This is a genomic window from Parasphingomonas halimpatiens (genome assembly GCF_036663795.1).
GTDB lineage: Bacteria > Pseudomonadota > Alphaproteobacteria > Sphingomonadales > Sphingomonadaceae > Sphingomonas.
The window spans coordinates 218205-268207 of record NZ_JAXOJP010000005.1 but is presented as its reverse complement, the minus strand read 5'-3'; the positions used below and the strand labels follow the sequence as shown (position 1 = coordinate 268207).

The 50003-nt window shown below is 65.9% G+C and carries 44 protein-coding genes, 1 tRNA gene and 1 pseudogene (1 of these 46 only partly in view); 22 read left to right on the top strand and 24 right to left on the bottom strand.

The features are described from left to right. A pseudogene (locus tag U1839_RS08095) lies at positions 1–197 on the top strand (hypothetical protein); the annotation flags it as partial. Between the two features lie 207 nt (positions 198–404). Here the strand turns inward: U1839_RS08095 and pepN are convergent. Next, entirely contained in the window at positions 405–3005 is a 2601-nt protein-coding gene (pepN, locus tag U1839_RS08090) for an aminopeptidase N (RefSeq protein WP_332803137.1), read from the bottom strand. A 107-nt stretch (positions 3006–3112) separates the two neighbouring features. On the opposite strand from pepN, the gene U1839_RS08085 reads away from it, so the two are divergent. The 3 genes from U1839_RS08085 to U1839_RS08075 are packed head-to-tail and all read left to right on the top strand — an operon-like array spanning position 3113 to position 6897. Next, on the top strand, positions 3113–4744 hold the full coding sequence (locus tag U1839_RS08085; protein ID WP_443030587.1) for a M28 family metallopeptidase: 1632 nt from the start codon (positions 3113–3115) through the stop codon (positions 4742–4744). A 21-nt stretch (positions 4745–4765) separates the two neighbouring features. Beyond that, positions 4766–6058, top strand: coding sequence for a M48 family metallopeptidase (locus U1839_RS08080; RefSeq protein WP_332803136.1), 1293 nt, complete (start codon positions 4766–4768; stop codon positions 6056–6058). Continuing rightward, the gene (locus U1839_RS08075) at positions 6055–6897 is read left to right on the top strand and encodes a Rossmann-fold NAD(P)-binding domain-containing protein (RefSeq protein ID WP_443030586.1); all 843 of its coding nucleotides are present in this window, start codon (positions 6055–6057) and stop codon (positions 6895–6897) included. Before U1839_RS08080 ends, U1839_RS08075 begins: the two co-directional genes overlap by 4 nt. Here U1839_RS08075 and U1839_RS08070 read toward each other — a convergent pair. The 5 genes from U1839_RS08070 to U1839_RS08050 form a co-directional block, all read right to left on the bottom strand. Next, entirely contained in the window at positions 6807–7724 is a 918-nt protein-coding gene (locus tag U1839_RS08070) for a DMT family transporter (protein ID WP_332803135.1), read from the bottom strand. The two genes, U1839_RS08075 and U1839_RS08070, sit on opposite strands and share 91 nt — an antisense overlap. Before the next feature lie 80 nt (positions 7725–7804). After that, the gene (locus U1839_RS08065) at positions 7805–8812 is read right to left on the bottom strand and encodes a threonine aldolase family protein (RefSeq protein ID WP_332803134.1); all 1008 of its coding nucleotides are present in this window, start codon (positions 8810–8812) and stop codon (positions 7805–7807) included. Between the two features lie 46 nt (positions 8813–8858). Then, positions 8859–10157, bottom strand: a complete 1299-nt coding sequence (locus U1839_RS08060; RefSeq protein WP_332803133.1) for an NRAMP family divalent metal transporter — start codon at positions 10155–10157, stop codon at positions 8859–8861. 108 nt (positions 10158–10265) lie between these two features. After that, on the bottom strand, positions 10266–10841 hold the full coding sequence (locus tag U1839_RS08055) for a WG repeat-containing protein (RefSeq protein WP_332803132.1): 576 nt from the start codon (positions 10839–10841) through the stop codon (positions 10266–10268). Then, positions 10838–12982, bottom strand: a complete 2145-nt coding sequence (locus U1839_RS08050; protein ID WP_332803131.1) for a transglycosylase domain-containing protein — start codon at positions 12980–12982, stop codon at positions 10838–10840. The genes U1839_RS08055 and U1839_RS08050 overlap by 4 nt, the downstream gene beginning before the upstream one ends. Before the next feature lie 121 nt (positions 12983–13103). Here U1839_RS08050 and U1839_RS08045 point away from each other — a divergent pair, with 121 nt between their 5' ends. Continuing rightward, entirely contained in the window at positions 13104–14117 is a 1014-nt protein-coding gene (locus U1839_RS08045; RefSeq protein WP_332803130.1) for a LacI family DNA-binding transcriptional regulator, read from the top strand. A 229-nt stretch (positions 14118–14346) separates the two neighbouring features. On the opposite strand, the gene U1839_RS08040 is transcribed toward U1839_RS08045, so the two are convergent. Then, the gene (locus tag U1839_RS08040; protein WP_443030585.1) at positions 14347–15393 is read right to left on the bottom strand and encodes a YeiH family protein; all 1047 of its coding nucleotides are present in this window, start codon (positions 15391–15393) and stop codon (positions 14347–14349) included. A gap of 172 nt (positions 15394–15565) precedes the next feature. Between U1839_RS08040 and U1839_RS08035 the strand changes: the two genes are divergently transcribed. Together U1839_RS08035 and U1839_RS08030 are read left to right on the top strand one after the other, a co-directional pair. Continuing rightward, positions 15566–16834, top strand: coding sequence for an MFS transporter (locus tag U1839_RS08035; RefSeq protein WP_332803129.1), 1269 nt, complete (start codon positions 15566–15568; stop codon positions 16832–16834). A gap of 89 nt (positions 16835–16923) precedes the next feature. Continuing rightward, a complete protein-coding gene (locus U1839_RS08030; protein ID WP_332803128.1) occupies positions 16924–18135 on the top strand; it encodes an alpha/beta hydrolase in 1212 nt (403 codons plus the stop codon). 134 nt (positions 18136–18269) lie between these two features. On the opposite strand, the gene U1839_RS08025 is transcribed toward U1839_RS08030, so the two are convergent. Together U1839_RS08025 and U1839_RS08020 are read right to left on the bottom strand one after the other, a co-directional pair. Next, positions 18270–20699: a TonB-dependent receptor gene (locus tag U1839_RS08025; protein ID WP_332803127.1), complete on the bottom strand. Its 2430-nt coding sequence runs from the start codon at positions 20697–20699 to the stop codon at positions 18270–18272. 110 nt (positions 20700–20809) lie between these two features. After that, on the bottom strand, positions 20810–21898 hold the full coding sequence (locus U1839_RS08020; RefSeq protein ID WP_332803126.1) for a Gfo/Idh/MocA family protein: 1089 nt from the start codon (positions 21896–21898) through the stop codon (positions 20810–20812). A 38-nt stretch (positions 21899–21936) separates the two neighbouring features. On the opposite strand from U1839_RS08020, the gene U1839_RS08015 reads away from it, so the two are divergent. From U1839_RS08015 to U1839_RS07980, 8 genes are all read left to right on the top strand, one after another. Beyond that, complete coding sequence (locus tag U1839_RS08015; protein ID WP_332803153.1) at positions 21937–22845, top strand: aldo/keto reductase; 909 nt, start codon at positions 21937–21939, stop codon at positions 22843–22845. Then, the gene (locus tag U1839_RS08010; protein ID WP_332803125.1) at positions 22842–23921 is read left to right on the top strand and encodes an LLM class flavin-dependent oxidoreductase; all 1080 of its coding nucleotides are present in this window, start codon (positions 22842–22844) and stop codon (positions 23919–23921) included. The genes U1839_RS08015 and U1839_RS08010 overlap by 4 nt, the downstream gene beginning before the upstream one ends. Before the next feature lie 181 nt (positions 23922–24102). Next, on the top strand, positions 24103–24981 hold the full coding sequence (locus tag U1839_RS08005) for an IS1595 family transposase (RefSeq protein WP_332803124.1): 879 nt from the start codon (positions 24103–24105) through the stop codon (positions 24979–24981). Between the two features lie 180 nt (positions 24982–25161). Next, entirely contained in the window at positions 25162–26097 is a 936-nt protein-coding gene (locus U1839_RS08000) for a hypothetical protein (protein WP_332803123.1), read from the top strand. Positions 26098–26317: 220 nt separating this feature from the next. After that, positions 26318–26932: an NADPH-dependent FMN reductase gene (locus U1839_RS07995; RefSeq protein ID WP_332803122.1), complete on the top strand. Its 615-nt coding sequence runs from the start codon at positions 26318–26320 to the stop codon at positions 26930–26932. Beyond that, entirely contained in the window at positions 26925–28139 is a 1215-nt protein-coding gene (locus U1839_RS07990; protein WP_332803121.1) for a molybdopterin-dependent oxidoreductase, read from the top strand. Before U1839_RS07995 ends, U1839_RS07990 begins: the two co-directional genes overlap by 8 nt. Then, on the top strand, positions 28136–28522 hold the full coding sequence (locus tag U1839_RS07985) for a cytochrome C nitrite reductase (RefSeq protein ID WP_332803120.1): 387 nt from the start codon (positions 28136–28138) through the stop codon (positions 28520–28522). The genes U1839_RS07990 and U1839_RS07985 overlap by 4 nt, the downstream gene beginning before the upstream one ends. After that, positions 28519–28974, top strand: coding sequence for an SRPBCC family protein (locus U1839_RS07980; RefSeq protein ID WP_332803119.1), 456 nt, complete (start codon positions 28519–28521; stop codon positions 28972–28974). Before U1839_RS07985 ends, U1839_RS07980 begins: the two co-directional genes overlap by 4 nt. A 242-nt stretch (positions 28975–29216) precedes the next feature. Here U1839_RS07980 and U1839_RS07975 read toward each other — a convergent pair whose 3' ends face one another. Then, positions 29217–30086: a 3-hydroxyacyl-CoA dehydrogenase NAD-binding domain-containing protein gene (locus U1839_RS07975; RefSeq protein WP_332803118.1), complete on the bottom strand. Its 870-nt coding sequence runs from the start codon at positions 30084–30086 to the stop codon at positions 29217–29219. 25 nt (positions 30087–30111) lie between these two features. Here U1839_RS07975 and U1839_RS07970 point away from each other — a divergent pair, with 25 nt between their 5' ends. Further along, positions 30112–31200 carry a DUF1176 domain-containing protein gene (locus U1839_RS07970; RefSeq protein WP_332803117.1) on the top strand — a complete coding sequence of 363 codons (1089 nt, stop codon included), beginning with the start codon at positions 30112–30114 and terminating at the stop codon, positions 31198–31200. Positions 31201–31212: 12 nt separating this feature from the next. On the opposite strand, the gene U1839_RS07965 is transcribed toward U1839_RS07970, so the two are convergent. From U1839_RS07965 to gluQRS, 6 genes are read right to left on the bottom strand one after another with little or no spacing between them, the layout of a single operon-like run. Continuing rightward, positions 31213–32172, bottom strand: a complete 960-nt coding sequence (locus U1839_RS07965) for a M15 family metallopeptidase (protein ID WP_332803116.1) — start codon at positions 32170–32172, stop codon at positions 31213–31215. A gap of 48 nt (positions 32173–32220) precedes the next feature. After that, positions 32221–33198, bottom strand: coding sequence for an L-histidine N(alpha)-methyltransferase (gene egtD / locus U1839_RS07960; protein WP_332803115.1), 978 nt, complete (start codon positions 33196–33198; stop codon positions 32221–32223). A gap of 1 nt (position 33199) precedes the next feature. Next, positions 33200–34459, bottom strand: a complete 1260-nt coding sequence (gene egtB, locus U1839_RS07955; RefSeq protein ID WP_332803114.1) for an ergothioneine biosynthesis protein EgtB — start codon at positions 34457–34459, stop codon at positions 33200–33202. Positions 34460–34508: 49 nt separating this feature from the next. Then, positions 34509–35096, bottom strand: coding sequence for a cob(I)yrinic acid a,c-diamide adenosyltransferase (locus tag U1839_RS07950; RefSeq protein ID WP_332803152.1), 588 nt, complete (start codon positions 35094–35096; stop codon positions 34509–34511). A gap of 7 nt (positions 35097–35103) precedes the next feature. Then, positions 35104–35340, bottom strand: coding sequence for a twin transmembrane helix small protein (locus tag U1839_RS07945; RefSeq protein ID WP_332803113.1), 237 nt, complete (start codon positions 35338–35340; stop codon positions 35104–35106). A 9-nt stretch (positions 35341–35349) separates the two neighbouring features. Further along, the gene (gluQRS, locus tag U1839_RS07940) at positions 35350–36210 is read right to left on the bottom strand and encodes a tRNA glutamyl-Q(34) synthetase GluQRS (RefSeq protein ID WP_332803112.1); all 861 of its coding nucleotides are present in this window, start codon (positions 36208–36210) and stop codon (positions 35350–35352) included. Positions 36211–36302: 92 nt separating this feature from the next. Here gluQRS and U1839_RS07935 point away from each other — a divergent pair, with 92 nt between their 5' ends. Further along, entirely contained in the window at positions 36303–36869 is a 567-nt protein-coding gene (locus U1839_RS07935) for an HNH endonuclease (RefSeq protein ID WP_281126180.1), read from the top strand. 26 nt (positions 36870–36895) lie between these two features. On the opposite strand, the gene U1839_RS07930 is transcribed toward U1839_RS07935, so the two are convergent. Beyond that, on the bottom strand, positions 36896–37414 hold the full coding sequence (locus U1839_RS07930) for a helix-turn-helix domain-containing protein (protein WP_332803111.1): 519 nt from the start codon (positions 37412–37414) through the stop codon (positions 36896–36898). A gap of 668 nt (positions 37415–38082) precedes the next feature. Between U1839_RS07930 and ppc the strand changes: the two genes are divergently transcribed. Next, the gene (ppc, locus tag U1839_RS07925; RefSeq protein WP_332803110.1) at positions 38083–40749 is read left to right on the top strand and encodes a phosphoenolpyruvate carboxylase; all 2667 of its coding nucleotides are present in this window, start codon (positions 38083–38085) and stop codon (positions 40747–40749) included. Positions 40750–40951: 202 nt separating this feature from the next. Here the strand turns inward: ppc and U1839_RS07920 are convergent, their stop codons facing one another. Beyond that, positions 40952–41344, bottom strand: a complete 393-nt coding sequence (locus tag U1839_RS07920; RefSeq protein WP_332803109.1) for an acyl-CoA thioesterase — start codon at positions 41342–41344, stop codon at positions 40952–40954. Continuing rightward, complete coding sequence (locus tag U1839_RS07915; protein ID WP_332803108.1) at positions 41341–43404, bottom strand: S9 family peptidase; 2064 nt, start codon at positions 43402–43404, stop codon at positions 41341–41343. The genes U1839_RS07920 and U1839_RS07915 overlap by 4 nt, the downstream gene beginning before the upstream one ends. Positions 43405–43551: 147 nt before the next feature. On the opposite strand from U1839_RS07915, the gene U1839_RS07910 reads away from it, so the two are divergent. After that, complete coding sequence (locus tag U1839_RS07910) at positions 43552–44571, top strand: substrate-binding domain-containing protein (RefSeq protein WP_332803107.1); 1020 nt, start codon at positions 43552–43554, stop codon at positions 44569–44571. Between the two features lie 27 nt (positions 44572–44598). Here U1839_RS07910 and U1839_RS07905 read toward each other — a convergent pair whose 3' ends face one another. The 3 genes from U1839_RS07905 to U1839_RS07895 form a co-directional block, all read right to left on the bottom strand. Beyond that, a complete protein-coding gene (locus U1839_RS07905) occupies positions 44599–45231 on the bottom strand; it encodes a lysozyme inhibitor LprI family protein (protein ID WP_332803106.1) in 633 nt (210 codons plus the stop codon). Positions 45232–45318: 87 nt separating this feature from the next. Beyond that, entirely contained in the window at positions 45319–45489 is a 171-nt protein-coding gene (locus tag U1839_RS07900) for a hypothetical protein (RefSeq protein WP_332803105.1), read from the bottom strand. A gap of 32 nt (positions 45490–45521) precedes the next feature. Further along, positions 45522–45812, bottom strand: coding sequence for a hypothetical protein (locus U1839_RS07895; protein WP_332803104.1), 291 nt, complete (start codon positions 45810–45812; stop codon positions 45522–45524). Positions 45813–45932: 120 nt separating this feature from the next. Between U1839_RS07895 and U1839_RS07890 the strand changes: the two genes are divergently transcribed. Next, entirely contained in the window at positions 45933–46604 is a 672-nt protein-coding gene (locus U1839_RS07890; protein ID WP_332803103.1) for a hypothetical protein, read from the top strand. A 166-nt stretch (positions 46605–46770) separates the two neighbouring features. On the opposite strand, the gene U1839_RS07885 is transcribed toward U1839_RS07890, so the two are convergent. Next, positions 46771–47700, bottom strand: coding sequence for an IS1595 family transposase (locus U1839_RS07885; RefSeq protein ID WP_332803102.1), 930 nt, complete (start codon positions 47698–47700; stop codon positions 46771–46773). Between the two features lie 235 nt (positions 47701–47935). On the opposite strand from U1839_RS07885, the gene U1839_RS07880 reads away from it, so the two are divergent. Further along, entirely contained in the window at positions 47936–49735 is a 1800-nt protein-coding gene (locus tag U1839_RS07880; protein ID WP_332803101.1) for an aminopeptidase P family protein, read from the top strand. Here the strand turns inward: U1839_RS07880 and U1839_RS07875 are convergent. Next, positions 49732–49860, bottom strand: coding sequence for a hypothetical protein (locus tag U1839_RS07875; protein WP_332803100.1), 129 nt, complete (start codon positions 49858–49860; stop codon positions 49732–49734). The two genes, U1839_RS07880 and U1839_RS07875, sit on opposite strands and share 4 nt — an antisense overlap. A gap of 101 nt (positions 49861–49961) precedes the next feature. Here U1839_RS07875 and U1839_RS07870 point away from each other — a divergent pair. Beyond that, positions 49962–50003: transfer RNA gene (locus tag U1839_RS07870), tRNA-Thr, on the top strand (it continues 33 nt past the right edge of the window).

Sequence of the window (50003 nt, the reverse complement as noted above, 5' to 3'; positions counted from 1 at the left end):
TCGAAGGCAAGACCGAGCGTCAGAAAAACCCTCATCCCAAGGGCTCGCTCGCTTATGCCGCATGGGTCTGCGCTCGCCTCGGCGGATGGACCGGCTACTACGGAAAACCCGGCCCGGTCGTCATGCTCAACGGATGGCTCGAAATCCAGGCCGCTAAACGTGCCATCCAAACCCTCGGATACCAGACCAATGTGTGAATCTGGTAGGGCACGGGGAGGGGGACCGCGACGCGAAGCGGCGTGGTGGTGGGGCTGGTCGGGCGATAGCCAGCCACAAAATCCACCGGTGCGTCCGCCGCCAGGTCAGGCAAACGCGCGCTGATCGAGCGACGCCAGATCACCCCCGACCGGCCCCTCCACCGCCTTCGGCGGTCCCCCTCCCCGTTCCGGGGAGGTATTTTCAGGTCACCCCTCGAGGCTCTTGGAAGCCTGTTCGAACATGTCCTTCGACAGGCCAGGTACCGCGACGATGCGTTCCAGTTCCGCGCGCATCAGCGCGGCGCGTCCGCTGTCGAAGCGGCGCCAGCGGCCGAGCGGCGGGAGAAGCTTGGCGGCGGTCTGCGGATTGAGCTTGTCGAGCGCGATCAGTTGGTCGGCGAGGAAGCGATAGCCCGCGCCGCCGGCAACGTGGAAGGCGCGCTGGTTGACGCTGAACGCGCCGACCAGCGAGCGCGCGCGATTGGGATTGGCGAGCGTGAAGTCGCGGTGCCGCGCCAGTTCCGCCACCACCGCCGGCGTATCGGCGCGTGACGCCAGCGCCTGGGTCGAGAACCATTTGTCGAGCACCAGCGCATTGTCGGAATAGCGGTTGTAGAAGATGTCGAGCGCGGCGATCCGTTCGGGCGCGTCGCTGTTGACGAGCGTGGTCAGCGCGCCCTGGCGATCGGTCATATTGTCGGCCGCCTCGAACTGCGCGAAGGCGAGGCCGGCGACGTCGGCCGCGCCGCTGGCGGCGATATAGCCGAGCGCGACGCTCTTCAGCCGGCGCAGGCCCTTGTCCTCGGGATTGTAGCGATAGGCGCCGACGCCCTTCGCCGCGAGATAGGCGGCGCGCCAGCGCTCCTCGAGCGCGCGGCCGAGATCGCCGCGCAGCGCCTCGCGTGCGCGGTAGATCGCCTCGGGATCGACCAGGGCCATCTGGTCGCCGATGAAGCTCTCCGACGGCAGCAGCACCGCCTCGGCGACGAAGGCGCGATCGAGCGCGGTGTCGTCGAGCGTGTTGCCGACCGCGGCGATGACCGCGGCGTGATCGGCCATGCGGCCCTGCGCACCCGCGACGAGCGTGTCGAGCATCAGCTGTTGCATCGCCTCGTAGCGCGCGAACGGATCGTCATCATGCGCCGAGAGGAAGGCGAGATCAGCGGCGCTGCGATCGGTCTCGACCACCACCGGCGCGGAAAAACCGCGATTGATCGACAGCACGGGCCGCTCGGCGATGTTGTCGAAGGCGATTTCGGCGGTGGGCTGATCGAAGATGAGCAACTGCTCGGGAAGGAGCGGCTGGCTGCTGGCGGTGCCGAACAGACGCAGTTTGAGCGGCAACACCATTGCCGGCTTGTCGCTCTGCCCCGGCGTCGGCGGGACGCGCTGGGCGAGGCGCAGCGTGGCACGCGCGGCCTCTGCATCATAGGCCAGCGCGGCGGTGACGCGCGGCGTGCCGGCCTCGCTGTACCAGCGGCGAAACTGGGTCAGGTCGATGCCGCCGGCATCCTCCATGCAGGCGACGAAATCCTCGCACGTCGCCGCGGTGCCGTCGAAGCGATCGAAATAGAGATCGGTGCCGGTGCGGAAGCGCTCGGCCCCCAGCATCGTCGCCAGCATGCGGATGACCTCGGCGCCCTTGTTGTAGATTGTGGCCGTATAGAAATTGGCGATTTCGAGATAGGATTCCGGGCGCACCGGATGCGCCAGCGGGCCGGCATCCTCGGGGAATTGCGACGCGCGCAGGCCGCGCACATCCTCGATCCGTTTGACCGCCGCCGAGCCCTGATCGGCCGAGAAGCTCTGGTCGCGATAGACGGTGAAGCCTTCCTTGAGGCTCAGCTGGAACCAGTCGCGGCAGGTGACGCGGTTGCCCGACCAGTTGTGGAAATATTCATGCGCGACCACCGCGGCGATGGCGTCATAATCATAATCGGTCGCGGTGTCGGGATCGGCCAGCACGTAGCGCGAATTGAAGATGTTGAGGCCTTTGTTCTCCATCGCCCCGAAGTTGAAATCGTCGACCGCGACGATGTTGAACACGTCGAGATCATATTCGCGGCCATAGACGCGCTCGTCCCACGCCATCGCCATCTGCAACGCGGCAAGCGCATGGCCGGTGCGCGACAGATCGGCCGGGCGGACCCAGATGCCGAGCGCCACCTCGCGCCCCGAGGCGGTGACGAAGCTGCCGCGATTGGCGACGAGATCGCCGGCGACCAGCGCGAACAGATAGCTCGGCTTGGGGAAGGGATCATGCCAGGTCGCCCAGTGGCGGCCATCGTCGAGATCGCCCGACGCGGTCGGATCGCCATTGGCGAGCAGCACCGGAAAGCGCGCCTTGTCGGCGGTCATCTTCACCGTGTAGCGGCTGAGCACGTCGGGCCGATCGGGGAAGAAGGTGATGCGGCGGAACCCTTCCGCCTCACACTGGGTGCAGAGATTGCCGCCCGAGGCATAGAGCCCCATCAGCTGGGTGTTGCGATCGGGCGCGATCTCGACCTCGGTCTCGACGACATGCGCATCGCCGCTGATCGGGATGACCAGCGCCTCGTCCTCGACATGCCAGTCATTGACAGCGACGCCATCGACCATGACTGAAAGCGGCGTCTGGCCGCCGCCGTCGAGCCGCAGCGGCGCATCATGCGCGCCGTTGCGCAGGATGTGGAGCGTCGCGCGGACCCGCGTCGCGGCCGGATCGAGATCGAAATCGAGCGCGATCTCGGGCACCAGCCATGCCGGGGGACGATAATCCTCGCGCCTTGTGACGAGCGGGACGGCGGCGGCGTTCTGAACATCGAGCATAGGCTCGCGATGTAGGCGGTGGCGTGCCGCGGTGCCACCCCAAACGCGCCGATGCTTGCACGCGCCCGCCGCTGTGATAGCGCGGTGACACACGAAGCGGAGCGGAAATGATGCGGCGGATGATGGCGGGGCTGGCGTTGCTGGCGGCGAGCGCGGCGCCGGCGCAGGATGCGCCGACGCGCGACCTGGCGACGATCAACGCGCCGCTGCCCGACGACCAGGCGGCGCTGAAGGCGCATGTGCTGTTTCTTGCCGACGACGTAATGAAGGGCCGCGAGGCATCGAGCCCGGAGTTCATGATCGCGGCGCATTATGTCGCAGCGCAATTCTATGCCGCCGGGCTGCGGCCGGCGGGCGACAAGGGCGGTTATCTGCAGGACGTGCCGCTGGTCGCGGTGCGCCCGGCTGATCATGGCGATGTGGTGGTGACGCGCAAGGGCGCCGCGCCGCAGCCGCTGGTGTTCGGCGAGGATTATGTCCCCGGCGCGGTGGCCGGGCGCGCGGCGACGACGATCGACGCGCCGGTGGTGTTCGTCGGCCAGGGCATCGTCGCGCCGACCTATCGCCGCAACGACTATGCCGGGGTCGATGTGCGCGGCAAGATCGTCGCCATGCTCGGCGGCGCGCCGAGCCGTTTCCAGAGCGAGGAGCGCGCGCATTTCTCCAGCCCCGCGACCAAGGCTGCAACCGCGGCGGAGCACGGCGCGATCGGTGTGATCCAGATCCTGCCGCGCGCGCTGGGGCGCGCGGCGACGGGCTGGGACCGCGCCCGCACCGTCTGGGCGAAACCCGACGGCACCGGCTTCGAACCCGGCGCGCCGACGCTTGCCACGCTGAGCGCGAGCGGCGCGGCCAAATTGTTCGATGGTGGGAAGACACCATGGGCGGCGATCGCGACGGCGGCGAACAAGGACGGCGCGACCTTCCTCGCGATGCCGCTGCCGCGCCGGCTAACGATATCGCTGCACAGCGCGTTCGAGCCATCGCGCAGCGCCAATGTCGCCGGGTTGCTGCCGGGGGGCGACCCGAAGCTGCGCGATGAGGTGGTGGTGCTGTCGGCGCATCTCGACCATCTCGGTGTCGGGCGCGCCGACAAGAATGGCGACACGATCTACAACGGCGCCGAGGACAATGCCGTCGGCATCGCCGCGCTGATCGAGGAGGCGAAGCGCTTCAAGTCGAGCGGCACGCCGCCGCGGCGCAGCATCCTGTTCCTCGCGGTGACGGCGGAGGAGAAGGGGCTGGTCGGATCCGACTATTTCGCGCGCCACCCGACACTGCCGCTCGATCATATCGTCGCCGACGTGAATCTCGACATGCCGATCCTGAGCTATGCCTTTCAGGACATGACGGTGTTCGGCGCCGACCGCTCGACGCTCGGCCCGATCGTCGGCAAGGCGGTGGCGGCGCTGGGCGTGACGATGTCACCCGACCCCGACCCCGGCCAGGGCATCTTCGTGCGCTCCGACCATTATCGCTTCGTCCAGCAGGGCATCCCCTCGGTGTTCCTGTGGCCGGGCCAAGCCGGCGACGGCAAGGCGGCGTGGGCGGACTTCTTCGCCAAGCGCTATCACCAGCCGTCGGACGAGATCGGCCAGACGCTCGACTGGGCACAGGGCGTGCGTTTCGTGGCGGTCAACTACGCCATCGCGCGCGAGATCGCCGATGGCGACGCCCGGCCGCGCTGGAACAAGGGCGATTTCTTCGGGCTGCTCTATCACGGCTATGGCGCACAATAACGCCGACAAGGGGGACATGAGATGAGCAACAAACCGATCGCGGCCGCCATCGCGCTTGCCGCGCTGCTGGCGCCGGCGACGGCGCTCGCCGCCAACCATCCGCCGTTCGATGTCGAGACGGCGACTCATGCCTATCTCGCTTTGTTGCAGGGCCCGGCGCGGGCCAAGTCCGATGCCTATTTCGAGGGCGGTTACTGGCTGCCTTTATGGGGCACGCTGGTCGCAGTGGTCATCTACCTGCTGATGTTGCGCAGCGGTCTGTCGGCGCGTTTCCGTGACGTGGCCGAGCGGCTGTCCAAGTGGCGCTGGCTGGTGCCGGCGCTCTATGCCGTGCCGTTTGTCATCGTGTCGACGCTACTGACCTTGCCGTGGACGATCTGGTCGGACTTCGTGCGCGAGCGGCATTATGGTCTGATGAGCCAGAGCTTTTCCGCCTGGCTGGGCGAGCAGGCGATCGGGCTCGGCGTCGCGATCATCGTCAATGCGCTGCTGCTGGTCGCGCTGTTCGCGGTGATCCGCCGCTTTCGCCGGACTTGGTGGCTATGGGGTGCGGCGACGACCAGCGCGTTCCTCATCTTCGGCCTGTTGCTCGGCCCGGTGTTCGTCGCGCCGCTGTTCAACACCTATACCGAACTGCCGGCCGGGCCGATCCGCGACCGCATCGTCGCGATGGCGACCGCCAGCCATATCCCGGCCGAGCATATCTATCTATTCGACGCCTCGAAGCAGACGAAGCGCATCTCGGCCAATGTTTCCGGGATCGGGCCGACGATCCGCATCTCGCTCAACGACAATCTGCTCAACCGCACCGGGCCGGACGAGATCGCCGCGGTGATGGGGCATGAGATGGGCCATTATGTCATCGGCCATATCGAGCGCGCGTTGCTGATCATCACGCTGGCGCTGTTTGCCGGTTTCTGGATCCTGCAACGCATCATCCCCGGCATCCTGGCGCGCTATGGCGCGCGCTGGGGCGTGCGCGACGTCGCCGACCCGGCGGTGTTGCCGCTGCTGGCGTTGCTTGGGGCGGTGACCGGGCTGATCCTGACGCCGGCGCTCAACACGCTGACCCGCGTGCAGGAAAGCCAGGCCGACGCGTTTGGCCTGAGTGTCGCGCAGGAGCCTGATGGTTTCGCCAAGGTGGCGATGCGTTTGTCGGAATATCGCAAGATCGAACCCGGCCCGATCGAGGAGATGTTGTTCTTCGACCATCCATCGGGCGCGACGCGCGTGCGCATGGCGATGCAGTGGAAAAAAGACCATGTGCCCGGCGCGACGATGGTGACGCCGGACATCAAGCTCGACGGGCAATGACGCGGCGGCTGCTGATCCTCGGGCGCGGTTATACCGCCGGGCGGTTCGGCGCGGCGATGGTCGCGCGTGGCTGGGCCGTGACCGGCGTGACGCGCGACGGGCGCGATGGCACTTTGGCCTTTGGCGAGCGCGACGCTGTGGCGACGGCGATCGGCGCGGCCGACGCGATACTGTCGTCGATCCCGCCCGAAGGCGACCAGGACCCGGCACTCGCCGTCTATGGCGATGCGCTGGCGGCGGCGCGCGGCTGGCTGGGCTATCTTTCCTCGACCGGGGTCTATGGCGATGCCGGCGGTGCATGGGTCGACGAGACCGCGCCGACCGGAACCGGGCGCCGCAATGCCCGCACCGCGGCGGACGCGGCGTGGCTGGCGCTGGGCGCGCGGGTGTTTCGCCTGCCGGGGATTTACGGCCCCGGCCGCTCGCCGCTGGAACGCGTGGCAAGCGGCGCGGCACACCGCGTCGACGTGCCGGGCCAGGTGTTCAGCCGGGTGCATGTCGACGACATCGTCAGCGGGGTGATCGCGGCGCTCGACGCGCCGGCCGGGGCGTACAACCTCGCCGACGATCTGCCCTGCGCGCAGAATGACGTGATCGAATTCGCGGCGCGGCTGCTCGGGCAGGCGCCGCCGGCCTATGTCGCGCTCGACAGCCTGTCGCCGATGGCGCGCGCTTTCTATGCCGAGAACCGGCGCGTGGCGAACGGCAAGGCCAAGCGCGTGCTCGGCTGGGCGCCGCGTTACCCGACCTACCGCGCCGGCCTGCGCGCCCTAAGCGCGATGACCAGCCCCGCCCCCGCCAGCGCCGCGCCCGCGACGGCGAGCCCGGTCCAGCGATAACCCTCGAACAGCGTCGAGAGCAGCATGGCGATGACCGGGACGATTACCCCCGAATAGGCCGCCTTGGCCGGGCCGATCGCGCGCACCACGCCGAAATAGAGCGGGAAGGTCAACGTCGAGCCGATCAGGCCGAGATAGACGATGCCGCCAATATAGGCGGGGCGCCATTCGATCACCGGCGGGCCGCTGAGCACGAGCGCGATCACCCCATCGAGCGCCGCGCCGAGCAGCATCGCCACCGCGAGCGTCGGCACCATTGGATAACGCCTCGCCGTATCGGTCGCCTGCAACACGTTGGAGGTCGAGGCAGAAAAAATGGCGAGCGCGGTCAGGCCGATGCCGAGCACCGCCTCGCCGGGGCCGCGCGGGTTGAGCCGTACCTCGTGCAGGAACAGCAGCGCGATACCGGCCATCGCCACCGCCGAGCCGAGCAGCAGCTGCGCGCCCATGCGCTGGCCGAGAAAGACCCGGGCGAGCACCGCATTGGGCACCAGCATCAACGCGAACACCACCGCGACGATGCCCGAGGTGATATGCTCCTCGGCGCGGTAGACGAAGTTGAAGTTGAGGCAGAATTGCGAGAGCGCGATGAGCCCGGCGAAGCGCCAGCCGCGCGCATCGAGCGCGAATGTCTCGCGCCGCACCAGCGCGAGCAACACCATGCCCGTGCCGCCGACGAGGAAGCGATAGCAGACCGACCAGCTTGGCGGGACGCTCGACACCTGGTCGCGGATCACCAGCCAGGTCGAGCCCCACACCAGGGTGACGATCGCGAACGGCAGCAGCACCGCGAAGCGCGTCGATGAAGGGGCGGTCGTTGCGGTCACGGCCAAGCCTTTAGCCGCGCACACGCCGCTGTCGATGCGCTTCTCTTTATCGGATGATAAGCTGGCCTGATCGATCCGCGTCAGGCGCCAAGCGCGGCGATCGCCTCGGCGAGCGGGCGGATCGCCTCGGCCTGCTGATCCCAGGAAATCACCAGCCGTACCTCGCCCGGCGCCCAGTCGTAAAAGTCGAAGCCGAGCGCGCGCAGCCGCGCCGCCTCGTCGGGGCTGGCGCGCAGGAACACCTCATTGGCCTCGACCGGGTGGACCAGCCGGTCGCCCGCCGCCTCGGCGAGCAGCGTCGCGCCCGCGTTGGACGCACGCGCATTGTCGCGCCAGCGGTCGTCGTCGAGCAAAGCGAGCAGCTGCGCGGCGAGGTAGCGCCCCTTGGAAAAGAGCAGTCCGGCGCGCTTGCGGCGATAGAGCGTGGCGGCGGCGAGCTCGGGCTTGAAGAACACCAGGCATTCGGCGTTCATCCCGCCATTCTTGACGAAACCGAAGCTCAAAGCATCGACCCCGGCGCGCCAGGTCATCTCGGCGGGGGTGCAGCCGCAGTGCACCATCGCGTTGGCGAAACGCGCGCCGTCCATGTGCAGGCCGAGACCGCGCGCCATCGCGAGCGCGCCGATCGCGGCGACCTCGTCGGGCGTGTAGACGCGGCCATATTCGGTCGCGTTGGTAATCGAGATGGCGTGCGGCTGGACCTGGTGGACGTCGTTGCGCGTCGCGTCGAGCACGGCGGCGATCGTCTCGACCGTCAGCTTGGCGCCTTCGCCGTCGGCGAGCAGCAACTTGGCACCATGGGTATAGAATTCGGGCGCGCCGCATTCGTCATTCTGGATATGCGCGTCGCGGTGGCAGACGACCGCGCCGTGCGGCGGGCACAGCGCGGCGAGCGCGAGGCAATTGGCGGCGGTGCCCGAGGGCACCCACAGCGCCTTTACCGGGGTTTCGAACAGGTCCGAGAAGCGCCCGTCGAGCTGCCTGCTCCACGCATCACCATCATAGGCGGTGTCGAGCGTGTCGGCAGCGGCCATCGCGGCGAATATGGCGGGATGGACCGGGGCGGCGTTGTCGGAGAAGAAGCGCATGACGGTGCCTTGCTGCGCGCCGCGCGCGGCGTCAACGGGGTGCCCGTCAGGCGGCGCCGGTGACGACGAAGCCGAGGAACAGCGCCGAGGCCGCGATCATCACCCCGGTCGCCGCCCAGCCGAAGCCGATCTGCCAGCGCGACACCTTCAGCCGCCCCATGGCGCGCGGATTGCGCACGATCAGCATCATCACCACCATCAAAGGGCCGGCGAGAATGCCGTTGATCACCGCCGCCCAATAGAGCGCGCGCGCCGGATCGATGCCGATGCCGTTCAATGACGCGCCGGCGAGCGTCGTCGCTGCGATCGTACCGTAGAACAACCGGGCCGAGAGCGGCTTGGCGTCGAGGCTGCCGGCAACACCCGCCATTTCGGTAACGGCATAGGCCGCCGAGCCGGCGAGCACCGGCACCGCGAGCAGGCCGGTGCCGATGATCCCCACCGCGAACATCGCGAAAGCGAATTGCCCGGCGATCGGGCGCAGCGCCTCGGCCGCCTGCGACGAGGTGGCGATGTCGCGCACGCCGCTGGCATGGAGCGTCGCGGCGGTCGCGAAGACGATCGCCAGCGAGATGATCGTGCTGAACGCCATGCCGGTGAGCGTGTCGATCTGGATGCGCTTGAGCTCGGGGCCGGCGGTGGTCGCCGTCAGGCACAGCGGCTTGGCGTGGTGGCGGTGCTGCTCCTCGATCTCCTGTCCGGCCTGCCAGAAGAACAGATAAGGGCTGATCGTCGTGCCGAGGATCGCGACGAAGGCGGTGGCATAAGCGGTGTTGAACTGCAGTTCGGGCACGACCAGCGAGCGCAGCGCGTGCGGCCAGGGCACGTGCGCGACCAGCACCACCGCGACATAGGTGAACAGCGACAATGTCGTCCATTTGAGGATCGCGGCATAGCGCGGATAACTCAGCCAGACTTCGAGCACGATGCAGGCGATGCCGAAAAGCAGCGTGTAGAGCGCACCGTTGCCGCCGATGAGCAAGGTCAGCGCCGCCCCCATCGCGCTGAGATCGGCGCCGAGATTGACGATGTTGGCGATCAGTAGCAGCGAGACGATCAGCCACAGCAGCGATTTGGGGTAGTGCCGGCGCAGGTTGCGCGCGATGCCCGCGCCGGTGACGCGGCCGATCTCGGCGGCGATCTGCTGGATCGCCACCATCAGCGGGAAGCTGAGCAGGAAAGTCCAGGCGAGCCCATAGCCGAACTCGGCGCCGACCTGGCTGTGCGTGCCGATGCCACTGGGATCGTCATCGGCGGCGCCAGTGATCAGGCCCGGCCCGAGCGATTTGAGGAAGGCGCGAAACCCGACGGCAGGCGCTGCTTCGGGTGGGGCGGGGTCGGTCATGCAGGACCGTCGCACGTGGCGCCGTGGGTGGCAACGCAACGATCGACCGCTTCAGGGTCGCGGCGACAGCAGGTGCGATCTGTCAAAGAACCGGTGGCCTCGCCCGCATCAATCGGCCGGGGGGCAATCGCGAAAGTCCGTTTGCCGCCGCATCGGCCCGACGAGCACGCCACGACGATCGATGCAGCCCCAGCGCCCACCGACATAGCTGCCATGTTCGCCCCTCATCTTCACCTCGCAACCGATGCACACTGTCGCGACGCCGCTCGCGAACGGATAGGCGCCATCATAACGCCGCGCGATGACGAGCCCGAGCCGTTGGTCGATATAACCGATCTTCCCGCGTCGTTGCGACCGGGCGAGGCCGTCGGAAAAGCCCTCCGCGCCGTTGTCCAACGTCATAACCGGGGCGCTCCGGCCGTCGCGTCGGACGTAATACCAGCCATCGACATAGATATTGGCCAGGCCATGACGATCAAAGGCGAGCCGACGAAGGTGAAACGGGCGCACGCTCATCCGACCGGTGCGATCAAGCCGCGCGCAGTGTGCGAAGGTGCCGATATCGACGTTGAAGGCATAGGTGCAGGGACGCAACAACGCCTTGTGTCCCGCAGCGGCTGGGGAAACGATGGCAATCGACGCGGCGACCGATGCGATCACGCCGAAGGCGCGCGCGTTGTTCACTCCTCGTCGCCGCGCCCCGGTGGCGGCGTGGCGCGCTCCTCACGACGGTCGCGCGGCGGTGGCGGGTCGTTGCGCGGGGCGCGGTTGATCTGAATGCTGCCGTCGCGGCCGATATGCAGGTCGAGACCGAGGCCGGAGATATTGCCCTCGATCGGCAGCACGTCGTTGCCCGGGGCATCCGCGCTGTCCGCCGCATCGGGATCGACCGCGTCGGTCACCGGTTGCGGTGCCTGTTTCGGCCCGACGCCGAGCCCGCTCTGCATGAAATCGCGCCACACCCGCGCCGGGATGCCGCCACCCGACAGCCCGCGATTGGGGGTGTTGTCGTCATTGCCGACCCACACGCCGCACACCAGCCCATTGGCGAAACCGATAAACAGCGCGTCGCGGCTGTCCTGCGTCGTCCCGGTCTTGCCGAAGGTTGCGACCGACAGCGCCGCCTGGCGCCCGGTGCCGGTCTCGGCCGAGGCCGAGAGCAAATCGAGCATCTGCTCGCGTATGCGGCCGGTCAGCGGATGCTGGCTGTTGGCGACCTCGTCATACCAGCTGCGGCCCGGCATATCCTCTAGCCCGCGGACATGGACCGGGTAGCTCTCGCCGGCGACCGCGGCATAGGCGGCGGTCAGTTCGAGCAGCGAGACGGTCGAGGTGCCCAGCGCGATCGTCGTCTCGCTCGGGATCGGCGTCGAGATGCCGAGATCGCGCGCCGCCTTGATCACCGCCGCGACGCCGACCTTCTGCGTGATGCGCGCCGCCGCGACGTTGGACGAGCGCGCGAACGCCTGGCGCAGCGTGATCGGGCCGAGATAGCGGCCATCGGCGTTCTTCGGGCTCCAGTCGCCGATCGTCACCGGCTTGTCGTCGATCATCGAATCCGGCGTCATGCCCGAACGCAAGGCGGCGAGGTAGACGAACAGTTTGAACGCCGAGCCGGGCTGGCGCCGCGCCTGCGTCGCGCGGTTGAACGGGCTGTCGGCATAGCTCTTGCCGCCGACCATCGCGACGACGCGGCCATCGGGGCGCATCGCGACCAGCGCGATCTGTGCCTGACGCACCCCGGCGCGCGCCACCGCGCGCTCGGCGGCGCGTTGCAGCCTCTTGTCGAGCGTCGTCTTGACTGTGGTCTCGGTGGCGATCTCGCCGGCATGGTCGCGCGCGGCGGGCAGCACCCAGTCGGCAAAATAGGTGCCGTCGGGCAGGCGCTGGCGCTCGGGCGGCACCGACAACCGCGCCGGGCCGACATCCGCCGCGTCGTCCGCGCTGAGGAAGTGGGCGGCGACCATCGCCGCGACGACCAGCTTCTGCCGCGCGCGCGCGCCCTCGAGATCGCCGGTCGGGGCCAGCCGCGACGGCGCCTTGACCAGCCCGGCGAGCATCGCCGCCTGGCCGATCGACAGATCCTCAGGTCTCCGGTTGAAATAATGCCGCGCCGCCGCGCTGAGCCCGTAAACGTTATCGCCGAAATAGACGTTCGACAGATAGCGCGACAGGATCTCGTCCTTCGACAGCCACGCCTCGAGCCAGAAGGAGATCAGCAACTCGCGGAACTTGCGGCCGGCGGTGCGATCCGAATCGAGAAAGGCGTTCTTGGCGAGCTGTTGCGTGATCGTGCTGCCGCCCTCGTGCAGCCCGCCGCGCGACAGATTGTGCATGAAGGCGCGCGCGACGCCGCGCGGATCGACCCCCCAGTGCGAGCGGAAACGGCGGTCCTCGATCGCGAGGAAGGCGTTGGTGATGTGCTTGGGCAATTTCGCGGCATCGACCGGCTTGCCGATGATCGCGCCGTGTCGCGCGATCGGCGTATCGTCGTCGGCGAGCAGCGTGATGCTCGGCGGGGTCGGCGGCTGGAGCGATTTCGACAGCGGCGCGGTGATCGCCAGCCAGGCGACCGCGACGACGAACAGCATGACCATCACCGCCAGCCCGCGCATCACCCAGCGCAGCCGGCGGCGCGGGCGCTGCACCACCGGCAGGTTGCTGGTATAAGCGTGGTTGGGAAAGTCTTCGGGCGCGTCGCGATCGTCGGGCGGATCGCGCCGATAGTCCGACGCGTAGCGCGACGGCGGCGGCATGCCGCCGGTCAGCTCGAGCGGATCGCGACCTTGGGCCGGGCCATCGGGATCGAAGGGATAGGAACGCATCGCCTGTCTCTTACTCGGCCTGTGCGTGTATTACGTGAATATAACAGCTCGTGCAAGTCGGCGTGGACGCGAGGGCTGCGTTGCGGCACATCGTGGCCGCTATACCAGCGGAGGGGCGGGCTTGCGAGTAACGATCAAGGACGTGTCGCGAAGCGCCGGGGTTTCGATCAAGACGGTGTCGCGCGTCCTCAACAACGAGAAATATGTCGGGGCCGAGACGCGGACGCGCGTCGAGGCGGCGGTCGCGGCGCTCAATTTCCGGCCGAGCGCGGCGGCGCGCTCGCTCGCCGGCAAGCGCAGCTGGCAGATCGCGCTGATCTGCGACAATCCCAGCCCCTATTATGTCTATGAGATGCAGTCGGGAATCCGCGATCGCTGTGCGCAGGACGGCGTACGCATGATCGCCCAACCCTATGACCGCGATTCGGCGACCTTGCTCGACGATGTCGAAAGCCTGGTCGATGCGACGCATGTCGACGGGCTGATCCTGACCCCGCCGGTGACCGATTATCCGCAGGTATTGGACCTGTTGCAGCGCCGCGGCGTGCGTTTCGTGCGCATCTCGCCGGGTTCGCAGCTCGACCTCGCCCCGTCGAGCTTCCTCGACAATGAGGCGGCGGCGACGGCGATGACGCGGCATTTGATCGGGCTGGGCCATCGGCGGATCGGTTTCGTCGCCGGGCACAAGAGCTATGCGACCAGCGCGCAGCGTCTCGCGGGCTATATGCGCGCGCTGCAGGAGGCCGGGATCGAGCTCGACCTCGGCCTGGTCAAGCAGGGCGGCTATGACTTCGCCTCCGGGTCGGTCGCCGGCGAGGAACTGCTCGGGCTCGACCGACCGCCAAGCGCAATCTTCGCGTCGAACGACGACATGGCGGCGGGCGTGCTCGCCGTGGCGCATCGCCGCGCGATCGCAGTGCCCGACACGCTGTCGGTCGCCGGCTTCGGCGACGATGCGCTGGCCGGCTATGTCTGGCCGCCACTGACCACGATCCGCCAGCCGACGCGGCGCATGGGCTATGAGGCGGCCGACATGCTGCTGTCCGACGAGACGCCGGTGGTCGAACGCCGCGAGGTGCCGTTCGAGCTGATCGTGCGCGGCTCGACCGGGCCGCTTTATCCGATCAGGACGTAGCTCCCCGGTTTTCGGAAAGAAGATTTGTTCGCGCGGAGGCGCGAAGGCGCGGAGGGGTTGCGTGCCGGGTTAGGTCGCGCGTCAGCAAATCGACTCACGCGCGCCGCGCCGGTTGCGGTTTTTGCTGACGCGGAACATTCGCCACAGAGGCGAGCTCTCCGCGCCTCCGCGCCTCCGCGCGAACAAAAAAGGCGCGACCTCGCCCTGCGCGGTGCTGTGGCGAAAGGAACTAGCCGATCAGAAAATAGGCCGCCGCCACCGCCAGCACGAAGGCGACGAGCGTGGCGGCGAGGATGACGAACAGCGGGCGCGGTCCGGCCTCGAGCAGTTGCGAGAGCGGCGAGCGGATCGCGGTCGCGGTGACCGCGGCGGCGAGCAGGCCGGCGGCGGTCTTCTCCGCCGCGGTCGCAACGAAAGGCGGGATGATCCCGGTCGAATTGATCCCGGCGAGCACGAAAAAGCCGACCACGAACCAGGGCAGCCCGACCTTCTTCGCCCCGCTGGCATCCTTGCCGAGGAACATCGCGACGATCGCCAGCACCGGCGCGAGCAGCGCGACGCGGGTCAGCTTGACGATCGCGGCGATCTGCCCGGCGCCTTCGGAATAGGAGTATCCCGCGCCAAGCGCCTGGGCGACGTCGTGGATCGCCGCACCGAGCATGAAGCCGGCCTTGAGGTCGCTCATGTGCAGCGCGTGCGCGGCGAGCGGATAGACCATCATCGCCGTCGCGCTCATCGCCGAGATGCCGACCAGCACCAGGGTGAGCTGCGCCTGGCTGGCGCGTTTCTCGCCCAGCGTCGTCGCCAGCGCCATCGCCGCGCTGGCGCCGCAGATCGCCACCGCGCCGCCGGCGAGCGTGCCGAACGCGGCATCGAAGCCGAGCCGCCGCGCGACGAGGATGCCCGCGCCCATCGTCAGCGCGACGATGAGCAGCACGCACAGCAAGGCGAGCGGACCGAGCGCGATGATCTGGCCAATCGTGATGCGCACCCCGACCAGCACGATGCCCCAGCGCAGCAGCGAGCGCGAGGCGAAGGCGAGACCGGGGGTGAGCCGCACATCGGCCGACAGGAAATTGAGCGCGAGGCCGATCAGCAGCGCCATCAGCGTCAGCGGCACGCCATAATGGTCCGACAGGAAACCGGCGGCGAGCGTGCCCGCCGCGACGATCGTCAGCCCGGGCCAGTAACCGCGCCACGTCGCCTGCGGCGACGGTTCGATATCGCCGTAGAGATCCGCCGCCATCGGCAGCGGCCGCTTGGTGGTAAGTGCCATGTCGCCCTCATGCCCGTTCGGGCTGAGCTTGTCGAAGCCCCGTCCTTGCGGGACGCGGCGACGAGGATGGAAGGACAGCCCTTCGACAAGCTCGGGGCGAACGGATAGCTTTTCATTAGCGTAGCGACCGTCAATATGACAACGCTATCGGAAAATAAGCGGGAGTGGAGAGATGGCCGATAATCAGGCGGGCGCCGGGGAGCGCGCAGGCGGCGGTGCGGCGCGCTGGATTATCGTTGCGATGATCTTCGTCGCGATCATGCTCAACTATGTCGATCGCCAGATTCTCGCGCTGCTCAAACCGACGCTCGAGCTGCAATTCAAATGGTCCGACGCCGACTATGCCAATATGGGCACGGCCTTCCAGGTCGCGACCGCCTTCGCCTTTCTCGGCACCGGCTGGTTCCTCGACCGGGTCGGCCTCAGGCTCGGCTTCGCGCTCGGCGTCGCGATATGGAGCCTGGCCGGCATGGGCCATGCCTTTGCCTCCAGCGTGACCGGCTTCTTCAGCGCACGCATCCTGCTCGGCATGGCCGAATCGGTCGGTACGCCGGCCGCGGTCAAGTCGGCGGCAACCTATTTCAACCATCGCGACCGCCAGCTCGCGCTCGGCATCGGTAATACCGCGCCCAATATCGGCGCGATCGTCACCCCGCTGTTCATCCCCGCGCTGGCGGTGGCCTATGGCTGGCAGGCGGCCTTCCTGCTCGCAGGCGGGCTCGGGCTGTTATGGGTGGTGGTATGGTTCGCGATCCGCGTGAAGCCGGTCGCGCTCGACGCGTTGTCGCCGGCGCGCGTGCCGTGGCTAAGCGTGCTGCGCAGCCGCAACACCATGGCGATCGCCATCGCCAAAGTGCTGTCGGACCAGGTGTGGTTCTTCATGCTGTTATGGCTGCCCGACCTGTTCCACCGGCTGTTTGGCCTGCCGCAAGGCACGCTCGGCCTGCCGATCGCGCTCGTCTATGTCATGGCGGCGTGCGGCGCGCTGACCGGCGGGTACATCCCGTCGCGGCTGATGAAGGCCGGCTGGAGTGTCAATCGCGCGCGCAAGACGACGATGCTGCTCTATGCGCTGCTCGTGCTGCCGGTGGCGACGGTGCAGTCGCTGCAGAGCCCGTGGATCGCGGCGCTGGTGCTCGGCCTCGGCCTGTTCGCGCATCAGGGTTTCTCGACCAATGTGTTCGGCGTGACGACCGACATCACCCCGGCGCGCTCGGTCGGCTCGACGATCGGCATCGCGGCATTCTGCGGCAATCTCTGTTCGGTCGGGATGATCCAGTTCGCCGGCTGGTCGCTGTCGCACGGCTTTGGTTATGCGCCGATGCTGGCGATCTGCGCGGTGTCGTATCTGCTGGCGCTGCTCGCGATCCAGCTGATCATCCCGGTGATTGTGCCGGTCGACGAGAGCGAGCGCGGCGATGGGCTGGTGATGGGGCATTGAGCAACCCGCACCAGCTGAGTTCAATTCAACCAGGGCCTTACTGAGTCGCCGAAAAATCAACGCTCTGGAAATTAAAAGACTCGTCCGAAATGGATATTTTTTGGACTCGCAATTGCCTCCAATTTTGCCAAGATGCATTTAATACGGAGGGGGTGGCGATGTTAGAAAATTTTCTATTAATCCGGCGCATGATGTGTGCTCCGATCATTCTCGGATCTAGTCTGTTTTTGTCCGCATGTTACCATCACTCCTTCCCAGTTGCCGATCGTTTTGTCCAAAGCCAACGTGGCCCCAATTACGCCGAGGTTTTTGTTGACGCGAATGGCAGCTTTTATCCTTCCGAATGGCGCGTGCTGTTGAGTACGCCGAGACACTGGCCGGCGGGAAGCCTGCTGAATCATAGCTCCGCCATGCGCAACCGACTCACAGTTGATGAACCACGTCAACTTGCTGATATCGCAGCCTTCGGACGCGAGAAGAAAAGAATATTTATCCTTGTTCATGGCTACAACAACACTGTTGCAGAAGCGACGCCAGCTTATGAAGCAATCGAAACCCGACTAGGCCTGAAGGCTAGCGATGGAATTATTCGCTTCTATTGGGATGGTTTGACCGGATCGGGATTGGGCGGTGGTAGAATATGGTTCTGGGCGACTGGTAATAGCCAGCTCGCCGGATCACGCGGCCTTCGACGCCTGCTCGATCAGTTTAGTGACAAGGATATCTATCTTATAGCGCATAGCCGCGGATCCTCCGTTGTCCTTTCTGCACTCGGTAACCCTGTCTACGATCCTGACTTCCTCGCTGATACAAAAAAACTAGCTGCTGCTTGGAGCGATAGTGCGAACTTCCTCGCGCCACCGCCGCTTGGCGAAAATGGCAATCGAATTCACATTCTGTTGCTCGCACCAGCAATTGACCGCATCGACTTTTGCGACGCGAGCGAGCAGCCAACTACGGACCGGGCATATACATGCCGACGCTTGCGCCCACTCGGCAAACAAGTGGTCAGCTTGCGTTACACCGTGAACGCGAAGGATCCGATCCTTCGTAAATATGTTGGGCTAGCCGCCAAATTTAACCCAACCGGGCTTGGTACCACCCTCGCGGTTGGCTGCGCACTGCAGAAGGATCAATATCCTTTGATGCGGGAATATATCTTAAAGCCGGAAAAAATCCATCGTTTCTCGTGGTATGTCGGTAGCAAGGTTTTTGACCGGATGTTGGCTGATGAAGGGTTGGGGGTACAGCATGCAGATCAGGTCGCCTGGGCCCCTACCTGTAATCAGAGTGATAGCTAATCTATGTTGAGTGGCGTCCCATTGTAGTCGCTCAGCAGCAACCTCCACATCCGGGTTCTCTCTGAAACCGCAAAACGAAAAGGCCCGACCGGATCATGCCGGCCGGGCCTCACGGGGTCCCAAGGGGGCTGGGATCAGAAGGTCACGCGTCCCGTCACGCCGAAGTAGCGATCGGCGTCGCGCGGGATCTGGTAGCGATAGGCGCCGCCGGGGCCACCATTGGTGATCAGCGCGGCGAAGCTCTGGTCGAACAGGTTACGCACCTGGAAGGTAAGCTTGAGCTTGTCGTCGGGCGTCGCGACACCTGCCGACAGGTTGACCAGGCCATAAGCGTGAATCGTGCCGAACTGGCGCTGTACCGCATCGGCCGAGAACAGCGACAGTTCCGAGCTCTGATACGAACCCTGTGCGCCCATGAAGACATCGACCGCGCCACCGGTGCGGATGCGATAGTCGATGCTGATATTGCCCTTCCATTTCGGCGCGAAGCCGAGCGGCGTACCCGCCGGTACGACCGCCGCGCCAAGCGGTGCGAGGAAGGCGTCGACCTTGGCATCGGTATAGGCGAAGCCGCCCGTGATGTTCAGGTCGCGCACCGGACGATAGCTGGCATCGAGCTCGAAGCCGCGGGTCGAGATGTTGCCGGCGTTGGTGAAGCGCGTGACGACCACGCCCGCCACCAGATCCGGGTTGTTAGCCTGGAAATTGTGATATTTGGCGTAATAGGCAGCGAGATTGAGCGTCAGCTTGCCGCCCATCAGCGTGTTCTTCAGGCCGAGCTCGAACGCGTCGGAGGTTTCCGGCGCGATGACGTTGGTGCCGGTCGCGGTCAGGTTGTAGAACACATTGTACGCCGGGCCTTTATAGCCGCGCGCATAGGTGCCGTAGAAGGTCGAGTCATGCGACAGGTCGAACTGGAAACCGGCCTTGCCCGACAGATTGGTATGGCTGGTACCGGTGCGGAACGGCACGCCGTTCGATAGCGCCACCGCCTGCGTCGCCGCCGTGGTCGGGGAGGTGCCCAGCCCGACCAGCCGGACATATTCATTGTACACGCCCTGATCGAAATTGGGCTGGATGCCCGGGCCGGTCAGCGGCGAGACGCGTGAATGGAACACGTCGAGATGGTCGCTGGTGAAGCGCAGCCCGCCGATCAGCCGGAAGTTCGACGCGACGTTGAGCGTGCCCTGGCCGAAGAACGCCAGATTGTCGAACACCGAACCGAAATCCGCCGTGCCGTTGGGGAAGGTCGACGGGTTGGCGAGCGCGCTGGTGCACGGCGTCAGCGTCGTCGGCGCGGCGCCCACCGCGGTGCAGGCCTGATCGAAGCGCGAGAAGATCCGCTCGCTCGTCGCGCGCGAATAATAACCGCCGATCACATAGTCGAAGAACTGGTGGCCCGGTGAGGTCAGGCGCAGTTCCTGGGTGAAGGTGTGCCCGGTCTGCGGCCCGAAATCGTGCAGCTGGTTGGAGCCGATATAAGCCTGGTCGAGCCAGTCGCCGTCGCGGATCTCGGTGTTCTTCCAGTTGCGATAGGCGGTGATCGAGGTCAGCGTATGCTGACCGAGCGTGATGTCACCCTGCAACGAGAAGCCGTAGCCGGTTTCCTTGGTCGCGGTGACGAGGTTCTGGGCGATGGTGCGCGACTGGTCGCCAAGCGGCGTGGGGAGAGCGGCGGATGGCAAGGTCGCGGCCGGCGGCGGCGAACCGGCTACTACCGTAATCACCTTGCCGTCGGCGCCGTTGATCGGCGGCGTGCCGATCACCTCGGCGCAGCAATCGTCGTTATTGTGGTGATAATCGGCGATGAAGCTCAGCCGGATATCGGGGCTGGCATCGGCGACGATCTGCAGGCGGCCGCCATAATGTTCGAAGCCGTTGACGTGCGTCTTGGCGGTGGTGTTGTAGATGTTGCCGTCATAATTGTCGTAAAAGCCGGTCAGGCGCGTGCGCACGCTGTCGCTGAGTGGCGCGTTGATCACCGCGCGGCCGCGATATTCGGCCCGGCTGTAATAACCCGCTTCGACATAGCCGCCGAAAGCGTGCGTCGGCTGCTTCGAGATGATGTTGACGACGCCGGCCGAGGCGTTCTTGCCGAACAGCGTGCCCTGCGGCCCGCGCAGCACTTCCATCTGGTCGACATCGACGAGGTCGCTGAACGCCTCGCCCGCACGGCTATAGACCACGCCGTCGACCACGGTCGACACCGACGGCTCGCCGGCGATCGAGAAGGTCGAGGTGCCGACGCCGCGCAGGAAAATCGTCTGGTTGAGCGTCGTGCCGGTCTTGAGCACGTTGAGCGTCGGCACGAGATATTGCGCGCCCTCGATGCTGACCTTGCCCTGCGAGGCGAGCGCGTCGCCCGAAATGACCGAGACCGCGACGGGCACGTCCTGCAGCCGCTCGGCGCGCTTCTGCGCAACGACGATGATGTCGCCCGGGGCGGTGTTTTCCGGATCGGTCGCCGCCGCCGGAGCGGGCGTGGCGGCGGGCGCGGTTTGCGCGAAGGCCGGTGATGCGAACGCCAGCAGCGCCGCGCCGGAGAGATAGAAAGCCTTGGTCATGATACCCTCCCTTAATTCCCAGTAGATCACTAGAGATTATTATTATTGGCCCAAATGCGACAGCGCTGTCGGGCTTTGCCGGTCTAAAGCCGGGCTTTCAACGCGGGCGCCTAGACGCCCATTTCCGACCCAAATTCGCTCATGTTGACGACACGCTTCTCGCGCGCGCTCAGTTCCGCCGCCGCGCCGATCGCGACCGCCATCATCCCGTCGCGCGCGGTGACCTCGACCGGACCCACGCCACGCACCGCCGCGTTGAATTTCTGATGCTCGTAAAAGGTCGAGCCGTGATGGCTGCCGGCGTTGAGCGCGGTCTCGTCGGTGTGGACGACCCGGCGCGACGCGGCCTTGGGGTTACGGAAGCCGACGCGCGGCGACAGGATGATCGCGCCTTCAGGGATCAGCACCTCGAGCCGCGCCTTGTCGCCGACCGCGGCAATCTCTTCCTGGTTCTCGGCGCCATCGGCAAACATCGACAGGTCGAGCATGGCGCGCACGCCATTGGCGAAATCGACCGTCGTGTAGCTGTTGTCGATGATGTCGGGGCGTTCACCGCCATAATTCTCGTCGAGATGGTTCACGTCCATCGCGCCCGAGCAATAGACGCGCACCGCCTCGGCCCCGACGATCAGCCGCATCAGATCGAAGAAATGGCAGCATTTCTCGACCATCGTGCCGCCGGTGTTGCGGCTGAAGCGGTTCCAGTCGCCGACCTTTTCGAGGAACGGAAAGCGATGCTCGCGGATCGACAGCATGCGCAAGCGACCGATGTCGCCGGCATGGATCTGTGCGATGAATTCGGCGGCCGGCGGCATGTAGCGATATTCCATCGCCGTCCAGAACACCTTGTCGGTCTTCGCGGCCTGCTCGACGATCCAGCGCGAATCGGCGATCGTCGTGGCCAGCGGCTTTTCGCACAGGATATGCAGGCCGGCATCGAACAGCGGCGCGAGCACCGCGCGGTGCGTGAAATTGGGTGAGGCGACGATCACCGCGTCGCACAGGCCGCTCTTCGCCAGCGCCTCGACGCTGTCGAACGCCGTCGCCGCATCGGCCCGGTCGCCGAGCGCCCCTTTGGCCCAGCCGAGCGAGGTCTGCACCGGGTCGGCGAGCGCCGTCACCACCGCGCCCGGCGTGATCGCCAGGTTGTTCAAATGTTCGACGCCCATCATGCCGGTGCCGACCAGGCCGTAACGCACTTGCTCTCCCAACCGTCTTGCCCTTATGTATGACAGCGATGTCCTATTTCTCACTTACACCCGATTCCCGCCCGCTCGGCAAGAGCGGATTGCTGGTCAGCCCCATTGCCTGGGGGATGTGGCGTTTCGGCCACGCCTCGGTTGCCGAGGGTCAAAAGCTGATCGAGGCGGCGATGGCCGCCGGCGTGACGCTGTATGATACCGCTGACATATACGGCTTCACCGGCGACGGCGGCTTTGGCGACGCCGAGACCGCGCTCGGCGCGGTGTTCAAGGCGGCACCGCAGCTGCGCGCCAAGATGGTGCTGGCGACCAAGGGCGGCATCAACCCGCCGGTGCCCTATGATTCGAGCCGCGACTATCTGATGCAGGCGCTCGACGATTCGCTGCGCCGACTCGGCGTCGAGCAGGTCGAGCTCTACCAGATCCACCGCCCCGACATTCTCGCCCACCCGCAGGAGGTGGCGCGCACGCTTGAGACGATGGTCGCCTCGGGCAAGGTCCGCGCGATCGGCGTGTCCAACTATACCGTCGCGCAGACCCGCGCGATCGCGGCGTTGCTGACGATCCCGCTGGCGAGCCACCAGCCGGAATTCTCGCCGCTGCATCTCGAGCCGATCGAGAACGGGTTGTTCGACCTGGCGATGGAACGCGATATCGCCGTGCTCGCCTGGTCGCCGCTCGGTGGCGGCCGGCTCGGCGATCCGCAGGACGAGCGCAGCCGCCGCGTCGCCGCCGCGCTCGATCTCGTCGCGCAGGAGGCGGGCGTGTCGCGCGCCGCCGCCGCCTATGCCTGGGTGATGGCGCATCCGGCCGGCGCGATCCCGATCGTCGGCACGCAGAATGTCGCGCGGATCGGCGAGATTGCGGATGTCTACAAGGTGCGCTGGACGCGCCAGTCCTGGTATGAGGTGCTGGTCGCGGCACGCGGGGAGAAACTGCCGTGAGCCATAACCCTTGCGAAATCGCCTGGTTCTCGGCGCTGTGCGACGACGATTACGAGTTTCTCGGCGTACCCGATGCCGGGCTCAAGTCGAGCTGGGAACATTGCCGCGACATCGTGGTGCAGGCCGAAAGCGGCGGATTCGACAATATCCTGCTGCCCTCGGGTTATGAGCTGGGCATCGACACCACCGCCTTCGCCGCCGCGATTGCCATCGCGACGCGGCGCATCGATCTGCTGATGGCGGTGCGCATCGGCGAGACCTGGCCGGTGCAGCTCGCCCGCCAGATCGCCACGATCGACCGGATGACCGCCGCCAATGGCAGCGGCCGCGGGCGGCTCAAGGTCAACATCATCTCGTCCGACATGCCGGGCGAAAAGCTCGCCTCGCCGGCGCGCTATGCCCGCACGGTCGAGGCGATGCACATCCTGAAGACGCTGCTCAACGGCGAGCATCTCGATCATCAGGGCGAGTTCTGGCAGCTGAACATCGCCCCGCCGCGCGTGACGACGGTGTCGGGCAAGGCGCCGCCGCTCTATTTCGGCGGCCTTTCCGAAGATGCGCGCGAGGCGGCCGCCAAGGGTTGCGACGTGTTCCTGATGTGGCCCGACCGGCAGGAGGTGATCGCCGCGATCATCGCCGACATGAAGGCACGCGCCGCGCGCCACGGCCGCACGCTGCGCTTCGGCTACCGCGCGCACATGATCGTGCGCGAGACCGAGGCCGAGGCGCGACTCTATGCCGACCGACTGCTGTCGAAGCTCGATGCCGATCAGGGCGCCGCGATCCGCGCCAAGTCGCTCGATTCGACCTCGGCCGGCGTCGCCGCGCAGGCCGCGCTGCGCGAGGGCGCGTCGGACGACGGCTATGCCGAGGCCAATTTGTGGACCGGTGTCGGCCGGGCACGCTCGGGCTGCGGCGCGGCGATCGTCGGCGACCCCGACCAGGTGCTCGCCAAGCTCGACGCCTATCGCGCCATGGGGATCGAGGCGTTCATCCTGTCGGGCTATCCGCACGCCGCCGAGGCCGACCTGTTCGCACGCCACGTGCTGCCCAAGATCGACCACGCCCCGCTGTAAAATACATTAATATACAAATACTTAACAAAATTCTCTCGTCATGCTGAACTCGTTTCAGCATCCATGCACGGTCACCAAACCGACGAGCGACGCTCCTGTGATACCTGACCGCGCATAGACCCTGAAACGAGTTGGCAATTATCCCCTTGCGACACTTAGGGGATAGTGCTAGTAAAATCGCATGGCAAACAAGGCCCCCACGCTCCGCGATTTTCAAGCGCAATTCCCGACGGAGGAAGCGTGCTTGGAGCATCTGATGCGCACCCGTTATGGTGATCGGCACGACTGCGCCGGGTGCGGTAAGAGCGCCCACTATTACCGCGTCAGCACGCGCCGCGCCTATGTGTGCGAGTATTGCGGGCATCAGGTTTACCCGACCGCTGGCACCCCGTTCGACCGCACTCGCACGTCGCTGCGGGACTGGTTCTTCGTGATGTTCCAGTTCGCCGCTTCGCGTAACGGCGTCGCCGCCAAAGAGGTCGAGCGTCAGCTTGGCGTCACCTACAAGACGGCATGGCGCATGTGCCACATGATCCGCGAATATATGGGAGATCTGGACAGCGACGATCCCTTGGGCGGCGTCGGCGAAGTGGTCGAGATCGACGAGACGCTTATCGGCGGCTCGGTGAGCGGGAAGGGCTCGGGCTACAAGGGCAACAAGACTTGCGTCGTCGGGATGCTTGAGCGCGGCGGCGAGCTAATCACTCGCGTTGCACCAGCCCGCCACAAGGCAGCGATGCACTCGCTCATCAATCAGCACGTCCTGCCGGGCACCACGCTCAACACCGACGAGTTCGGCGGCTACAAGGACATTTCGCAGAACGGCTATCAGCACGTCACCGTGAACCATGGCGCCAAGCAGTACGCGACCAAGGAAGGCGCGGGCGTCAACGCGATGGAAGGCTTCTGGGCGCAGCTAAAGCGCGGCATCAACGGCACCCACATCCACGTCAGCGGGAAGCATCTGTCGAAATATCTGGGCGAGTTTGAGTATCGCTACAACATGCGTCACGTCCCGCATCTGATGCTGGACCGGATGATGGCTTCTTTCGCACGCTAGGCTTGGTGCCCGTCGCCATGGCCGTCAGGAGGCGGTCAAAGCGGGCCTGTGTGTCGTCGGTCATATCGCTCCTTACCATAGACTCGCTCTGAAATCTCGGGAACAAGTCGGCCGGGGTAAATTGCAGTGGCGCTTCTAAAAATGCCTACTCGTTATCGGCGTTACATTGCCACTTTTGCTGTGTTGGGAATCGTAGGCGTCATCATCATCGGCGCGGCGCTATGGCCAAAAGCTCCAGACCTCCCAAGTCAAAAGCGGGTGCAGGCAGTAGAGGCCGATATTCGCGCTCACCAGCGCTATTGCCAGCCAAACTGGGCGCGGCCTGTCGCGGGGAAACCCCTTGGTCACCGCGAAGGCTGCGAAGCAACAGAGGGACAGGCTCGTTATCAAGCCGATGATTTGATCGCGACCGCTCGCGCATCGGACGCTTCGGAGGAAAGCGTTTGGCTTACCTATCGGCAATCCAGCGCAACGCTCGTTTCCGCCATCTGCGTGTACCTGGCCCTGCTTGCCGCGTTCGCTGCCGCCTTCTTCGCCGAAAGAGCGGCCTACCATACGAAGCGGACTGCGAACCTCGCGAGCGACGCGAACGTAATCACCGTTGATGAATCCAAAAAATCCTTGCGGGTCGCCAAACGCGGTAATGAACTGGCGGCCAAAAATGCCGAGCGCCAGTTGCGGCCGTACGTATTCCCTTCTCACGCCGGCTTCAAAATTGGTGCTGACGCTCTGCCGGTGGCCAGCATTACCATTAAAAACTTTGGACAGACCCCAGCCATCAACAAGAGGGGGTGGACCCATACATGGGTAGAATGCTTCCCCTTGCATGACCCCCTTCCGGCCGCGCCCGATGACCTTGATATGAGTTGCACGGTCATTGGTCCCGGCGCCACATCGGACGCCGTGCAGCCCCATGGGACCCCTCTCAACGCTTCCTCGCTTATTGAAATTGAGGAGGGTCGCGCCGCTCTCTACGTTTACGGTGCGGGCACCTACGCGGACATATTCGGGCGAACTCATTGGTACAAATTCTGCTATTTCGCTAGCGGCGAGAACAGCCTCAATCTCGGACGCCTGTCGCCCTATTCCTCGGGCAACGAAATCGACTTTGACTAAGGACGACTGTGCCACCAGCAGCATCGCAGCGATGAATATCGGCACGTTCAAACTCCTGAAACAAGCTGGCACTCACCCCGAAACCGGACCTAAATGTCCGAAGGGGATAAGTGCCAAACGAGTTCAGGGTGACGTCGGGTGGTAAGATGGGCTGTTCTTTTCTAAGATCCGGGAGGGTAGGACTAGGCTCCCGCAAGCCGGACGAACGGAAGACAAGTGCATGGCCGACAGCGACGCATCTCAACCCTTGGTCGTGGGGATCGGCGGCACGATCGGCGGGATTTCGTCGACCGAGCGCGCGCTCCGCATCGCACTCGACGCCGCCGGCCGCGAAGGCTTTCGCACCCGCCTGTTCGGCGGCGAGGACATGGCGCGACTGCCGCTTTATGATCCCAAGGCCGCCAGCCGCACCGCGCAGGAACAGGATTTCGTCGATACCGTGCGCGGCGCCTCGGCGCTGATCATCGCCTCACCGGGTTATCATGGCAGCATTTCGGGCGTGGTGAAGAACGCGCTCGACCTGCTCGAAGAGACCGCGCGCGACCCTGCCCGCCCCTATCTCGCCGATATGCCGGTCGGGCTGATCGCCACCGCCTATGGCTGGCAGGCGACCGGCTCGACGATCGCCGCATTGCGCTCGATCGTCCATGCACTGCGCGGCTGGCCGACGCCGTTCGCCGCCGCGATCAATTCGGCGGCGACCAAGTTCGACGATATGGGGGGCGCGAGCGACCCGGCAGTGGTCGAGCAATTGTGCATGGTCGGGCGCCAGGTCGCGCGCTTCGCACCGCTCGCCGCCTCGATGGCACGCAGCCCGCAGGAAGCAGATGGCTGAGCTGGATCGCCGCCACGCCTTGGGGCTGCTCGGTGCCGGACTGGCGAGCGCGCCGCTCTGGGCGCAATCGCTCGCCGCGTCGTCGGTAGACCTGCATCTGCCCGGCGGCAACGGCACCCGGCCGACCACGGACGCCTTTCCCGGCAAGAAGGGCATGATCCTGCAGCGCAGCCGCGCGCCGCTGCTCGAAACGCCGATGGCGGCGTTCGATGGCCAGGTCTTCACGCCCAACGACCGCTTCTTCGTGCGCTGGCACTATTCGGACATCCCGCTGTCGGTCGACGTCCACCGCTTCCGCCTCGCGGTGGTCGGTGCGGTCAAGCGCGACCTGTCGCTGTCGCTCGGCGACCTGCTCGCGATGCCGCGCGTCGAACTTGCCGCGGTCAATCAGTGCTCGGGCAATTCGCGCGGCCTGTTCGCCCCGCGCGTGCCCGGCGCGCAATGGGGCAATGGCGCGATGGGCAACGCCAAATGGGTCGGCGTGCGGCTGAAGGACGTGCTCGACCGCGCCGGCGTCGCGCCGGGCGCGGTGCAGGTGCGCGCCTCGGGGCTCGATCAGCCGCCGGGCGACGCGCCCGCCTTCGCCAAGTCGCTCGACATCGCGCACGCCATGGACGGTGAGGTGATGATCGCCTTCCAGATGAACGGCACGCAACTCCCGCTGCTCAACGGCTTTCCGCTGCGGCTGATCGTGCCGGGCTGGTATTCCACCTATTGGGTCAAGGCGCTGGACAAGCTCGAGCTGCTCGACAAGCCCGACAGCGGTTACTGGATGGACAAGGCCTATCGCATCCCCACCGCGCCGCGCGCCAATGTCGTGCCGGGCGCGAAGGATTTCCCGACCACGCCGATCAACAGCATGGTGCCGCGCGCCTTCTTTACCAGCATGTCCGATGGCGCGACGCTACCGGCGGACGCGCCGATCGCGCTGCGCGGCATTGCGCTGGGCGGCGATCATGGCGTCAAGGCGGTCGAGCTGTCGTCGGACGGCGGGCGCAGCTGGCATGCCGCCACACTGGGCAATGACGAGGGTCGCTACAGCTTCCGGCTGTGGCGCAAGACCATCGCCGCCCCGGCGCGTGGCAATTACACGCTGGCGGTACGCTGCACCAACAGCGCGGGCGTGACGCAGGTCTTCGACCCGATCTGGAATCCGAGCGGCTTCATGCGCAGTGCGATCGAGAGCATCGCGGTGAGCGTGGCATGATGCGGCGGATCGCGCTTCTCGCCATCGGCATCGTCGCCCTCCTGTTCGGCGGCTATTGGCTGACGCATCGTCCGCCGGCGGTCACCGAAACGACGACCAGCGTCGCGGCGGCCGGCGTCACGCTGACCTCGCAGACGCTCGCCCTGCCCGACGAGAAGATCGCCTTCGCGTCCGGCACGGAAGGTGAGTTGCTGACGGTCAATTGCACCGCCTGCCATTCGCCCGAGATGATCCTCAACCAGCCGCACCTCGCCGCCGACAAATGGCAGGCGACGATCGACAAGATGCGCAAGGCCTATCACGCGACGATCGACCCGGCCGACGATGCGAAACTGGTCGCCGCACTGACCGCCCTGCCGGCGCAGCGCGACACGGCGAAATGAGCGACGGGATCCGCTGGCTCAAGGGCTACGCCCCGGATGAGGCGCCGATCCATGTCGTCAACCGCATCGACGCCGCCGTACCGGCAAGCGTCGCCTGGACCCGGCTGATCCACGCCGCGGGCTGGCCGGCAATCTATGCCAATGCGCAGGACGTGAAGATCGAGGGCGGCGGCGCCGAACTGTTCGACGGCGCACGTTTCACGTGGAAAACCTTCGGCGTGGCGCTCAAGTCGCGCGTACTCGAGTTCGAACCCGACAGCCGCATCGCCTGGCTCGCCACCGGCATCGGCGTGAAGGCCTATCATGCCTGGCTGATAACCCCGACGCCGACCGGCTGCACGATCCTGACCGAGGAAACGCAATACGGCCTCGTCGCCCGCGCCGGCCGGCTGCTCTTTCCGACGCGGATGGAAGCGTGGCACCAGAAATGGCTCGAGGCGCTGGCGGCCTGACGCGAGAAGAAGAAGATTTGTTCGCGCGGAGGCGCGGAGGGGTCGCGCCCCTGGCAGCGACATCGCGCAGCAAAGAAGGCAACCAACGCTGCCACCTTGCAAGAGATTTGCGGCGGCGCATAACGGGCGCGCCAAGCGCACCATCTCCGCGCCTCCGCGCCTCCGCGCGAACCAAATTTCTTACGCCGGCCGGATGCGACCCGGCCGGATTGGCCTTCACACGAACAGCGAACCGCCCCCATTCACCGCGTCGGCACAGGCTCCGCGCCCGAATAATCGTAGAAGCCGCGGCCGGTCTTGCGGCCGTACCAGCCGGCCTCGACATATTTGACCAGCACGGGCGCGGGACGGAACTTGGGGTCGCCGGTACCCTCGAACAGCACGCGGGTGATTTCGAGGCAGGTGTCGAGACCGATGAAATCGGCCAGCGTGAGCGGGCCCATCGGGTGGTTGAGGCCGAGCTGGCAGGCGAGGTCGATGTCACGGATCGTCGCCACGCCCTCGCCGAGCGCGAAGCAGGCCTCGTTGATCATCGGCATCAGCACGCGGTTGACGATGAAACCGGGCGCATCATTGGCGTGCACCACCTGCTTGCCGAGCGTCACGGCATAATCCTCGACGATCCTGACCGTCGCGTCGCTGGTGGCGAGGCCGCGGATCAGTTCGATCAGGCCCATCACCGGCACCGGATTGAAGAAGTGCACGCCGGTGAAACGCGCGGCATCGGGCGCCGCCTGGGCGAGCCGCGTGATCGGGATCGACGAGGTGTTCGAGGCGAGCACCGCGTCGGGGCCGAGCACCTTGCCGACATTGGCGAAGATCGCGCGCTTGATCTCCTCGCGCTCGGTCGCCGCCTCGATGACGAGAAAGCACGGCGCCATCGCCTCGACGCCGGCGACCGGCTCGATCAGCGCGAGCGTGGTGTCGCGCGCGTCGGCGGTGATCTTTTCCTTGGTGACGAGCCGGTCGAGCGCCCTGGCGATCCCCGCCTTGCCGGCCTCGGCGCGCGCAAAGTCGACGTCGGAAAGCAGCACCTTGTACCCCGCCTGCGCCGAAACCTGCGCAATCCCCGCGCCCATCTGTCCCGCGCCGATGACGCCTACCGTCTGCATGTCGCTTCGCTCCGAATGGCTGATCTTGCGCGGCTCCTATCGCCTTGGGAACGGGCAGGCTAGAAGTGAAACCATGCCGATGCTGCCATTCCTTTTGCTCGCCGTTACGGCGACCGCGCCGCATCCGGGCAAGATCGAGACCTTCGGCAAATGGGAGGTGGCCTGCGACAATCTCCGTCGGTGTGAAATGACCGCGCTGCACCCGGATACCGGTCCGGGCAAGGCGGTCGACGAAGATGCGCCCGCCGAGCAAGCCGACTGTTCGATCGTGCGCGAGCCGGGGCCGACAGGGGGTTTCACCGTCGATGTGAGTGCTTCCCAGCAACGTGGCCGCAACGCGCATATCGTCATCGACGGTACAACGTTTGGCGGCGGCGTGACCGAGCGCGACGATCTGACCCTGCGCGGCGACGCGGCGCGTCGTATCGTAGCCGCAATGGCGACGGGCGAACATATGACGCTTCTGGGGGGCGGCAATGCCAAGCCCAGCCATGTTTCGCTCGACGGCAGCGCTGCAGCACTGCGCTTCATCGATGCCGAGCAAGGCCGCGCCGGGACGGTGACCGCCGTGATGGCCAAAGGTGAGAGGCTGGCCAGCACGGTGCCTCCTGCCGCCGTTCTACCTCATATCACCGCGGTTCGCGCCGGCGGTGTCGCCGCTCCGGTAACCCCGGCATTGATCCGCACGATCCGTGCGCTGTCGAAAAATGAAGCCTGCGACATCTCGATCAACGAACCGATCACCGGGGTGGCGATCGGCGGCGGCGCCACCTTGGTGCTGCTGCCGTGCGAAGCGGGGGCGTATAATGTCATAACAATCCCCTTCGTGGTCGTCGCTGGCAAGCCGGCGCTCGCCATCTTCGATTGGCCGGCGGAAAACGACAATTCGGACAGCGGCGATAGCGTGCCGGGACTGTCCAATGCGGGTTGGGATCCGGAAACCGCCACTTTGTTCAGCCAAACAAAAGGGCGCGGCTTCGGCGACTGTGGCGACAGCGAGAGCTATGTCTGGGATGGTCGTTCCTTCCGGCTCGTTGACCAGGAACGCATGGACATATGTGCCAACCAGGTGAACTGGCTGACAGTATGGCGAGCGGTAGTGGATCGGCGTTAGGACGCGAATGGCCTACCGCCTGGCTTCGAGCTGGGTGAAGCTGACGGTGCCGATCGGATAATCGGCCCAGTCGCGATAGTCGAAATGCCACCATTCGCTGTAGTTGACCGTAAAGCCCTCGCTTTCCATCGCGTCGCGCAACAGGTCACGGTGCGCGCGTTCCGCAGCGGTGCCGCCGACGAAATCGGGCGCGGCGCGCACCGACATCTCGTCATAGCGGCTGGGCATTGGAACGATGGCGCCGGTGCGCAGATCGTACAGCCCCAGATCGACGGCACAGCCGCGATTGTGCCGCGACCCCTTGGCCGGATCGGCGACGAAGGCATGCTTCTCGGGCGGGACGACGTCCCAGAACAGCTTGGTGGCGAACCACGGCCGGTAGGCATCGTAGATGATCAGCCCGAAGCCGCGCCGCGCCAGTCGGGCTGCCACGAGTGCCAGCGCCTGCGCGGCGGGGCGCTGGAGATAGGCGCCGGGGCGCTCGTAGATCGGCTGGCCGGTGAAGTTGTTGGCGGTGGCATAACGGGTGTCGATCCGGACATGCGGCACCAGGCCGCCGAGCGGGACCAGGTCGCTGGCGCGGCGTATCGCGGGCTCGACCGGCGGGCGCGCGGCGAGCGCCGCGGCGCGCAATGCAGCGCCGTCGTGGCGGACGACCGCGCGTATCGCCGCCTCGGTTTCCGCGCCGAAATCGTGCCGGGGGAAGGTACGACCATCGACGATGATGCTGTCGGGGGCGATGATGACGATGCTGGCGCCGGCGCGGTAACGATGCCGCCCCGCCGCGATCAGGCGAACCTGCGGGGCGCCGGTCCGCGCGAGGTACAATGCCCCGCCGCGTTCGAGGATCATCGCGTCGCCCTCGGCCGCACCATAGCTTCCGACGAGTGTCAGGTCAGGGGCGTGGCGCGGCGACGCCATGACCGGAGTTCCGGCCAGCGCCATCAGGATCGTCGCAACCAGGGCTCGCATCGTGCGCCTACATGCGGTGTCGCAGCAGGACGGGCAACCCGTCAGATATCAGGGCGCGGGGCGCGGCGCCTGCGCCTCGGCGAGGATCAGCGCGAACTGATCGGCCGCGTCGGTCCATTCGGCGATCGGCGTCCAGCCGCCGGCGCGGAGTAGGATACGCGCGTCGCGCGGGCCGTATTTGTGGCTGTTCTCGGTGTGGATCGTCTCGCCCGCCGCGATCGTGAACGGGCGGCCCTCGACGGTGAAGGACACATCCTCGGACGCTTCGAGGTGCATCTCGATACGGCTGCGCTCGTCGTTCCAGCGCGCGACGTGGCGGAACTTGTCGAGCGGGATCGTGCCGTCGAGCTCGCGGTTGATGCGTTCGAGCAGGTTCAGGTTGAACGCTGCGGTCACGCCCTGCGCATCGTCATAGGCGCGCACCAGAGTCTGTTCGTCCTTCACCCGGTCCATGCCGATCAACAGCATCGCGCCCTCGCCGAGCGACTCGCGCATCGCGCGCAGCAGGTCGGTCGAGGCGAGCGGGATCATGTTGCCGATCGTCGAGCCGGGAAAGAAACCGAGCTTGGGCAAGGCAGCGACCTGCGGCGGCAGCGTCAACCGGTGCATGAAATCGCCTTCGAGCGGCAGCACCGGCAGGCCGGGAAAGGCCGCCGCGATGCCCGCCGACGAGGCGCGCAGAAAGTCGCCCGAAATGTCGATCGGCACATAGGCCGACGGGTTCAGCGCGCCGAGCACGATCGGCGTCTTGGTCGACGAGCCCGAGCCGAACTCGACCACCGCGCGGCCCGCGCCGGCAAGCGCGGCGACCTCGGCGATGCGATCGCGCAGGATGCCCATCTCGGTGCGGGTCGGATAATATTCGGGCAGGTCGGTGATCGCCTCGAACAGTTCCGAACCGCGCCGGTCGTAGAACCAGCGCGCCGGGATCGCGCGCGGGCGCGTCGCCAGGCCGTTGAGCACATCCGCGCGGAACGCCGGGTCTGCCAGGGTGACGTCGCCGTCTTCGACTTCGCGCTTCAACATCCTAGAGATCCCTTGCCAGCCGCACGCCGGTGAACTGCCAGCGCTGGTGCGGGTAAAAGAAGTTGCGGTAGCTGGCGCGGCTATGGCCACGCGGCGTGGCGCAGGAGCTGCCGCGCAGCACGCACTGCCCGCTCATGAACTTGCCATTATATTCGCCGACCGCGCCTTCCGCCGCGCGGAAGCCGGGATAGGGACGATAGGCGCTGCCGGTCCATTCCCACACATCGCCGAAGAAGCCGTGACCTTCGGTCGCGGGGCGCGGCTCGACCGGGCCGGCGGCATCGAGCTGGTTGCCGCCGGCGGGATCGAACGGTGCGGCGGCGACTTCCCATTCGGCCTCGGTCGGCAGCCGCGCGCCGGCCCAGGCGGCATAGGCATCGGCCTCGTAGAAGCTGATATGCGTCACCGGCGCGGCGGGATCGATCGCGCGGCGCCCGTCGAGCCCGAAGCGCGTCCAGCCGCCATCACGCTGCTCCCAATAAAGCGGCGCGGCGATGGCATTGCCCTTGACCCATGCCCAGCCGTCCGACAGCCAGTGGCGCGGATCGGCATAACCGCCATCGGCGATGAAGGCGGCCCATTCGCCGTTGGTGACGGTACGATCCGCCAGCGCATGCGGCGCAAGCAGCGCCCGGTGACGCGGCGTCTCGCAATCGAAGGCGAAGCCGGCGCCGGCATGCCCGATCTCGACCACGCCGCCGGGATGATCGAGCCAACCGAGCCGGCCCGGCATCGCCACCGGCACCTTGGCGCCACCCGTCCACACCGCCGGCTCGACCGGATTTTGCGCCATCAAGTGGAGCAGGTCGGTGAGCAGCAATTCCTGATGCTGCTGCTCGTGATGGCAGCCCAAAGTCACGAGATCGCGCACCGCAGCAGGCAAGTCGTCGAGCGCGGCGATCAGCGCGGCGTCGACATGACGGCGATAGGCCAAGACCTCGGCAAGCGAGGGCCGGGTGATCATACCGCGCCGGTCGCGCGCATGGCGGCTGCCCTCGGCCTCGTAATAGCTGTTGAACAGGAAGGGGAAGCGGTCGTCGAACAGATTATAGCCGGGCACGCCGTCGCGCAGCACGAAGGTCTCGAAGAACCAGCTGGTGTGCGCGAGGTGCCATTTCGCCGGCGAGGCATCGGGCATCGACTGGACGCTGGCATCGGCGTCGCTGAGCGGCGCGACCAGCGCCTCGCTCAACCCGCGCACGCGCGCATAAAGCGTCGCAAGATCGGCGTCAGCGCGCCGCGGAGAAAGCGATGTTCGCATTATGTTCGCCTTTTCCCAGAACCGATCGCATTTTGCAACCGGGTGATGGTCAGCGTGTTGCGCCCGGTCGCCACAGAACGTCGCCAGCGTCGTTCTGGTTCAATATTCGCGCGGCAACGAACAGATAATCCGACAGACGGTTGAGATACGCGACACAATCGGCACTGATCGGTACCGTGCCCGCAGCGCGAATTGCGCTGCGCTCGGCGCGGCGGACGGTGGCGCGCGCCACGTGCATCGCCGCCGCGGCGCGGCTGCCGCCGGGCAGGATGAAGCTGGTCAGCGGGGAGAGTTGTTCGTTTAACGAATCGATTTCCTGCTCGAGCCGCGCGACCTGGCCGGGCAGGATGCGCAACGCCTCGCCAGGTGTCGCCTCCGGCGTGGCGAGATCGGCGCCGAGATCGAACAGGTCGTTCTGAATGCGCTCGAGCAGGGTGATCAGCCAGAAGGCGGAACTGGTCGCGCCGAGCGCGGCGCCGCGAATCTCGGCGATTGCCACGCCGATCGCGCTGTTGGCCTCATCGACATCGCCGATCGCGCCGATCAGCGCGGTACTCTTGAGCACGCGCGACCCGTCGACCAGCCCCGTCGTGCCGTCGTCGCCGGTGCGGGTGTAGATCTTGTTGAGCTTGACCAGGACAGCCTCAGCGCTTGCCGGCGAGGAAGAACAGGATGACGACCAGAACGACGGTGATCGCCTGGAACAGGATGCGGCCCTGCATCATCTTGTTCGACTTTAGCGCCGCCGCGCTCGGACCCTTGCCCTGCTCGCCATGCACTTCCGCGGTCGAGTTCGCGAGGAACGCGACGATGCCGCGCACGAGGAAGGTGACCGTGGCGATCATCGCCGCGATGATGAGAATGATGACGAGAGTATTCATGGCGACAATCTAGTCCTCCACCAGCGAAAAGCCAATGGGCGGACGGCCGCTGCGCAGCATGCCCGTTAGGGCTGTGCCGTCCTGGCCGGTGGCGCGCAGATCGGCCAGCGTCGGCGCGCGATCGCGCTTGGCGAGACGGCGCCCGTCGGGGCCGCCGATCAGCGCGTGGTGGCGATAGACCGGGGTCGGCAGGGCAAGCAACGCCTGGAGCAGGCGGTGGACATGCGTCGCGGCGAACAGGTCGCGGCCGCGCACGACATGGCTCACGCCCTGCGCGGCATCGTCGACGGTGACGGCGAGGTGATAGCTGGCCGGCGCATCCTTGCGCGCGAGGATCACGTCGCCGTGCATCGCCGGCGTCGCGGCGATCGTCCCGGCCAGCTCGTCATCCCATGCCAGCGGGCCGGCACGGGCGATCGCCGCCGCCATGTCGAGTCGCCAGGCATGTTGCTCGCCGGCCAGCCGCCGCGACCGTTCTTCATTGGGCAGATGGCGGCAAGTGCCGGGATAGATCGGCCCGGCATCGCCATGCGGCGCCGACAGGCTCGCGGCGATTTCGGCGCGGGTGCAGAAGCAGGGATAGAGCAGCCCGAGCGCCTTGAGCCGATCGAGCGCGACCTCGTAGAAAGGGAGACGCTGCGACTGCCGCAGCACCGGCCCGTCCCAGTCCAGCCCGAGCCAGTGCAGATCCTGCTCGATCGCCGCGACGAAGCTTTCGCGGCTGCGTGTCCCGTCGATATCCTCGATCCGCAGCAGGAAGCGCCCGGCGCTCCCTCGCGCGCGATCATGCGCCTGGATCGCCGACCAGGCGTGGCCGAGATGCAACAGGCCCGTCGGGCTCGGTGCGAATCGCGTGACAATTTCGCTCAAACCGGCCCTTGACCGCGAGTCGCGCGCTGTGCTGTCATCATGGCGTCATCCTGATCGGGTTGTAGCCGTTCAGAACGCAAAGGGGGAGCCTCGTGTATCATCCCGATCTGATCCGCCATCCCGACGGTTGCCCGGCGTTGGTGCTCAACGCCGATTACACCCCGCTGAGTTATTATCCGTTGTCGGTCTGGCCGTGGCAGACCGCCGTCAAGGCGGTCTTTTTGGATCGGGTCGACATCGTCGCGCATTATGAGCGCGAGGTGCGCAGCCCGACGCACAGCCTCAAACTGCCCTCGGTGATCGCGCTGAAATCCTATGTCCGGCCGAGCGCCTTCCCGGCCTTCACGCGCTTCAACCTGTTCCTGCGCGACAAGTTCGCGTGCCAATATTGCGGTTGCGGTCGCGACCTGACCTTCGACCATGTCGTGCCGCGCGCGCAGGGCGGGCGGACGACCTGGGAGAATGTCGTCACCGCCTGCGCGCCGTGCAACCTCAAGAAGGGCGGGCGGACGCCGAAACAGGCCGGCATGCCGCTGCACATCGCCGCGATCCGACCGACCAACTGGCATCTGCAGGAACATGGCCGGCGCTTCCCGCCCAATTTCCTCCACGATACCTGGCACGACTGGCTTTATTGGGATGTCGAGCTGGAAGCCTGAGGCACGACGCAGTCGCGCGACGCCGCTCATGGCGAGGCCATGCGCCGCGCGACCTCGGCTTCGACGGCGGCGACGAAACGCGTCTTGTCGACGACCGCCTGCTTCGCGCTTTCGCGCGCGACGCGTTGGCGACCCTCGGCGACGAGGCGGGCGATGTCGATTTCGGGTTCATCGGGCGTGCGCGCCCAGGGTTTGGGCCGGCGGATGGCGAGCCAGTGCAAGGCAGCGCGGACATCGGCGGGGACATGGACCATGAAGGGCATGGCGATCGGCGCGCCGCCACGCGGGGTGACGATCTTTTCCGCGACATAATCGTAACCGACCGAACGCTGATATAGCGCGCGCTCGACGCGATCATCGGCGGCGTCCTTGCCGACGCGCACGGCGGCGGTGAAATCGTCATGGAGCAGGCACCAGCGATAAAAGGTGCGGACCGAGATGCCGAGGATATCGGCGACCTCGATATCGGTCGCGCCGTTGCGGCACAGCCGCCGGGCGGTGGCGGCGTATTCGGGCTTGTAGGGGGTGGGGTGTCCGGCGGGCATGGCGGCGGGAGATAGTAGGTGTGCGTGGGATGTTGAATCACGCTGTGGGGTTGAGTTGGCGAGAGGTCGGGAAACTGGCTCGCGGCCGTTTTCGCGGAGATCTGTCGAATTTAACATAGCTGCCCGCCGGGGGTTGGATAGTTTTGTCAGGGGTCGGCAGGAGGGTTATATTTCTCCGTGCTCCGGGAGTTCGGGTTAAGGGTTGTTGCACCCGTCACCGGAATCCAATCTTCATCAGGCTAGAGCGATTTTCTGGGTATGTTGAGCGAATGCTTGCGTATCTGTGAAGGAAAAATGATCATGAAAGATGAGTGGAAGAGTTTTGCTTGGGCTCGTAGGTGTGTAAATCAGATAATATTTGGAGCTTCCTTCGGCGCTTTGTTTGGCTTAGTCGCTAGTTTTTTCAAATCAGGGCCAATTTCGGTCCTGTATATAATGCATTCGGCAATATTATTTGCCACTTCTGCTGCAATTATAGCGATAGTGTTAACAATATTTGTTGCGACGGAATGAATGGATTACGGTGCCACATGCACCACCGCCTAAATAACCCGCGTCCAGTCCGCCTTAGCGCGCGGCCAATCGACTTACGCCGATAATCTTGCCTGGAGCCCGGACGCGATACCTTCATCGTTGACCTCGCCGATACCGCAGTGCAGCATCGCCCCATGGCCACCCTCCCCTCGATCGCCAACAACGCCGATGTGCGCTTTCTCGGGCGCCTGCTCGGCGATGTGATCCGCACCTATGGCGGCGAGGTGCTGTTCAAGCGTACCGAATATATTCGCGCCACCTCGGTCGACCGGCATCGCGGCATTGCCGATGAGGGCGCGGTCGACCTCGGGATCGATCGGCTCAGCCTCGACGAGACGCTCGATTTCGTGCGCGGCTTCATGCTGTTCTCGATGCTCGCCAACCTGGCCGAGGACCGCCAGGGCATCGCCGCCGAACAGGGCGCGACGGTCGAGGCGGCGCTGGCCAGGCTGGCCGGCGAAGGCATCGACCATGACAAGGTGATCGCGCTGCTCGACCGCGCGCTGATCGTGCCGGTGCTGACCGCGCACCCGACCGAGGTGCGGCGCAAGTCGATGATCGACCATCGCAACCGCATCGCCGAGCTGATGGCGATGAAGGATGCCGGGCGCAGCGAGACGCCCGATGGCGACCTGGTCGAGGAGGCGATCCTGCGGCAGATCGCGCTGTTGTGGCAGACGCGCGTGCTGCGCCGCGAGCGGCTTTACGTCACCGATGAGGTCGAGACCGCGCTGAGTTATCTGCGCGACGTGTTCGTGCCGGCGCTGCCTGCGCTCTACCAGCGCTGGGACCGCGCGCTGGGGGCGCGCGTGCCGGCCTTTTTGCGCCCCGGCAGCTGGATCGGCGGGGATCGCGACGGCAACCCCTTAGTCACCGCCGACTCGCTCGCCACCGCGCTGGCAAAGGCGAGCGAGGCGGTGCTCGTTGCCTATCTCGATGGCGTGCACGCGCTCGGTGCCGAACTGTCGATCTCGACCGAGCATGTCACGGTCGATGCCGAGGTGACGGAACTTGCCGAAGCGAGCGGCGACACCGCGGCGAGCCGCGCCGACGAGCCCTATCGCCGCGCGCTGTCGGGCATTTATGCCCGGCTTGCCGCGACGCATCTCGCGCTGACCGGCAAGCCGGCACCGCGCCCGGGCAAGCTCGACGGCGCGCCCTATCCCGACCCGCAGGCATTTCGCGCCGACCTGAAGGACGTCGCCAAGGGACTGCGCGACGGCGCGCTCGGCACCGGCGGGGCGCTGGGGCGCCTGATCCGTTCGGTCGAGATTTTCGGCTTCCATCTCGCCACGCTCGACCTGCGGCAGAACAGCGCGGTGCATGAGCGCGTCGTCGCCGAGCTGCTCAAGGTCGCCGGGGTCGAGGCGGATTACGCCATGCTTTCGGAATCGCAGCGCGTCACGCTGTTGCGGCACGAACTGTCGAGCGCGCGTCCGCTGGCCAGCCCGTTCGCGACCTATTCCGATGAGACCGCGTCGGAACTCGCCATCGCGCATGCCGCCGCGGCGGCGCACCGCCGTTACGGGCCAGGGTGCATCACCAACTATATCGTGTCGATGGCGCAGTCGGTGTCCGACCTGCTCGAGGTGCATGTACTGCTCAAGGAAGCGGGCCTCTATTGCCCGGGCGATCTGCCGCACGCCGCGATCATGGCGGTGCCGCTGTTCGAGACGATCGGCGACCTCGAGGCGGCACCGGGCATCATGGCCGAATGGTTCGCGCTGCCCGAGGTCCGCGCGCTGGGGGCGCAGCGCGGTTATCAGGAAGTGATGATCGGTTATTCCGACAGCAACAAGGACGGCGGTTACCTGACCTCGACCTGGAGCCTGTCGCGCGCCTCGACCGCGTTGAAGCCGGTGTTCGAGGCGGCCGGGGTGGCGATGCAGCTGTTTCACGGGCGCGGCGGCGCGGTTGGGCGCGGTGGCGGATCGGCCTTTGCCGCGATCCGCGCGCAGCCGCCGGGGACGGTGCAGGGGCGCATCCGCATCACCGAACAAGGTGAGGTGATCGCCGGCAAATATGGCACGCGCGAGAGCGCCGCGGTCAACCTCGAGGCGATGGCGTCGGCGACCTTGCTCGCCAGCCTCGAACCCGATGCCTTGTCGGCGAGCGACACGCGACGTTTCGGCGCGGCGATGGACGCGCTGTCGGCGACCGCGTTCGAGCAATATCGCGCGCTGGTCTATGGCACCGAGGGGTTCCGCACCTTTTTCCGCCAGATGACGCCGATCGCCGAGATTGCGGGACTCAAGATCGGCTCGCGCCCGGCGAGCCGCACCAAATCCGACCGGATCGAGGATCTGCGCGCGATCCCCTGGGTGTTCAGCTGGGCGCAGGCGCGGGTGATGCTGCCGGGCTGGTATGGCGTCGGACAAGCAATCGCCGCGTTCGAGGACAAGGCGCTGCTTGCCGACATGGCGCAGGGCTGGCCGTTCTTCGCCGCCTCGCTCGCCAATATGGAGCAGGTCATCGCCAAGTCGGACATGGGCATCGCCGCACGTTATGCCGAACTGGTCGAGGACAAGGGCCTGCGCGACGCGATCTTCCCGCGCATCCGCGATGGCTGGCACGAGGCGCAGGACGGGTTGCTGGCGGTGACGGGGCAGGCGCATCTGCTCGAGAACCATCCGGCGCTCGACGCATCGATCCGGCTGCGGCTGCCCTATATCGAGCCGCTCAACCTGCTGCAGATCGAACTGATGAAACGCCACCGCGCCGGCGAGGACGATCCGCGGGTCGGCGAGGGGATCTTGCTGTCGATCAACGCGATCGCGACGGCGTTGCGGAACAGCGGGTAGCCTTCTTGATCCTCCCCGGCACGGGGAGGGGGACCGCGCGCTTTTTCAGCGCGTGGTGGAGGGGCTGGTTGGTCGAAAGCGTGCATCGCATGGCACGGGAGCTTTCGCCGGCAAACGGCATGATCACTTTCGAGGCTTGGTCGCTCCCGACCAGCCCCTCCACCGCTGCGCGGTCCCCCTCCCCGTTCCGGGGAGGAATTTTCTAGTCCCGAAACGGCGCCGCGATCTCGTCGCGGACGCGGTGCAGGCGGCCGGTGGCGCGGTCGAGCATCGCCCAGGTCGTCACCGCCTCGACCTTGACCTTGCCGTCGGCGCCGGTGAAGCGGACGTGGCGATCGAAGCGCGCGCCCTTGGGCGGATCGGGCACCCAGGTTTCGCCGGTCACCGTCTCGCCGGCAACGACATTGCCGCGATAGTCGATCTCATGCCGCGTCACGACCCAGACATAGGCCGTCTGGTGCTCGGGCGGTGCGACCGCCGCCCAGTGCGCGACGGCGATGTCCTGGATCCACCGCACCCATACCGCATTGTTGACATGGCCGAGCTCGTCGATGTCGGCATCGGTTGCGGTGATGGAGACGGTGAAGCGCGTCATCCCTCGACGCCGAGTTGCCACAGCACGAAGGCATGCTCCTCGGCCGCCTCGCGCAGCGACTCGAAGCGGCCCGACTTGCCGCCATGGCCGGCGCCCATATTGGTCTTCAGGAGCAGCAGGCTGTCGTCGGTCTTGGTGGCGCGCAGCTTCGCCGCCCATTTGGCCGGCTCCCAATAGGTCACGCGTGGATCGTTGAGGCCGCCCGAGATGAATAGCGGCGGATAGGCCTGGGGCTTCACATTGTCATAGGGCGAGTAGGAGCGGATCAGCTCGAACGCGGCCTTGTCCTCGATCGGGTTGCCCCATTCGGGCCATTCGCCCGGGGTCAGCGGCAGATCGGCATCGAGCATGGTGTTGAGCACGTCGACGAACGGCACGTCGGCGATGACCGCGCCCCAAAGCTCGGGATCGCTGTTGACCACCGCGCCCATCAGCTCGCCGCCGGCGGAGCGGCCGGCGATCGCGATCCTGCCGGGCGAGGTCCAGTTGTCGGCGATCAGGCCCTTCGCTACGTCGACGAAATCGTTGAAGCTGTTGGTGCGCTTTTCGAGCTTGCCGTCGAGATACCATTGCTGGCCGAGATCGTCGCCGCCGCGGATATGCGCGATGGCATAGGCAAAGCCGCGATCGAGCAGCGACAGCCGTCCGGTCGAAAAGCCCGGCGGGATGGCATAGCCATAGGCGCCATAGGCGTAGAGGAAGAGCGGTGCCGAGCCATCGCGCGGAAAATCCTTCGGATAGACGATCGACACCGGCACTTCGGTGCCGTCGCGCGCGGTGATCTTGAGGCGTTCGGTGCGATATTTGCCGGCGTCGTAACCCGAGGGGATTTCCTGGACCTTCAAGACCTTCAGCTCGCCGGTCGCGACGGTGTAATCATATTCGGTGCCCGGCGTGACCATCGATTCATAGCCGACGCGCAGCACCTGCATGTCATATTCGGGGTTGTTGCCGAGCCCGGCATCGTAGCTCGCCTCGGGGAAGACGATGCGTTGCGGCGCGAGATGCTGGTCGTAACGGTGGATCTCGATCTGATCGAGCCCGTCCTCGCGGCCATCGACGATGAAGAAGTCTTTGAAGCACTCGACGCCGGTCATGTAGAAATGGCGCGACGGGGCGATCAGCTCGGTCCATTCGCCCGGCGCCGCAATCGGCGCGGTGCACAGCCGGAAGTTCGGATCGGTATCGTTGGTGTGGATGAACAATGTCCCGTCATGATCATCGACGTCATATTCGCGGCCGACCTGGCGCGGCGCGACGAGCAACGGCGCGGCGAGCGGATCGCTTGCCGGGAGCAGCCACACCTCGCTGGTGACATGATCGCCCGTGGCGATGACGATCCATTGCCGCGAGCTGGTTTCGGAGACACCGACGCGGAAGCCCTCATCGGCTTCCTTGAACAGCTCGACATCGTCGGCGACCGGCGTGCCGAGGCGGTGGAAGCGGACATTGTCGGTGCGCCATTGCTCATTGGCGAGGCCGTAGAGAAAGCCGCTGTCATCGGCTGCCCAGACGATCTCCGACAACATGCCGGGGATGACATCGGGGAGATGCTCGCCGGTGACGAGATTTTTGACGCGGACCTCGAAGCGTTCCGAACCATTGTCGTCGATGGCATAGGCCATCAGCGTGCCGTCATTGCTGACCGAGAGCGCGCCGAGCCGGAAATATTCCTTGCCGGCGGCTAGCGCGGGCTCGTCGAGGATCAGCTGGTCGTCGCCGCCAGCGACGGGCTTGCGCCACCATTTGCGATATTCGCCGCCGGTCTCGAAGGCGGTCCAGTAGAGCCAGTCGCCATCCTTTTGCGGGACCGAGGAATCGTCTTCCTTGATGCGGCCCTTCATCTCTTCGTAGAGCCGGTCGACCAGCGGCTTGTGCGGCGCCATGACGCGCTCGAAATATTCGTTCTCCGCCGCGAGATAAGCGAGCACGTCCTTGTCGGTCACATCGGGGTAACCGGCATCCTTCAGCCAGGCCCAGGGATCGTCGATGGTGATGCCGTGCGTGGTGAAGCTGTGCGGCCGCGTGTCGGCGACGGGGGGCGTGAGGTTTTCGGTCATGCCGGGAGCCCTATCGCGCGCGGGGCGGCGGCGTCGAGAGCAAGTTGCGCACCGGCCTGTCATGGCGCAGTAACGTGCGTCGTAGACTGTGCGCGTGTGGACGCCAGTACCCTGCGCCCAAAGCATTACCGGACGGGGAGGAACGACATGCGTGTTGGAACGTGTCTTGTGGCGCTGGCGACGCTGGCGCTCGCGTCGTGCAATCAGGCGGCGGACCCGATCAAGATCATCGGATCCTCGACCGTCTATCCCTTTACCACCGCGGTGTCGGCAGCGTTCGTCGAGGGCAAGAAGGGCGCCAAGCCGATCGTCGAATCGACCGGCACGGTGGCGGGCTTCGAGACCTTTTGCAGCGTGCAGGGCGGCGCCGACATTGCCGACGCTTCGCGCCGGATGACGCTGGCCGAGTTCCGCAAGTGCCAGGCCAACCATGTCGGCGACGTGCTGGAAATCCCGATCGGACTCGACGGCATCGCGCTCGTCGACTCCAACGCCGGCCCCAAGCTGACGCTGAGCCGCAAGGACCTTTATCTCGCGCTCGCCGCCAACCCGATGGGCAAGCCGAACCGCGCGAGAACGTGGAAGGACGTCAACCCGCAACTGCCGCCGATCCCGATCCAGGTCATCGGCCCGCCGGCGAACAGCGGCACGCGCGACGTGTTCGAGCAGCTGATCCTGCAGCCGGGCTGCGTCGAGGCGATGCCCGAAGCCAAGGCGCTGCTGAGCGCGAGCGACCCCGCCAAGCTGCACAATGCCTGTCGCGCGATCCGCAAGGATGGCCCCTTTAGCGAGCGCGGCGAGGATTATGCCGTGATCATCCAGAAGCTGGAGCAGAACCCCAACGCCCTTGGCGTGTTCGGCTATTCCTATCTCGAGCAGAATGCCGGCAAGCTGCACGGCGTGCCAATCGAGGGCATCGCGCCCGACCAGGCGACCATCAGCAGCGGGAAATATCCCGGCGTGCGGACGCTGTATCTCTACGTCAAGGCGACGCACCTGAAGACGCGGCCGGCATTGCAGGATTTTCTCAATCTCTACGCGACGATGTGGGGACCGGGCGGCGAGCTGGCCCAGCGCGGCCTGATCGCGATGTCGGACAGCGCGCGGCAGCGGGCGGCCGACACGGTCAAGAACGCGACGCCGCTCGACGAGGCGACGTTGCTCTGAATATTGCCCCGGATCAGGGACTCGGCGTCAGGCCTGGGTGAGGCGGTCCTGCCAGGAGCGATAATAAGCGCGGAGCTTGTCCGCGTCGGTGCCCAGCGAGTCGAGGCCTTCGAGGAAAGCATCATGGGCGCGGCGCAGCGCCTCGGGGTGCCGCGAGCGGGCGAGCGTGGCGTTGTAGGTCAGCGCGAGATTATAGTCGGTGGTCGCGAGATCCCAATTGGTACAGATCAGCGAGCGGCTGGCCGAGAGGCTGCCCGAGCAGGAAAAGGTCTGGACGCGCGACCCGGCGCGCGGATCGGGCAGCGTCGGGTCGGCTATCGTGACTTGCGTGTCGTTGCGCGAGGCGCCGCTGCCGCTGGCGAAGAGGCCGCCCCAGTCGCGGACCTTGCCGCTGATATCGAGTGTCGAACCACGCGGGCCGTCCGTCGTTGCATCTGCGTGCTCATCACCGGCAGACCGCGCTTTCGCGCCCGGCGACAACAACCATGCGGCACCGACGATGAGGAACGCACCGACCAGACCAAGGCCACCGATACCGACGAGGAGGCCGCGCACGGCGCCGCCGCGGCTCACCTTGAGCGGGCAGCGCTCCGACGAACAGCGCACCAGGGAAGGCTTGCTGATGTCACGCTTGCAATAATCGCATTCGGACCGTGCCATGTTGCGGCATGTGCCAAAACTAGGTTAAAAATCCATGTCGCGACCGCAACGGTGTCGGCACCGGCACCACAGGCGCCGCACGGACAATCAGTGGAAGCTGACATGCGCCGATAGCGCGACGCCGGCGATGTTCAGCGCAATCGCAGCGCCATGCTCGGCTGGCAGCCCCTGCCGCGCGGGCGCGAACGCCATACCGAGCGCGAGGAAGGCGCCGATAATCGCGAGCGCGACGGCGGCGGCAGGACTGGTGCCGCGCAAGACCGGCGCGCCTGATGGACGACCCCCGGGGCTCACGATCGCACCATCGGCGCGAACGCGCGCTGTGTATCGGGGAGCGACGCCCCGGTGCCGAACAAGACCATCATCAGGCCGCCCAGCACCTGCTCCACCGGTGCCAGTCCGGCAAGACCTGCCACCATCGACAGCGCGCCCGCGCCGGTCATGGCGACGCTACCGAGGCGAAAGCTGCGGTGACGCCATGGCGCGGTGCCAATAGCGGCGCCGAGCAGCATGCCGGCGAGGCCGATGGCCGCGAGCAGCCCGATGGTGATCGTGACCAACAATGTTCCCAACATCGTCATTCTCCCAAGGCGAGGCGCGATGCCTCCCTGACAAATAGTCATGTACCCCTTACCTTGAGTGGTGTCAAGCAAGGCGGCGTTGTTATATTTCGCGTACCCAAGCGCGAAAGGGGGTGCTAAGTGAGCACTCACGTCCGGGTCTTGAAGGACGACCCGTTTTCGAACTTGGAGGATGGCTTGCAGTTCCGCCTTACATATCAAGGGCTCCTGCTGGCGGAGAACAATCGCGGCGCGATCACCAACGCGAGAGCCGACCACAAGCAGATGATCCGCAAGGCGTTCCATCGGCAACTAAAGAGACTTTGGAGTATCAGCCCCTTCCTGTCTCTGTCAGAGCAGCCAAATTCTCACAAAGTTGGATGGCCGAATGTTGCAAAGACATCGGTCCCGGCCCTCGCAAATAGATTTGCAAGAAACGGATATAATTTTGTTCCGCTGATAACACGTGATTTGAATGTGTCTTGCGAGGTGTCAGTTTTGTTTTTGAGAAACGACCCGCCGGGGAGTGTTATTAAATCAGGGGATATAGATAATAGATTAAAGACTCTATTCGACGCTTTAACTATGCCATCAGACGGCGCTCAATTGGGAAAATTCACAACCCCAGATGAAGATGAAATTCCATTTTTCTGCCTTTTAGAAGATGACTGCCTAATTACCAAGGCATCTGTGGAATCTGATACTATGCTTGAGCCGGTTAATATTGACGATCCCTCTAATTCCGCACGCGTCATTGTGACAATTAGAACCGGCTTGCTGCGAGTTTCATCAGATAACATCGGGTTTTTATGAGATTATCGCGCCTCTTTGGTTTTGATCCGCGCTAGGGCGCGTTCAAAAGCGCCATCAGCCTCTGTGGGGTTTAGTTCTCCAGCGTCCACGAGATCGCGAACGGCCTGCTTGAACCGCTCGCTCTGCTCCTCCTGGGTTTCGTTCCGCTTCTTCTTTGGCATGGCGATCAGGCTTTCCCAGCAGTCGTTTGATAGGTGAGGCGCTTGCCGACGACACCAGCCAACAGGATATCGGCGCGCTCGGTATCGTTGACGCCGAACGCAACACGGTTGGTGTAGCGGAAATCGAACTCAGCAAGGTAACGGTGCAGATGCTGCGACCCGCAATGCTGATAGATGCCCTTCATCCCGCGCTTGAAGATTGAGAAGAAGCCTTCGACGGTGTTGCTGTGGATGGTCACGTCGCCCTTGCGGACGTACTCGCCGCGCGCATGATTGACGGTGTGGTGCGCGCTGTAGCGAGCGCCGACAGTCTTGTAGTGGTGCGCCTCGTCGGTCATCAAAACAGCATCGGGCGCCATGTGCCGCGCGAGGATCGGGCCGATCGACTTGTGCGAGAAATGGCCGGTAAAAACGACCGACGAAGCGCGGCCAGTGTTGCGGTCAATCAGGCTCACGACCTTGTTCATGTTGTGGATCGCAAGGCGGCTGGTCCCGCCAGTGTGTCCGATGAAAGTCTCGTCCGCCTCAACGAAGCCGCCGCCCGCGCCGAACATGCCGGTTGCGCCCGACTTCATAGCTTCGCGGATGCGGTGCGACATGAACCAAGCGGTTTTGAGGGTGACACCCAAAGTGCGGTGAAGCTGGTTCGAGCTGATGCCCTTCTTGCTGCCGGCGATCAGGTACATCGCCTGAAGCCAGAGGTTCATGGCAACGTGCGACGCCTCGAAGATGGTTCCAACCTTCACGGTGAAGGGCTTGCGGCACTGGTAGCACTTGTAGGCGCCAATGCGGGTGGACTTGCCCTGCATCTTGCTGATGCGCTCCACGCCACCACAGTGCGGGCAGACCGGACCGTTCGGCCAGATGCGCGCCTCAACGTAAGCGTAGGCCGCTTCTTCGTTGTGGAAATGCGGGGCGGAAAGTGCGGAAACCATTGGTCTAACTCCTATGAGCAGACCTTACGCTTTTGCTTGGGTACGTCAAGTATAATAACGCCAGCAAGGCTGACTTTTGGCGACAAATAATTTGTTCGAAATGACAAGTCCGCCGCCGCGCGCCGCGCCGCATGACCGCCAGAACCTCCGCCCGCCCCCTTGCCGCAGCGATTTTCCGGTCGCACATGCGGGGCAACGATGGCACGTCGTCCATGCCGCCCGAGGAGCCGACCCAATGTCCACCCACGCCGCCCGCCTCGCCGCCCTGCGCGACCAGCTCAATCATGACCGGCTCGATGGCTTTGTCGTCCCGCTGACCGACGAGCATATGTCGGAATATGTCGGGGCCGATGCCCAGCGGCTCGCCTGGCTGACCGGCTTCCAGGGTTCGGCCGGCTCGGCGGTGGTGCTGCCGCAGGAAGCGGCGATCTTCACCGACGGGCGCTATACGCTGCAGGTGCGCGAGCAGGTCGATGGCACCAACTGGGCCTATGTCGATGTGCCGGCGACCAGCGTGGCGTCGTGGCTCGGCGACCACGCGCCGCAAGGCGGGCGGATCGGCTATGATCCATGGCTGCACACCCGCGCCTGGGTCGAGGAAGCGGGCAAGGCGCTGTCCGAGCGCGGCGCGACGCTGGTCGCGGTCGATACCAACCCGGTCGATGCGGTGTGGCCCGACCGCCCTGCCCCGTCCGACGCGCGGCTGGCCGTGCAGGACGACGAACGCGCCGGGCAGAGTTCGGCCGAGAAGCGCGCGGCGATCGCCGACTGGCTGGCGACCCGCAAGGCCGATGCGGTGGTGCTGTCGGCGCTCGATTCGATCGCCTGGACGCTCAACGTGCGCGGGACCGATGTGGCGCATACGCCGGTCGCGCTGGCCTATGTCGTGGTCGATGCGGATGGCACCGCCGAACTGTTCGTCGCGCCGGAAAAGATGAGCGACGCGGTAGCGCAGCATCTCGGCAATGCGGTGAGGGTACGCGACCGGGCCGAATTCGCCGGGGCGCTCGGCCATTATGCGGGGAAGCGCGTCGCGGTCGACCCCGAGCGCGCGGTGGCGGCGATCTTCGGCGGACTCGAGGCAGGCGGTGCGACGGTGCTCGGCCTGCGCGACCCGACCGTGCTGGCCAAGGCGATGAAGAACCCGGCCGAGATCGCCGGCCACAAGGCGGCAAGCGCGCGCGACGGCGCCGCGCTGGTCCGCTTCCTCAAATGGGTCGAGGCCGAGGCGCCCAAGGGCGGGCTGACCGAATTGTCGTGCGTCGCCAGGCTGCAGGAATTCCGCGAGGCGACGGGTGTGCTCAAGGACACCTCGTTCGACACCATCTCGGCGACCGGGGCGCATGGCGCCAGCCCGCATTACCATTCGACGCCCGAATCGAACGCGCCGCTGCTGCCGGGTCAGCTCTATCTGGTCGATTCGGGCGGGCAATATGCCGACGGCACGACCGACGTGACGCGCGTACTACCGGTCGGTGAGCCGAGCGAGGAGATGCGCGACCGCTTCACCCGCGTGCTCAAGGGCCATATCGGCCTTGCAACGGCGATCTTCCCCGAGAGCACCAATGGCGGGCAGCTCGATTCGTTCGCGCGGCGGCCGTTATGGGAGGCGGGGCTCGATTTCGCGCACGGCACCGGCCATGGCGTCGGCGCCTATCTTTCGGTGCATGAGGGGCCACAGCGCATCGCCAAGCCCAACTACCCGGGCGGCGGCCCGTCCGAGCCGCTGCGGGCGGGGATGATCATCTCGAACGAGCCGGGTTATTACAAGGCCGGCGACTATGGCATCCGGATCGAGAATCTGATTCTCGTCGTCACGCGCGACATCCCCGGCGGCGACGCCCCGATGCTGGCGTTCGAGACGCTGACCTTCGCGCCGATCGAGCGCTCGCTGATCGTTCCGGGGTTGCTGACCCAGGCCGAGCGGCGCTGGCTCGACGCCTATCATGCGCAGGTGCTCGATGTGCTGGGGCCGCAGCTCGACGCTAGCGAGCGCGCCTGGCTGCTGGAAAAGTGTGCGCCGATCGGCGGTTAAGGCTTTTCGTCCAGCGGTGGCGGCGGCGCATCGTCGCGCACGCCCCGCGCCTGCGTCTTGCGACGGCGGAGATTTTCGCGCAGCGCCGCGGCGAGCCGGGCGGCCTTGTCGTCCTTGCTGTCCACGTCGGCACTCTATTACCCGGCGCCGTGCCTTGACAATCCCGGCGCCCTCGTCTCTTAGGCGCGCTCTTCCTGCAGGCGCCCGATGCGCCAGCGCGGAGCATGCTGCCGTAGCTCAGTGGTAGAGCGCATCCTTGGTAAGGCTG

Bases quoted from the DNA above. Each gene is read 5' to 3' on its own strand.
- egtD (WP_332803115.1), bottom strand. From the start codon at position 33,198: ATGTTGAAGCGCGAAGTCGAAGACGGCGACGTCACCCTGGCAGACCCG.
- U1839_RS07910 (WP_332803107.1), top strand. From the start codon at position 43,552: ATGCGTGTTGGAACGTGTCTTGTGGCGCTGGCGACGCTGGCGCTCGCG.
- U1839_RS07880 (WP_332803101.1), top strand. From the start codon at position 47,936: ATGTCCACCCACGCCGCCCGCCTCGCCGCCCTGCGCGACCAGCTCAAT.
- pepN (WP_332803137.1), bottom strand. From the start codon at position 3,005: ATGCTCGATGTTCAGAACGCCGCCGCCGTCCCGCTCGTCACAAGGCGC.
- U1839_RS07885 (WP_332803102.1), bottom strand. From the start codon at position 47,700: ATGGTTTCCGCACTTTCCGCCCCGCATTTCCACAACGAAGAAGCGGCC.
- U1839_RS07995 (WP_332803122.1), top strand. From the start codon at position 26,318: ATGGCCGACAGCGACGCATCTCAACCCTTGGTCGTGGGGATCGGCGGC.
- U1839_RS07985 (WP_332803120.1), top strand. From the start codon at position 28,136: ATGATGCGGCGGATCGCGCTTCTCGCCATCGGCATCGTCGCCCTCCTG.
- U1839_RS08085 (WP_443030587.1), top strand. From the start codon at position 3,113: ATGATGCGGCGGATGATGGCGGGGCTGGCGTTGCTGGCGGCGAGCGCG.
- U1839_RS08040 (WP_443030585.1), bottom strand. From the start codon at position 15,393: ATGGCACTTACCACCAAGCGGCCGCTGCCGATGGCGGCGGATCTCTAC.
- U1839_RS08060 (WP_332803133.1), bottom strand. From the start codon at position 10,157: ATGACCGACCCCGCCCCACCCGAAGCAGCGCCTGCCGTCGGGTTTCGC.
- U1839_RS08005 (WP_332803124.1), top strand. From the start codon at position 24,103: ATGGCAAACAAGGCCCCCACGCTCCGCGATTTTCAAGCGCAATTCCCG.
- U1839_RS07930 (WP_332803111.1), bottom strand. From the start codon at position 37,414: ATGCCCGCCGGACACCCCACCCCCTACAAGCCCGAATACGCCGCCACC.
- U1839_RS08030 (WP_332803128.1), top strand. From the start codon at position 16,924: ATGGATATTTTTTGGACTCGCAATTGCCTCCAATTTTGCCAAGATGCA.
- U1839_RS08035 (WP_332803129.1), top strand. From the start codon at position 15,566: ATGGCCGATAATCAGGCGGGCGCCGGGGAGCGCGCAGGCGGCGGTGCG.
- U1839_RS07945 (WP_332803113.1), bottom strand. From the start codon at position 35,340: ATGAATACTCTCGTCATCATTCTCATCATCGCGGCGATGATCGCCACG.
- U1839_RS07905 (WP_332803106.1), bottom strand. From the start codon at position 45,231: ATGGCACGGTCCGAATGCGATTATTGCAAGCGTGACATCAGCAAGCCT.
- U1839_RS07920 (WP_332803109.1), bottom strand. From the start codon at position 41,344: ATGACGCGCTTCACCGTCTCCATCACCGCAACCGATGCCGACATCGAC.
- U1839_RS07980 (WP_332803119.1), top strand. From the start codon at position 28,519: ATGAGCGACGGGATCCGCTGGCTCAAGGGCTACGCCCCGGATGAGGCG.
- ppc (WP_332803110.1), top strand. From the start codon at position 38,083: ATGGCCACCCTCCCCTCGATCGCCAACAACGCCGATGTGCGCTTTCTC.
- U1839_RS08025 (WP_332803127.1), bottom strand. From the start codon at position 20,699: ATGACCAAGGCTTTCTATCTCTCCGGCGCGGCGCTGCTGGCGTTCGCA.
- egtB (WP_332803114.1), bottom strand. From the start codon at position 34,459: ATGCGAACATCGCTTTCTCCGCGGCGCGCTGACGCCGATCTTGCGACG.
- U1839_RS08075 (WP_443030586.1), top strand. From the start codon at position 6,055: ATGACGCGGCGGCTGCTGATCCTCGGGCGCGGTTATACCGCCGGGCGG.
- U1839_RS07895 (WP_332803104.1), bottom strand. From the start codon at position 45,812: ATGACGATGTTGGGAACATTGTTGGTCACGATCACCATCGGGCTGCTC.
- U1839_RS07990 (WP_332803121.1), top strand. From the start codon at position 26,925: ATGGCTGAGCTGGATCGCCGCCACGCCTTGGGGCTGCTCGGTGCCGGA.
- U1839_RS08065 (WP_332803134.1), bottom strand. From the start codon at position 8,812: ATGCGCTTCTTCTCCGACAACGCCGCCCCGGTCCATCCCGCCATATTC.
- U1839_RS07915 (WP_332803108.1), bottom strand. From the start codon at position 43,404: ATGACCGAAAACCTCACGCCCCCCGTCGCCGACACGCGGCCGCACAGC.
- U1839_RS08050 (WP_332803131.1), bottom strand. From the start codon at position 12,982: ATGCGTTCCTATCCCTTCGATCCCGATGGCCCGGCCCAAGGTCGCGAT.
- U1839_RS07975 (WP_332803118.1), bottom strand. From the start codon at position 30,086: ATGCAGACGGTAGGCGTCATCGGCGCGGGACAGATGGGCGCGGGGATT.
- U1839_RS08015 (WP_332803153.1), top strand. From the start codon at position 21,937: ATGTCCTATTTCTCACTTACACCCGATTCCCGCCCGCTCGGCAAGAGC.
- U1839_RS07965 (WP_332803116.1), bottom strand. From the start codon at position 32,172: ATGCGAGCCCTGGTTGCGACGATCCTGATGGCGCTGGCCGGAACTCCG.
- U1839_RS08080 (WP_332803136.1), top strand. From the start codon at position 4,766: ATGAGCAACAAACCGATCGCGGCCGCCATCGCGCTTGCCGCGCTGCTG.